The organism is Bacteroides sp. AM16-24, assembly GCF_003471885.1.
Classification (GTDB): Bacteria; Bacteroidota; Bacteroidia; order Bacteroidales; family Bacteroidaceae; genus Bacteroides.
In genome coordinates this window covers 217738-275408 of the sequence record NZ_QRKI01000007.1, presented here as the reverse complement: position 1 = coordinate 275408, position 57671 = coordinate 217738, and the positions used below count along the sequence as shown (strand labels likewise).

The following is a 57671-nucleotide window of genomic DNA, read 5'->3' as shown; positions in this document are numbered from 1 at the left end:
CGGACTCGCGTACAGCTTCCAGACGATCGCGTGTGATAGCGCCCAGACAACGGACACCCAGACCGGGACCGGGGAACGGCTGGCGATAAACCATTTCATAAGGCAAGCCTAGTTCGACACCACAAGCGCGTACTTCGTCTTTGAAAAGCTGGCGAAGCGGTTCTACAAGTTCGAACTGAAGATCCTCCGGCAGACCGCCTACATTGTGGTGAGATTTCACCATCTTGGCTGTTTTTGTTCCGCTTTCCACGATGTCGGGGTAGATAGTTCCCTGGCCTAAGAAGTCGATTCCGTCCAGCTTGCGCGCTTCCTCTTCGAATACGCGGATGAACTCTCCGCCGATAATCTTACGTTTCTGTTCGGGATCTTCCACACCTTCCAGTTTAGTAAGGAAACGCTCGGTAGCGTCTACATAAATGAGGTTTGCTTTCAGTTGATTGCCGAACATTTCTACTACATCTTCGGACTCACCTTTACGCATCAGACCATGATTTACATGTACGCATACCAAGTTGTCACCAATTGCTTTCAGCAACAGGGCTGCTACTACAGAACTGTCGACACCGCCGGAAAGAGCCAGCAATACTTTTCTGTTGCCGACCTGACGGCGTACCAATTCAACCTGGTCGTTCACAAAGTTAGTCATGTTCCAATTAGCTTCGGCCTTGCACGTTTCGAAAACGAAAGGCTTAACCGCTGCTTTGATGGCTTCGATATCGTCCGTGAACTGTGGCAGTTTCACTGCACAAGTTGCTTTGTCGTGACCGGCAGCTATCACAGGGATTCCTGCCTCGTAGATGGACGGATTTACATCGATGGCAACACCGTCTACTACGTTGCACGGTCCACCATTAATAATAACACCCTTTACGTTGGGCAATTTTTTCAGTTCTTCAACGGTTATATCATGAGGATAGATCTCACTATATACACCTAACGCACGGATGGCACGAGCCAATACCGTATTTTCATGACTACCCAAGTCAAGGATAACAATCATGTCCTGCTTCATCTGATTCTGGTTATTTTTAAGTTATTGTATCGTTAATTATTCACTTTTGTTTTCAAACGGTTTGCAAAGATAAAGATTTTCAGAGAGACTATAATGTATTGATTCTCTAAACTTTCAGAACAGAGCCGCATTTTTTGTAGGCAATGATAATAATTTATATCTTTATCCCTCAGATTTATTATTGATTCACATCTGATACACTATGAGATTTATGAAGAGATTTGTTCGATATTTGCTGTTACTGTTTCTTTTTATTTTAGGTTCGGTAGAAGGTGTCTGTGCAGGAGGTGGTGAAAATATTTCGGTAGGTACTGTCATTCATCAGCGATTGAAATCGAAGGCGCGTGAAGCGAAGGCATATTGCGTCAGTAACGGATTCAATACAAGCTATTGCTTTTTGGTGGATTTCAGTATACACTCCGGTAAAAAGCGTTTCTTTGTCTGGGATTTTAAAGGAGATTCCATTAAATATGCAAGTCTCTGTGCGCATGGCTACGGAAAGGATAGTACTCCATCTAAGCCTGTTTTTAGTAATGTACCGGAGAGTTTATGTTCTTCTTTAGGAAAATATAAAGTCGGTATCAGGGCTTACAGTAAGTGGGGAATCAATGTACATTATAAATTGCATGGTTTAGAAACAACGAATGATAATGCATTTAAGCGTATTGTTGTATTACATTCATATACTCCTTTGCCTGCGGAGGAGGTGTATCCTTCTCATCTTCCATTAGGCATGAGTCAGGGATGTCCGGTAATCTGTGATGAAACGATGCGGCAAGTTGATGCATTACTCAAAGCCGAAAACAAACCTGTATTGTTGTGGATTTATAATGATTGATTTTGCTTTATATTTAGTAATTTTGCGGCAATTCTATTCAAATAATAAGAACTATGGCAAAAGAGTTAGAACTCAAGTACGGCTGTAACCCTAATCAGAAGCCGGCCCGCATTTTTATGCAGGAGGGTGAACTGCCTATTGAAGTCCTGAATGGACGTCCGGGATATATTAATTTTATGGATGCCTTAAATGGATGGCAGTTAGTGAAAGAACTGAAAGAAGCTACCGGCATGCCGGCGGCGACTTCATTCAAACATGTAAGTCCTGCAGGTGCAGCTATTGGTCTGGAATTGGATGAGATCATGAAAAAGATCTATTTCGCGGATGATCTGCCTCTCTCTCCCTTGGCCAATGCGTATGTACGCGCCCGTGGTGCTGACCGTATGTCGTCTTATGGCGATTTCATCGCTTTAAGTGATGTTTGTGACGCAGCAACCGCCCGTTTTATTAATCGGGAAGTATCAGACGGCGTTATTGCTCCGGGATATACGGATGAGGCGCTCGAAATCCTGAAAAATAAGCGTAAAGGTACTTATAATGTAATTAAAATCGATCCGAATTATAGACCAGCTCCGATTGAGCGCAAAGATGTGTTTGGAATAACTTTTGAACAGGGCCGTAATGAAATAAAGCTGAATGGCGATGAGCTGTTTGCTAATATTCCTACTCAAAACAAGAGTTTTCCGGATGCTGCAAAGCGTGATTTGATGATAGCTCTTATTACTTTAAAGTATACACAGTCCAACTCCGTATGTTATGTGAAGGATGGACAGGCAATCGGTATCGGGGCAGGGCAGCAAAGCCGTATCCACTGTACTCGTCTGGCCGGAAATAAGGCAGATATTTGGTATCTTCGTCAGCACCCGAAAGTTCTGAACTTACCTTGGGTAGAAAAAATCCGTCGTGCCGACCGTGATAATACAATTGATATTTATATTAGTGACGATCATGAAGATGTGTTGGCTGATGGCATTTGGCAACAGTTCTTTACAGAGAAGCCGGAAGTACTGACCCGCGAAGAAAAACGTGAATGGCTGGATACATTGAGAGGAGTATCTCTTGGTTCAGATGCCTTTTTCCCATTTGGCGATAATATTGAGCGTGCTCATAAGACTGGTGTGGAATATATAGCCCAGGCAGGTGGTTCGGTGCGTGATGACCATGTAATTGAAACCTGTGATAAATATGGCATTGCCATGGCATTCACTGGTATCCGTTTATTCCATCATTAATAGAACCTGAATACAGATAAACAAGAGAGGCTGTGTTAATTGCTAACACAGCCTCTCTTAGTATACGGGCCTCATTTATTCGGCGCTACGGATAGAGTCGTCGATAACTTTAATTTTCTGTTTTACTAACTCGATATCTGCTTTCAGTTTTTCTACTTTGCGATTTAGCTCCGTCAGCAGGCTGTTGCCCTTCTTGGAAGAAGCCGTCAGGAAACCGAGATTGTTCTCGTAGGTCTGCAATTCGTTTCTCATGGCATCTGCTGCACGTACCAGTTTCTCACGTTCACGATAGAGTGACTGCGGACTGCCTTCCTGGATGTTACTGATATTAGACTTGAAGTTACTCAGTTTCTTATTGGCAGCGCTGATATTGAAATGGTCGAACAACTTATCCACTTGTCCGTGGTATTGCTTGTACAAACGGTCTTTTTCCTTGAAAGGTACATGACCGATGCTGTTCCATTCCTTCATTAATTCACGTACCAACTGTGTGGCTTCATTCGTATCCATATTCTCATCAATAGCACCCAGCTTTTCGATGATCTCTTTCTTCTTGTTCAGGTTATCTACTTCAACGGAACGTTGAGAAGAAGTTGCCTTGTTTTTTTGCTCAAAGAAGTAGTCGCAAGCCGAAATGAAGCGCTTCCATATTGCATCGGAATATTTCTTTGCTACCGGACCGATCGTTTTCCATTCTTTCTGCAGTTTGGTTAGCTCGTCAGCAGTTGCTTTCCAGTCAGTACTGTCTTTCAGAGCTTCGGCTTTTTCGCAAAGGGCACGTTTCTTATCCAGATTTGCGTTCATGCCTTCTTTCAGAGATTTAAAGAAATCTCCTTTTTTGCGGAAGAACTCGTCACATGCTTTACGGAAACGTTCGAATATCTTTATATTCATTTTTTGCGGTGCAAAACCGATGGTTTTCCATTTGTTCTGCAAAGCAATGATCTCCTGTGTCTTATTATCCCAGGCAGCAAAGTTGGTCAGTTCATTATAGTCTATCGCTTCAATGATTTCACAAATTACCGTTTTCTGATCGAGGTTATGTTGCTCCACCTCTTTCAACGCTTCGAAGTGCTGCTGGTGGCGACGATTTACGGCTGTGGAAGCTGCTTTGAAGCGGTTCCATACCTCATCGCGCAGTTCTTTGGCAACAGGACCCGTATCACGGAATTCCTGATGCAGTTTCTGTAACTGATGGAATGCTGATACTACATCCGGCTCTTCTGCCAGTTTTTCGGCAGCTTCGCATAGATGTGTTTTTATTTCCAGGTTCTTCTTGAAATCATACTCGCGGAATTCATTGTTCAGCTTCAGCAGGTCATAGAACTTCTCTACATAGAGCTGGTAGCTCTTCCAGAGTTCGTTGACTTTAGCTTGCGGAATCAGTTTTACTTCATTCCACTGTTGTTGCAACTTCTTGAATTCTGTATAGGATTTGTTGGCATCATCGGGTGATTCTACCAGTTCTTTCAGTTCCTCTATTATGGAAAGTTTGATTTGCAGGTTCAGCTCTTTCTGTTTTTCCTGTTCGGCTGACAATGCACTTCTCTTCTCTTTAATGACGGACATGATGTTCTTGAACTCCTCTTCAACAGTATCTGCTGTCGGAATGAAATTCTCTGCTGTTCCCCCGTTTTCGATGAATAGTTTCTTTGCCGCTTCCAGTTCGGCATTATGCAGCTTATAGAAAGCCTGTTTCAGACCATCTATTTCCTGTTTGCCGGCATTTTCCACATCTGCGGAAACCTCTTTGAGCTTAGCCAGGATTTCCTCCTTGGTTGGCTTCTGTATAGCTTCTACCGGCTTTTCTTCCTGCGTTGCTTCTTCAGCCGGAGTTTCGGTCAGAGCCGGTTCTGAAACCTCGGTTGCTTTCTTTTCTTCTTCTAATTCTGCCGCCTTTTCGGGGAGATTAGTGTCATGAGTGTCCATCATTGTACATACGTTTTAAGAAACGGTTTTACCCGTTCGGGTTACATTAGGTCACAAATTAATGAAATAAAACAATTACTTCATACTTTTTTTCTGAGTTTTTTTTCTTTTTTCTTGTTTTAGGAGAGAAGTACGGTAATTCCCATATATAACATCATGCCTATGATGTCATTGGTAATCGCAATAAACGGACCGGTAGCGATGGCTGGGTCTACCTTCAACTTTTCCAGCGTCATAGGAACCAGCGTGCCGAAGATAGATGCAAACATAACTACGGCAAACAGGCTGATGGAAACGGAATAGGTGACGGTAGCGGTTGCACCGAACCGGGCGAAATTATATACATACACTAGTAGAGAAATAATAGTAGCATTGATAAGGGCTACTACAGACTCTTTTGTGACTTGTTTGAAAATATCTTTGGCATCCAGTGAGTTGTTGGCAAGACCTTGTACGATGATAGCCGAAGACTGGGTGCCTACGTTTCCACCCGTACCACCGATCAGCGGGATGTAGAGAGCCATTTCGGGATGGGCAGCAAAGGTTGAATCGAAGTTACCTAAAATCATGGAATTACCAATACCGCCGAGCATACCAATAATAAGCCACGGCAGGCGGGCACTCGTCTGACGCATTACGTTATCGTCCGTTTCTACATCCTGAGACAAACCGGATGCTAACTGGTAATCGCGTTCCGATTGTTCACGAACCTCGTCCATGACGTCGTCTACGGTGATTTGTCCTACTAACCGTCCGATACTATCTATAACAGGGACGGCTACTAAGTCGTACTTTTCGATAATCTGTACCACATCATCCACGGATGTGTCGACATGCACGGAAATCGGATCTTTCCGCATCACGTGCTTCACCTTTGATACGGAAGGGGAGGTGATCATCTTTTTCAGCGGGAATACTCCTTGCAGGCGGTTTTCATCGTCAATGACGTAGACGTAGTAAATTTCATCCAACTGTTCAGCTTGCTGGCGCATCTCTTTCAGACATTCCGGCATACTCCAGTTCTCATTCACGACTACCATTTCCGTACCCATCAAGCCACCGGCAGTGTCTTCATCGTATTTCAACAGATCTACGATGTCTCCTGCCTGTTCGATGTCCTCAATGTGCGAGAGAATCTCTTCTTGTTTCTCTTCATCCAGCTCACGCATCAGGTCTACGGCGTCGTCCGTGTCCATGTAGTCCACGAAGCGCTTGGCAATGGTTTCAGAAGGAAGTATTTCAAGAAATTCCTTACGGACGTCCTCGTCCATTTCCATCAATACGTCTGCTGCAGTTTCGTTATCCAGCAAACGGTATACGAACCGTGCTTCCTCCGGACTCAGGTCATTGCACAGTTCGGCAATGTCCGCAGGATGTAAGTCTATCAGGAGCGCTTTGACGTTTTCGGCGTCTTTTTGCTCTATGAGGTTTTTGACGTTGTCAATGTATTCTTCGTCCATAATTAATTAGTTTTTAGCTACAAGCTGCGCGCTACAAGGGTTGTGCAGCATATATGCAACTTATAACAATTAAACTTAAAAAACACAAGTCAATCACTCGTAGCTCGTAGCTTGTCACCCGTAGCTAAATCATCTCTTTCAAAGCCTGTTCAACCCGGTTGGTCAGATCAATGAATTGTTGTACCGATAGTTGCTCCGGTCGTTTATTGAATAAAACATCTTCCGTCAGTGGGCAGTCTTTGCCGAGTATGGGTTTTATCGAATTTCTCAGGGTTTTGCGGCGTTGATTGAAAGTGGTCTTCACCACTTGCTTGAATAGTTTTTCATCGCAGCCGAGGGCTTGAGTTTCGTTTCGTGTCATGCGAATGACAGCGCTTTTCACCTTAGGCGGTGGGTTGAATACATGCTCATGTACGGTGAAAAGATATTCCACACGATACCATGCCTGTATTAATATGCTCAGAATGCCGTATGTTTTGCTTCCGGGACCGGCAGCAATACGTTCGGCTACTTCTTTTTGTATCATACCGGTGCAACAAGGTATCAGTTCCTTATTGTCCAGCATCTTGAAAAAAATCTGGCTTGAAATATTATAAGGATAGTTTCCTGTCAGTACAAAAGGCTGCCCGTCGAACAAGCGTTGCAGATTCATTTTCAGGAAGTCATCCTCGATGATGTTATCTTCCAGAGACGGGTATTCTTCACGTAGATAGGCAACAGATTCATAATCCAGTTCTACTACTTTCACCGGACGTTCTTTCTTTACCAGGAACTGGGTTAATACCCCCATGCCCGGACCCACTTCCAATATAGGAAGCCCGGGACATACGTCTACGGTATCGGCTATGTCCTGCGCCACTTCCAGATCCTTCAGGAAATGTTGGCCGAGAAACTTTTTAGGCTTTACTAGTCTCATTTATCCACTCAATCATTACTGTTGCACTCTCTTTGCTCCGCGAATATAGGCCATACTTCAGCATTAAAAATAAGCAAGCTTCTTTTGTTCTGCTTCCTATTTGCACTATCTTTGCAGCTCGCAAAGGTAATCCTTTTCGACGAAGAATAACGAATTCTGCATGAATAAACTATTAAAAAAGACACTGAAGATCCTTTTGCCGGTCGCTTTGGGCGGTTTTATCTTGTATTGGGTGTATCGAGATTTTGATTTTGCACGCGCCAAAGAAGTACTTCTGCATGGAACGAACTGGGGATGGATGCTGTTTTCTTTATTTTTTGGTGTGATGAGTCATGTGTTTCGTGGCTGGCGTTGGAAGCAAACACTTGCCCCGCTTGGTGCTTATCCCAAGTCGGGTGATTGTGTAGATGCTATCTTTGTTTCTTATGCAGCCAATCTTATTCTTCCTCGGGTAGGAGAGGTTTCCCGTTGCGGAGTACTTGCCAAATATGATGATGTTTCTTTTGCCAAATCGCTTGGAACAGTGGTAACGGAACGTTTGATAGATACGTTGACCATCCTTGTGATTACCGGGATTACTTTTCTGATACAGATGCCTGTCTTCCTTCGTTTTTTTGAAGAGACGGGTACCAAAGTTCCTTCGCTGGTGCATCTGGTGACGTCTCCCTGGTTTTATGTTGTTCTTTTTAGTATCATTGGTGTGTTGGCATTACTCTATTTTCTTCTGCGCATGCTTTCTTTCTTTGAGAAAGTAAAAGGCGTGGTGTTGAATGTATGGGAAGGGGTGATGTCGTTGAAGAGTGTAAAAAATATACCACTTTTCATTCTCTATACCTTACTTATATGGATATGCTATTTTTATCACTTCTATATCACTTTCTATTGCTTCTCTTTTACTGAGCATCTGAGCTTTCTGGCAGGCTTGGTGATGTTTGTGGGCGGCACTTTCGCAGTTATTGTTCCTACTCCCAATGGTGCAGGTCCCTGGCACTTTGCTGTTATTACTATGATGATGTTATATGGTGTCAATGCTACCGATGCAGGAGTTTTTGCGTTGATAGTGCATGGTATACAGACATTGCTGGTTATTGTACTGGGTATTTATGGATGGTTGCATCTGTCATTGGTCAATCGTTCAAAATAGATTCGTTAATGTAGGGGGCGCATCCGGACCCTACCAACTCCCTACCAAGTCCGTGTCAAGTCCGTACCAAATTCGGTTGTATATGTATGGAGATGGTACGGAGATGGTACAGGTTTGGTAGGCACCGGGTGTTTCTTTGTGCTTACTGCAATGTTGGTTTTTCACAGGAAAAAGTTTAGGTTCTTGCATAGTTTGGGAATAAAAATGTATATTTGCGAAAACTAACTTTTAAAATGTTATGAGTACAATCTTGCAATTAGCTCCACAGAATGTGTGGAAGCATTTTTATTCGCTGACTCAAATTCCCCGTCCGTCCGGACACATGGAGAAGATAACCGAGTTCCTCGTAAATTTTGGAAAAGGCTTAGGCTTGGAATCATTTGTCGATGAAATAGGCAATGTTATCATTCGTAAAGCTGCTACTCCGGGGATGGAAAACCGCAAAGGCGTCATTCTTCAGGCGCACATGGATATGGTGCCTCAGAAGAACAATGATACTGTTCACGATTTCACAAAAGATCCTATTGAAACCTATATCGATGGCGATTGGGTGAAAGCTAAAGGTACTACATTGGGGGCAGACAATGGTCTGGGTGTTGCAGCTATTATGGCTGTGCTTGAAGATAACAGTCTGAAACATGGCCCGCTGGAAGCCTTGATTACGAAAGACGAGGAAACAGGCATGTATGGTGCTTTCGGCTTGAAGCCGGGTACACTGAAAGGTGAAATCCTGTTGAATCTTGATTCTGAAGATGAAGGTGAATTATACATTGGCTGTGCCGGTGGTATCGATCTGACTGCTACATTGGAATATAAAGAAGAAGCACCTGCTGCCGATCTTGTAGCCCGTAAGGTTACTTTGAAAGGTCTGCGTGGTGGTCACTCCGGTTTGGAGATCAATCAGGGCCGTGGAAATGCTAATAAGCTCTTAGCTCGCGTAGTGCATGATGTCTTGATTGAATTTGATTCTCAGTTGGCAAGTTTTGAGGGTGGGAATATGCGTAATGCTATTCCTCGTGAAGCATGTGCTGTATTGGTGTTTAATCCTGAAGATACAGAAGGGCTGGAAGATTATATTAAGGAATATGAAGCACAGATCAATGCGGAATACACCCCGATTGAAAGCGGCATCACTCTGACGATTGAACCTGTGGATCTTCCTGCAGCTATTGTTCCTGCGGAAATCCAAGACAATATGATTAATGTATTGATGGCTTGTCAGGATGGCGTGATGCGTATGATTCCTACTGTGCCTGATACAGTGGAAACTTCTTCTAATCTGGCTATTGTTATTATGGGTGGTGGCAAAGCAGAAGTTCGTATCCTGGCACGTAGCTCTTGCGATACAATGAAAGAATTTCTGGCTGACAGCCTGACTGCTTGTTTTGCTATGGCTGGTATGAAGGTGGAATTAAGCGGAGGTTATTCCGGTTGGCAGCCTAATGTGGATTCTCCTATTCTGCACGCCATGAAGTTGTCTTATAAGCAACAATTCGGTGTAGAACCGGCAGTGAAAGTAATTCATGCGGGTTTGGAATGTGGTATTATTGGTGCTAACTGTCCGGGATTGGATATGATTTCCTTCGGACCTACATTGCGCTCTCCGCACTCACCGGATGAACGTGCCTTGATTCCGACAGTTTCCAAGTTCTATGATTTCTTGGTAGCTACGTTGGAACAGACTCCGGAAAAGTAAATAAGTCTTTTTTATATAAAAGGCGGAGAGGATACATAAACATCCTCTCCGCCTTTTTTTTGATATTTTTATCAAAAAAATGCCGTTACTTTATAGGTAACGGCACAAAATATGGTGCAAACATAACTGTTTTTCCATAAATGTGCAAATAAAGCTGTTTTTTTTTCTGTAATTCATTAAAAAAAGAGTAATTGTACTCGAGAAACAATTTATTATGAAACAAAAATTATTATTGGATATGTTATCCTCAACTATCCAGGAGCTTCGTGCTAATGGTCAATGGGGAACTGCACATGTGTACCGGAGTGCCCGGAATTCTTTCTCTGCATTTAATAATAACAGGGATATACCGTTTGGCAAGTTAACTCCGAATCTTCTGAAGAATTTTGAGATTCATTTGCGCCAGCGGAGATGCAGTTGGAATACAGTTTCTACTTATATGAAAGTGCTTCGGGCAACTTATAACCGGGCAGTGGATAATGGTTACGCTTTGTACATTCCACGGCTTTTTAGACATGTGCATACCAGTGTGTGTGCTGATCAAAGAAGAGCTTTGGATGCTTCTGACATAGGGAACTTACTTTGTGAAGCTGAGAAAACGCCCCTATACAATACTTTGCCTGTAGACTTGCAAAAGACTAAAATCTTATTTGCACTGATGTTTTTGCTACGCGGTATACCATTTGTCGATTTGGCGTATTTGCGTAAGACAGATATTCAAGGTAATATTCTGAGGTATCGGAGGCGGAAAACCGGTAGGTCGTTAACTGTGATGCTTATCCCTGAAGCTTTGAGGCTGATGCAACTGGTGGCTAATAAGGATGGAGATTCTCCCTATCTATTTCCCTTTTTATCCAGTCCGGAGGGAACTGAAACGGCTTATCATGAATATCAATCGGCATTGAGGGCTTTTAATCATCGTTTGTCCGTATTGAAGAGGTATGTGAGAGGCCATGCTCACTTGAGTACCTATACCATTCGGCATACTTGGGCAACAATGGCCTATTATTGTGAAATACACCCAGGTATCATATCAGAGGCTATGGGACACTCATCTATCAAGGTTACTGAAACTTATCTGAAGCCTTTTCAAAATCAGAAAATAGATAAAGCTAATCAGGAGGTAATCTCTTTTGTGAAAGGGTACGCCTCTGTGTTTTAAATGATTGGAATGAGTATTATCTGATTTTAATTAGAAGTCACTGATATTTTGTAGAAATAAATCTACGAATGGTTAGAATCTTTCCTGAAATGATATTTCGGGTAGTTGTTCTTTTATCTTTTTTATTTGCCCTCTGTTATATTTATTGTTCAGTATTACAGCATAATAGCTTTTCCTTTTGAAATAGAGACCTTCTTAAATACTTCGTTTTGAGAAAATGTCATGTATCTATTTTTATAAGCATACCCGATGGTGTGCTTTTCTGTTGTTGAATATATTCTTTAGTTGATAATATGGTCTTTTTTATGCCTTTTTGGCGTAAAATGTGCCCTCTGGTAGATTGTGCCGTTACCTATAAAGTAACGGTAGAGATGGGGATGAGGATTATTGATTAGACTATTATTATTCTTTATTTTTTTAAATTTATAAATTTAAAGTTTTTTATTATGAACAAAAAATTTCTAAGTGCAATCCTGTTCGGAGCTTTAATGGTAGGTTCTACAGGAACGTTCACGTCTTGTAAGGACTACGATGATGACATCAAGGACCTGCAGGGACAACTGGACAAGAAAGCTTCACTTGATGAATTGAACTCTAAGGTAAGTGCTTTAGAAGCTGCCATCAATGGAGCTAAGACTGATGCGACTGCTGCTAAGACAAAAGCAGAAGAAGCACTGGCCAAAGCTCAAGAAGCATTGGACAAAGCTGGACAAGGGGGCTCATCTTCAGCAGAAATCGAAGCTCTGCAAGCAGCTTTGGAAAAAGCACAGTCTGATTTGCAAAAGCAAATCGACAAATTGGCTTCTTTGGATGATGTAACAGCCAAAGTTGCTGCTTTGAAAAAAGAGCTCGAAGCAGACTTTGTTACTGATGAGAAGTTGCAAGTTTTATCTACAAAGGTTCAAACTTTGACTGATGAAGTAGTTAAATTGATCGGTCACCGTTTGACTAGTCTGGCTGTAATACCGACTACTCATATTAATGGTATCGCTGCTATCACTTTCACTACTTTGCAATATACTCCGCAGAAGTATCAGGTAGTAGCTGATCACAAATCAGAAGTACATGCAACAACTCCGGTTCTGGACCACGTTAATGCTGCGACTAAAGCTAATTACATTTCTACGGAAAAGAATAAAGCTTATTTCCATGTAAGTCCGAGTATAGGTATCCGTACTCAAGATATCAAATTGCCTTCATTCGATGGTTTGAAGTCTGAGAACATCATAACCAGAGCAGGTGTTGAAATTACTAACAATAAGCCTATCGAAGTTACTGGATATAACATCAATGATAAGGGCGTATTGGAAGTAACATTCAAGAAAGAAAAGAGCTTCTTGAATACACAGCTTAATACTTCTACGACTGGTACTAAAGAATCATTCTATATGGCTTCTTTGAAAGCTCCTATCGCAGAAGCTAACTATACTGCAGATGAAGCTAAGGATCTTGCAGCTGGTACTATTGACGGTGTTTATGTAAACTCTGAATATGCCCGTATCGAGGAACTTATCAAGTTACCTTATCTTGCTAACATGAGAACTGATTATAGCAAGACAACTACTGGTAACTTTGCTGATGAAACTCAGACTGATGCTAACGGCAAATTCTATGTTCACTATCATGACTCTATCTGCCTGTATAAGTCTGATGCAAACTCTTTGATCGATGTTTACCAGCCCTACGACAAAGCTCTTGATCTGAAGACATTGGTGAAAGTTTGTGTAAGCGATATCAATAATGATCATAGCAAACATGAAGGTTTGGATAACTATGCTGACTATGGTTTGGCATTCCGTTTCCGTTTGGCTAATGCTGCTTACATTCCGCAGAACGATAATACAAACAAGACTGACCAACAGAAGTTTGCTCAAATCGATTCTCCTGAAAGTGGTATCATGACATCTAAAGTATATAACATTTCTGAATCAGCTACAGCTGTAGGTCGTGAGCCTATCGTTTGCGTATCTTTAATCGATACTCAAAACGGTAACGCTTTGATCGCTCAACGTTATATCAAGATTAAATGGACTATGGAAGGTAAGACTCTGTCTGTTCCATTCCAGCCTACTCTGTTCAATTGCACTGTTGAAAACCGTGTTAATACAGAAATGATGAACACAATGATCTACGACAAGGCTAAGACTGGTGGTATGACTAAGAATGAATTCCATTCTATCTATACTCAGTTCGTAGATGGTACAGGTGCTGGTACAGCTATAGATATCGCTAATCCTGAAGAAGGTGTTGAATCTCACAATATCTTGTGGACATTGTCTGAAGCTGATCTGGGCGTATTCTGGCCTACTCAGCAAGAAAAGACATTCACTAAGACTGTGACTTACAAAGATCCTAAGGGTATCAATGCTGATATTACAGTTGTAATGACAAGAACTATCTACATGCCTGCTCTGAACGTTTGGGGCCATATGGGTACTTACTGGAAGGGTGACAAAGTATATGAAGTATTCAATATCAACCCGATCGTTTACGGTACTAAGGAATCTAATCCGGCATGGAATGTAGTTACAGGTACTAACCCGACATGTAACATCTATACTGACCTGTTGAATGGCTTCTTGGATGACAGATATAAGAAACCGACTGACGGTGCTGCAGGTGTAGTATATTACACTGACAAGAATGTAGCTGGTAAGAAATTCTACTATCCTTCTTTCGGTCCTGCACAAGCTGGTGCTACTATGGGAGCTAACTCTAATGGTATCTATTACAATGATCTGGGTGTAAGATTTGTATTTGACAAGGCAAGAATTGCTAACTACAAGTATACTTGGAAAGACGGTAAAGAATACACAGCTACGTTGAGGAACAATGATACTGAATTGTGGATCAACGGTCAATTGGCTGCAACAATCGTTAATCATGCAGCTAACCTGTTGAACGCAACTGAACAAACTTACAACATTAAGTTGGAAGAAGCTGTTCCTGCTCATCCTGTTACTGACTTTACTAATCAGCCGACAGAAGCTGCTAAAGCATTGGTTGGTAAGCTTGTTCCTATCAACTTGGTAGCTGACATCTGTGGTAATGATAAGAATGTAGCTACAGTTAAGCAATATGAAGCTAACATCATCGAACCGTTACAGGTTAAGAAGGGTGAAATTAAGAACTTCATCGATGCTCAGAACGAAGGTAGTACAATTGATGTAACTGATGCATTCACTTACTATTCTTGGAATGACAACAATCAGGTTGTTGCTAAGACTGGCAAGGGTGACTTAGCAGAAAAGCTGTATGAGTTCTACCAAGTAAGAGAAGCAGGTTGGCCGTTGGTAGCTGGTTCTAGCACTTTGGATGTAACTAAGATCAAGACTAACTTGAAACCTGAAGGTGGTAACTTGGAACCTGTTGAAGGTTACACTCAAGGTAGCTTGCCTGCAAACGTTGAGATCAAGTACGAACAGAAACTTGTTGATGGTAAATTGAAAGACGTTCTGACTTATTACAACTATAGCGGTACTCCGGTTAACAAGGCATACAAGCTGTTTATCCCGGTTGAATATGGCTACAAGTGGAAGACTCTGATCAATGTTTATGAAGTGACTGTAGCTCCTAACTCAGGAACTCCTGGTAACTAAATAAAGATTAGATACTAAATAAAAAGAGTATGTCCTTCGGGGCATACTTTTTTTTAAATGAAACAACTACTCTGTGAAGAATAGTCCTTTTTTTCACCATCGTGAAAAGTAAAATGTTGTTGTGTGAGGCTGTCCCAGTGGGAGACAGCCTCACTCTTTTTCTGTCATATAGTCCCGTACCTTGTCACTCTTTCCTTTTTTCTGCCATTCTTTCCACTTTCCTCCTTGTTTGATCTTCTTATTTTTGATTTAGATCAAGAAATGTGTTATAAAACATATTTTTCTGCCAAATATTACTGTTTGTTCTAAACAAAGGCATTATTTTTGTGTTGTAAAACATGTATTTAATAGGATAACAAGATTTTTAAGGAGGATAACAAAATGAAAATGTTAAAGAAAATTTTTAAGCACATCAGCGAGGCTGATAAGCATGTTTGGGGTTACGCAACAATTTACTAAACCCCTCTTTTAGATTGTGTGTATTTGAATTTTAGGTATTAGTTTAATTTTTAAGGTTATGAAAAAAAAGATTTTTAAAACATGGAGAAACATTCTTGCCGAAGTAGGTCGGAATGAGATGTTGATGATGGGTTATACCCTGAAGAAATAAGAAAGCATTTAATTGAACTTGAACTTTATGAAGTGAGGAGTACGTTCGAAAGCGTACTCCTCATTTTTTTATTTCTCCTTGAAAGCTTTTTTATATAAAAATCAGCTTTTGTTTAAACTTTATTCCCTTACTTTGTTGTTAGTACAAAGATTAATAGAATAATATCTATGAAAAGGATTCAAAGAATTTGTGGCTTAATACTGCTGGCTGTATTCTGGGGTTGTATGCCCATGCTGCATGCGCAGTCGTTTGATAAGTTGTGGAAACAAGTGGAGCAGGCGGAACAGAAAAGTCTGCCGCAAACCGTAATTAAGCTGACGGATGAGATATTCCGGAAAGGGGAGAAAGAAAAAAATACCCCGCAGATGTTGAAAGCTTATATGTGCCGGAGAGACAATCAGGATATGTTGACGCCTGATAGTTTTTATGTCAATCTGCAAGGATTGGAACGATGGGCTAAGTTGGAACAGAATGCGGTTAGCCGTGCTGTACTCAATTCGTTGGTAGCTAATATCTATGCTGATTATGTGGTAGGTAACCGTTGGGAATTAAGGCAACGCACTTCGCTCGATTTGGAGGAAAATGCCTTGCCGAAGGATATCCGTGAGTGGAGTGGTAACTTGTTCATGCAACAAGTTATGAAATATACCGATGAGGCTCTGAAAGACTCGGTTGAACTGTTGAATACGTCCTCACGCAGTTATGTTCCTTTTGTAATTTTAGGAGATGCAAGTGAGTATTATCACCATGATATGTATCATTTGCTGGCATCGCGATCCATTGAGGCTTTGCAAAACGTATCAGACTTTGATACGGATACGCTTGTGAAAAGTAAAATCATGGACATTTACGGGCAGATGATTAATACTTACCGGAAGATGCCGGACCGGGAGGATGCAACTGTGTTGACCATGTTGGATTACATGAAGTGGCGCAATCAGAGAGAAGATGTATTGTTTCGTCCCCGTACTTTAAAAGAGGGGGAGAGTGATGCTCCGAACCAGTACCTGCATGTGCTGGATCGTATTATTAAAGATTACGCTAAGCGTGATGTCTGTGCGGAAGCCTATCTGGCTAAGGCGCGTTACTATCGCAACGAACAGGAAAATCAGAAAGCTTTGCAGCTTTGTGATGAGGCTATCAGCTTGTATCCCGATTACAAACGAATTTCGGCATTGTATAGTCTGAAGGAAGATATTCTGCGCCCCGAACTGACTTTGAATGCGAATAAGACTGCCTATCCCGGGGATTCTTTGGCATTGCAGGTTACTCACAAGAACTTAGATGGCTTTACAGTCAATTTGTTCCGTACCACTTTGACAGAGTCGGTTACTGAAATGCCGGAGATAAACTCTGTTTTTTATAAGAAATATACCCGTAAGGTAAAGGCGGAACATTTTATGTTGTCCCGCCCGGAAGATTATAAGTTAGCTTCCAGTACATATAGTATTTTATTGCCTGATGAACCTGGCATTTATGTCTTGCAGATTGTTCCGGATAGTAAAGAAGGTAAGGGCTCGGAAAATTTCATTTATCTGACCCGATTTAAGGCTCTGACGATGGCGCTGCCGGGAAATAATAATGAGGTAGTGGTGTTGGATGCTAAAACCGGTAATCCAGTTGCTAACGCTGAAGTCATTTTCTATTCTACCTATTATATAGGAAAGGATAACAAGGAAGTGGAACGGAAAACGACCGATGAAGCCGGTAAAGCAGTGTATAAGTCGGATTCAAAGATTCGTTCTTTGGTTGTCAGAAAAGGTTTGGATACGGCAATGCTGCTTCAGCGTACATCTTCCGGTTCTTTTGCGAGTTGGGGAGACGATTTTGAGGAACCGCAAAATGAGTGGGAGCTACTGACCGACCGTTCTTTGTATCGTCCCGGACAAACTGTTTATGTGAAAGGTATAGCCTATACTCAAAAGGGTGATACGGCTGATGTAATCCCGAATGCTGTATGTGGAGTGGTGCTACGTGACGTAAACCGCAGGGAAATTTCACGCAAAGAACTACGGACGAACGAGTTCGGTTCATTTGCAACGGAGTTTATGCTTCCCACGGCCTGCTTGAATGGAAATTATACCATAGAAGCTTCCGGTGCAGAGAGCGAGGGCTGGGCGGATATACAAGTGGAAGAATATAAACGTCCAACCTTTGATATCGTATTCGATTCTCAAAAGGCATCCTATCAGGTGGGAGACAGTGTACAAGTGAAGGGTAATGCAAGTTCATTCAGTGGTGTACCTTTGCAGGGACTGGAATTGAATTATACAGTTATCCGGAATATTTATTCGTGGTGGCGGGGATATGGAAATGGAGGCACGCCTATCGCTTCCGGCAACGTAACCGTAGGCGATGATGGAGATTTCATCATCCCTGTTTGTCTGAAAGGTGATGATGATAATAACGTCTATTATACCTATCGGATAGAAGCATCCGTCACGAACCTGGCCGGTGAAACGCAGACAGCCGTCACATCATTGGCAGCAGGCAATCGTTCGGTAGTTCTTTCTGTTGATGGTGAGGAACGTATCTGCAAGGATGATAGTATTTGTCTTACTTTCCATGCGAAGAACCTTAATGGAGGACCGGTAGCACTGAAAGGCGATTACCGTCTGCTGCAGGTAGTGAACGGAGATTCACTGGTTCGCATCAGTGCTACTTTTGAATCTAATGTAGCCACCCTGTTGCCGGAATGGAAGAATTTGCCTTCCGGTGAATATGAACTGCAACTGAAAGCTAAGGACGACCAGGGCAGAAACGTGGACTTTGAAAAGAAGATTGTTCTTTTCTCTTATACTGATAATCGCCCAGTGGTGAAGTCCGACGTTTGGTTCTACATCCGCAATGACGAGTTTGATGCCGGACATCCGGCACAGTTCTGTTTTGGAACTTCCTATAAAGACGCTTACGTGATGCTGGATATATTCAACGGCAAACAGCGTCTGGAAAGCAAGATGCTTCAGTTGTCCGACTCTATAGTCCGTTTTGATGTTCCCTATCGGGAGGCATACGGCAATGGAATCGAATACCTGTTTACTTTCGTCAAGGATGGCAATGTGTATTCAAAACTGGTAAGATTGCGGAAACGCGTGCCGGACAAGGAGTTGACCATGAAATGGGATGTTTTCCGCGATAAGCTACGCCCCGGACAGGAAGAAGAATGGCGCTTGACGATAAAGACTCCGCAAGGCACCCCGGCTATGGCTGAAATGCTTGCTACGATGTATGACGCTTCTTTGGATAAGATATATTATAACCGTCAGAGCTTCTTTGTAGACTATTCCAATTATATGCCTGGCATCGGTTGGCATGAAAGCTATATGAACAGGTCGTATTACTCTTGTAGCTTCCCGATAAAAGATTGGAAAGTACCTGTGATGATATATGACCGTTTCTATTCTCCAATAGATTTTGCGGGAGCGGTAGTGTTGGGATATAGGAGTACAAGGAAGGCTAATTTTACTGGTAGCGTAGGAGGAATGGCAACTGTTCAGAGCAGGGCTATGGCAAAAAACTCGGCGGATATGGTTGTTGCGGATGATGACGCGGATATTGAAGAACATGCGATTTTTGAGAAAGCGATGGAAGCACCCGAAATGGCTACAGGGGGAGCTTCCACAGTTGAACTTCGCACTAACTTTGCTGAAACAGCGTTCTTCTATCCGCAACTGCGCACCAATGAACAAGGTGAGATTTCTTTCTCCTTTACTATGCCGCAAAGTCTGACGCGCTGGAATTTCCGCGGATATTCCCATACGAAAGGTATGCTCACGGGTACGCTGGATGCTTCTGCCGTAACGTCCAAAGAATTTATGTTGTCACCCAACATGCCACGTTTCGTGCGGGTGGGGGATAAAACGAGTATTGCCGCAACCGTAACTAACCTGACAGGAAAAGCCTTGAAAGGAACCACAAAATTCATCCTCTTCGACCCGATGACGGAGAAAGTGATTTCCACACAGAGTCAACCTTTCACTGTGGAAGCGGGAAAGACTGTTCCCGTAACCTTCCGCTTTACCGTGACGGATAAGTACGACTTCTTAGGTGTACGCATGATTGCCGATGGTGGTACATTCAGCGATGGCGAGCAACACCTGTTGCCTGTATTGAGTGATAAGGAATATATCACTGAAACTCTTGCTATGCCGATACGAGGTGAAGAAACCCGCACTTTCTCTCTGGACAGCCTGTTCAATAATAACAGCCGTACGGCTACCGACCGTCGTCTGACAGTGGAGTTTACCGGAAATCCGGCTTGGTATGCCGTACAAGCATTGCCGGTATTGAGCCAACCTCGTACAGATAATGCTACTGCCTGGGCTGCCGCATATTATGCCAATTCCCTTGCTTCTTACATTGCCAATAGCCAGCCACGCATTAAAGCTGTATTCGATAGTTGGCGTATGCAAGGTGGTAAGAAAGAAACTTTCCTCAGCCAGCTGCAGAAGAATCAGGATGTGAAGAATATCCTTCTTGAAGAAAGTCCTTGGTTACTGGAGGCCACTACAGAAGCTGAGCAGCAAGCTCGTATTGCTACACTGTTCGATCTCAATAACCTGGCAAATAATAATATAACCACTCTTACCCGATTGAAAGAACTGCAAGATGCCGATGGCGCATGGAGCTGGTATAAAGGGATGCCGGGGAGTCGTAACATGACGGGATATATCACCGAACTTCTCGTTCGTCTGCCTTTACTTACCGGACAAAAGAATTCCGGTGATGCCCTTTCTATGCAGCAGGCAGCTTTTAAATATCTGCATCAACAAGCATTGGAGGAATACAAGAGTATTCGTAAAGCGGAGAGAGACGGAGCTAAAATAACTACCCTCTCACATTCGGCAATGACCTATCTCTATCTGATAGCTATTTCCGGTGAGAAAGTGCCTGCTGCCAATGAGGCTGCTTATAGTTACTTCCTTTCCAAAGTTGGCACGAACCTGAACACGGCTGAAATGGGAATGAAAGCGCAGTCGGCTATTATTCTACTAAAAGCCGGCCGTATGGCTGAAGCTAATGAGTTTATTGCTTCCATTAAGGAACATCTGGTGCAAACCAATGAACAAGGAGCTTATTTTGCTTTCAATGAAAAGCCCTTCCGCTGGGGAATGCAGCCTATTCCTGTTCATGTGGAAGTAATGGAAGCTTTACGTCTGGCAGGTGGCAATGACGCCTTGGTAGAAGAAATGAAGCTTTGGTTACTGAAACAAAAGCAGACTACAAGTTGGAACTCACCGGTTGCAACGGCGGATGCCGTTTATGCATTGCTTTGCCAAGGGACTGATTTGTTGGCTACCCGTGGTGATGTACGCATTGTTCTTGGCAATAAAGTATTGGAAACATATAGTCCTGCTAAGACTACCGTTCCCGGACTGGGATATATTAAAGAAAGCTTTGCACAAGGCAGTCCCGAATTGCGTGCCAAATCTATCACTGTAGAAAAACGGGATGCAGGTATTGCCTGGGGTGCAGTGTATGCTCAATACCTCTCACCGATTTCCGATGTGAAACAGCAGGGTGGTGAATTGGCAGTGGAAAAGAAACTTTATGTAGAACGCACTTTGGCTACCGGAAAGAAGGAACTGCAACCAGCCACTGCTGCTACACAGTTGGCTGTGGGTGATAAAGTGGTTTCCCGTCTGACGATACGCCTTGACCGTGCAATGGATTTCGTTCAGTTGAAAGACCAGCGTGGTGCTTGCTTCGAACCGGTGAATTCACTTTCCGGTTATCGCTGGAACAGTGGAATTGGATATTATGTAGAAATAGAAGATGCTTCTACTAATTTCTTCTTCGACAGCCTGAGCAAAGGTGTGTATGTGCTGGAATACAGTTACCGTGTGGCTCGTAGCGGGCTATATGAGGCTGGATTAGCTACTATACAGTGTGCCTATGCACCCGAGTATGCTGCCCATTCGGCATCCATGAAAGTAGAGGTAGAGTAGTAATTTTAAAACACCCTTTTAGGAACTCTCATTTAAAACACCTACTTTTGTGCATCCTAAAATGAAAACGAATGAAACGAACCTTGATATGTATGTATGCGTTTGCCGCCGTAGCACTTACTGCTGCGGCGCAACCGCGTTTTTCATCTAATAAAGAAACCCACAACTTCGGACAGATTGAGTGGAAACATCCTGCCAGTGCACAATACGTTATTACCAATACCGGTGACCAGCCTTTAGTGCTTACTGAGGTGGATCCTTCCTGTGCCTGTTCCGTAGTTCAGTGGACACAAACGCCTATTGCCCCCGGTGATAAAGGTATCATAACTGTGGAGTTTGATGCAAAGGCATTAGGTCATTTTGATAAATCAGTAGCTATCTATTCTAACGCACAACCCGATTTGGCTTATTTGCACTTCACAGGCGAAGTAGTGCGCGAGATTAAAGACTTTACGAAAACTTATCCTTATCTGATTGGTCAGATACGGATAGATAAGAATGAAATTGATTTTCCTGATACCCATCGTGGCGCAAAGCCCGTTATACGGATTGGAGTAGTGAATCTGTCGGATCGTTCGTATGAACCGGTATTAATGCACCTGCCTTCCTACCTGGACATGAAAGTGGAGCCCAGTGTACTTCAGAAAGGTGAGAGAGGGCTGATTACATTAACCCTCAATACAGAGAAACTGACTGATTTGGGACTGACGCAAGCATCTGTTTACCTGTCCCGTTTCACTGGAGACAAAGTGAGTGATGAAAACGAAATACCGCTTTCAGCTATTCTCTTACCCGACTTTTCCGGTATGACAGATACGGATAGGGCAAATGCCCCGGTAATTCGTCTTTCGGAAACCGATATAGACCTGAGTGCTTTATTGGCAAAGAAGAATAAAGTGAAACATGATATACAGCTTACCAATACCGGACGCTCTCCGTTGCAGATTAGTAAACTGCAGGTATTCAATCCTGCCTTGGGAGTAAATCTTAAGAAAAGTGTGTTGCAGCCGGGAGAAACCACCCGCTTGCGTGTGACGGTTGATAAGAAGAATATCGCAAAGAAGAAACGTCATTTGCGTATTCTGATGATAACCAATGATCCGATGCAACCTAAGGTTGAGATCAATATTAAGGCAAAGTCATAGGATTTATGATTTTAAACCATAAATCCTATCGCAAATTTTCTCATAAATCATAAATTATAAATCTTATCATGGAACATCCTGAAAACAATGAAGCCTATAAAGGTCTGGTTGTCAATGCAGGCATTGAACAACCTTCATCTGTTAATCCCTATCGTCGTCCTAAACCCAGAAAGCGTCAGCTCTCCGTGGCGGAGTTTGTAGAAGGCATTGTAAAAGGGGATGTAACCATTCTAAGCCAGGCAGTGACTTTGGTGGAAAGCGTGAAAGTTGAACACCAGGCAGTGGCACAAGAAGTCATTGAGAAATGCCTGCCTTATTCCGGAAATTCTATCCGTGTAGGTATCAGTGGTGTACCGGGAGCGGGTAAAAGTACTTCCATTGATGTTTTCGGTCTGCATGTATTGGAGAAATATGCAGGTAAACTGGCGGTGCTTGCCATCGATCCCAGTAGTGAGCGTAGTAAAGGCAGCATTTTGGGTGATAAGACACGTATGGAGCAACTTTCAGTTCATCCTGCATCCTTTATTCGTCCCAGTCCATCGGCAGGGTCTCTGGGGGGAGTAGCCCGTAAGACGCGTGAGACGATTATTCTTTGTGAGGCTGCCGGTTTCGATAAGATATTTGTAGAGACAGTAGGTGTAGGACAGAGTGAAACAGCTGTACATTCTATGGTCGATTTCTTCCTGCTTATTCAGTTAGCTGGTACGGGCGATGAATTGCAAGGCATCAAACGGGGTATTATGGAAATGGCCGACGGTATTGTTATCAACAAAGCCGATGGTGATAATCTGGAGCGTGCTAAGCTGGCTGCAACTCAGTTCCGTAATGCTCTGCATTTGTTCCCTGCTCCTGAATCAGGATGGACGCCACAGGTAATGACCTATTCCGGCTTCTATAACTTGGGAGTGAAAGAAATCTGGGATATGATTTACGATTACGTTGCTTTTGTGAAGGACAACGGCTACTTTGATTACCGCCGTAATGAACAAAGCAAGTACTGGATGTACGAGAGTATCAACGAGCGCCTGCGTGATAGTTTCTATCATAATCCGGTTATAGAAGCTATGCTGGGTGATAAGGAACAGCAAGTATTGCAAGGTAAGCTCACTTCGTTTGTTGCTGCAAAAACTTTACTTGATACATACTTTAGTGAGATGAGAAAGGGGTAGAATAGCTACAAGTCACGAGCTATCTCACACTTCTTTCCCCTCCTTCTCAAAGTCTGCCTTCGATTTACTCTTCGTCACAATATATACGCCGAGGAACACTAAGGCAACGGCTATTCCCTTTTCCCAGCCGAATACTCCCAAGCCCATGATAATGGCAGCGATAGAAGCTACGATGGGCTGCATATAATTGTACATACTCACCACTGTGGGGCGCAATAGTCTTTGCGCAGTCATGATGAAGATATAAGCAAGAAAACTACCGCCTATTACCACATAACCTATTTGTACGTATGCTGCAGTGGATACCTCTGCCCACTGGATACCTGCCACATCCTGATAAGAGAATGGGATATAACACATAGATGCATATATAAACATCCACTTATTCAACGTAATAGGAGAATATTTCTGCGATAACCCCTTGAATACAGTCAGATAAATAGAGAAACTGATTTGTGCTACCAGACAAAGTAAATCTCCGATGATGCTGCCGTTGCCACTGCCTGCAGTCTGACTACTTAAAATAAGTGTCAGTGCTCCCATAGCTCCCACGAAGATACCCAGTACTTTCAGATTCGTGATAGGCTCTTTCAGATAGATAGCCGCAATAATCATAGTCACAATGGGAAGTGTGGTTGTCACAATAGAGGCATCGATGGGTGAAGTCATTGAAAGACCGAAAATATATACCCCTTGATTGAATACCAGTGCAAAGAGCGAAGCAAAGAATATCTTCAGCATATCGCGGTGGTCCACATGCTCATATTTACAAAATGCGGACAACAGCCAGAAACAAGCTGCCGCACCCACCATTCGGAATGTGGTCACCGATAAAGCTGAGAACTCCATAAGTGCGGATTTGCCGATAGGAGCCATAAGACCCCATAAAATGTTGGCAGTCAAGGCGAATATGTGCCCTTGTACATTCTTATTCATACTCTTTTTGTTTTTGAGGCTGCAAAAGAACAACTATTTTGGGAAACTAAAAAATAATCCTGTATATTTGCTTTGATTAAAAGCAAAAACTATGGAAGAACAAGCCAATTATATCCAACGTATCGAGATACACAGGTTGTGGGATCGCTTTAACATAGCCTGGGATTTGCGTCCCGATGTGAATATCCTTTCCGGTATCAATGGAGTAGGGAAGACTACGATCCTTAACCGTTCTGTTCACTATCTGGAAGAGCTTTCGGGTGAGATAAAGAATGGTGAGATAGAAGGAGTACGTATTACGTTCGATCGTCCGGATGCCACGTATATCCCATACGACGTAATCCGCAGCTATGACCGTCCTTTGATAATGGGCGACTTTACCGCCCGCATGGCTGATCCGAACGTCAAATCCGAACTAGACTGGCAACTCTATCTTTTGCAACGCCGTTATCTTGACTATCAGGTTAACATTGGCAACAAGATGATCGAACTTCTTTCAGGCGATGAGGAACAGCGTTCGCAAGCTGCTTCTCTCTCTTTGCCCAAGCGAAAGTTTCAGGACCTGATGGACCAGTTGTTCAGTTATACCCGCAAAAGCATAGATCGCCGCAGCAATGAAATCATTTTCTATCAGGACGGTGAACGCCTGTTGCCCTATAAACTTTCTTCCGGTGAAAAACAGATGCTGATTATCTTGCTCACTGTGCTGGTGCGCGATAATGCCCATTGTGTTCTCTTTATGGACGAGCCCGAGGCCTCCCTTCACATCGAGTGGCAGCAGAAACTTATCAGCATGATACGTGAACTGAATCCCAATGTGCAACTGATACTTACCACCCATTCTCCCGCCGTCATCATGGAAGGCTGGCTGGATGCAGTGACGGAAGTGAGCGATATTTCGAGAATAATAGGGGTAGAGTGATAGAGTGATAAAGTGATAATATACCCATGGCTACTTCTTTAAAACATAATCTCACCTCCGCCTATTTCAATGCCGCTAACAAACTCTATCCCAAGAAGGCGCGTCGTCGTATTGTGGCATACGTGGAAAGTTACGATGATGTAGCTTTCTGGCGCACATTGTTGGCAGAGTTCGAGACAGATGATTACTATTTCCAGGTGATGCTGCCTTCAGCCACTTCTCTTGCCAAAGGTAAGAAGATGGTGCTGATGAATACGCTGAACACTACTGAATTGGGCAAGAGCCTGATAGCCTGTGTGGATAGTGACTACGACTTTCTGCTACAAGGCAAAACGAACGTTTCACATAAGATAAACAGTAGTCCCTACATATTCCAGACGTATGCCTATGCCATCGAGAATTTCCATTGCTATGCTGAAAGCTTGCATGAAGTTTGTGTACAGGCTACGTTGAACGACCGTATGTTGATAGACTTTCCTGCTTTCCTGAAACGCTATTCGCAGATTATTTATCCGCTCTTTTTGTGGAACGTCTGGTTCTACTGCCAACGGGATACATATACTTTCCCGATGTACGATTTCAATGCCTGCACCCGCTTGCAGGAAGTCAATGTGCATCATCCCGAACGGACGTTAGAGCCTGTGCAGCGTGCCGTTGATAAGAAACTTTCTGAGATGCGCAGGCGATTTTCGCGAAATATAAAAGCAGTGGAGGCTTTAGGCGTGGAGTTGGAGAGACTGGGATTGAATCCGGATACGACTTACCTATATATACAGGGGCATCACCTCATGGACGGTGTTGTGATGAAACTTCTTATTCCCGTATGTACCGTATTGCGTCGTGAGCGCGAACAGGAAATCAAGCGTCTGGCTGCTCACAACGAGCAATTCCATAACGAACTGACCAGCTATGAGAATAGCCAGACCAACGTCAGCCTGATGTTGAAAAAGAACAGCGGATATAAGAACCTTTACTTGTATCAGTGGTTAAAAGAAGATATAGGAGACTTCCTGAACAGGGAGCGATAATTACTAACCATTAACCCCAAAATTAATTCTTAGTATCATGAGCATTGTACAACAAATTAATGAAGGACTTCAGACTTTAGGTTTCAGCCAGTCATTGGCCGACCAGTTAGATCAATTTATAGCATTTCTGGGAGTTCTCCTGGTGGCTTATCTGGCAGATTCCATTTGCCGGAAAATCTTGCTGAAAGTTGTTTCGCGTTTGGTAAAACAAACAAAAGCTACCTGGGATGATATTGTTTTCGACCGGAAGGTGATGGTGCACCTTAGCCGCATGGTGGCACCTATTCTTATTTATATCCTGCTGCCCCTGGCTTTTTCCGATGCGGGATCGGCAACGTTGGCGCTTATTATGCGTTTCTGCCTCATCTTTATTATTATAATGTTTCTTAGCTTTATCAGCGCTTTGCTTACTGCGGTTTATACCGTATATAGCGAGAAGGAACAGTTTCGCGACCGCCCTCTGAAGGGACTTTTGCAGACTGTGCAGGTAATTCTTTATTTTGTCGGGGGCATCATCGTCGTCAGCATACTGATTGACCGCTCACCCGGTGTATTGCTCACCGGTCTGGGAGCTTCGGCTGCCGTGTTGATGTTAGTGTTCAAAGACAGTATCATGGGCTTTGTTTCCGGTGTGCAACTTTCTGCCAACAATATGCTGAAAGTGGGAGACTGGATTACCATGCCTAAGTATGGAGCGGATGGTGACGTAATAGAAGTATCATTGAACACGGTGAAGGTGCGCAATTTCGACAAGACCATCACTACCATTCCTCCTTACCTGCTCGTAAGCGACTCTTTCCAGAACTGGCGTGGTATGCAGGAGAGTGGCGGACGCCGCATCAAGCGTTCTATCAATATCGATATGAACAGTGTTCGGTTCTGTACTCCCGAAATGTTGGCAAAGTATCGCAAGATACAGCTCTTGGCAAACTACGTTGAACAGACGGAACAAGTGATAAAGGAGTATAATGAAGAACATCATATCGACAACTCCATCCTTGTGAACGGGCGTCGCCAGACGAATCTCGGTGTCTTCCGTGCTTACCTGAATTGCTACTTGAAGAGCCATCCGGGTGTAAATCATGATATGACCTGTATGGTGCGTCAGCTTCAACCTACCGACCACGGTATACCGTTGGAACTGTATTTCTTTTCTGCAACCACGTCCTGGATACCATACGAGGACTTGCAGTCCGACGTTTTCGACCATCTGCTGGCTATCATTTCAGAGTTTGATCTGCACGTATTCCAGTCACCGTCCGGTGAAGATTTCCGTGAAAGGCTTGGTTGAGATGAAAGGCTCTTGAACTCTCAGGTTATTCTCAATGCGACGGGAAGACCCCTTCAATGCGATGAGGAAGCCCCTCAATACAATGGGAAGAAACCCTCAATACGATGAGGCGGGCGTTAAATTAACGCCGGACAAGTTCAAAAAGAACTGTCCGGCGTTGCTTTTGTAGAAGCTTAGCTTCGGCGTGTGTATTTCAATGAGTGATTAATATACTGTGTTTTGTGGGTCGAAGTTCGTCCAGCCTTCCAGCCAATTATCATTCGTGTCGCGGAAAGCACCGATATAGTTTCCGTCAGTTCCCATGATAGCCGTAGCGGGGCAGTAATTCTGACCGGTATTCATCGGGTCAGCCAATCCCAGTTCAGCCTCAGTCATTACTTTGTTCGAAGCCTCACTCTTGAAGAAAGTGTGTGAATAAGAAACCTGGCTTTCATCATACGTTCCGGTTTCTCTGTTGTAGAGATAGTCTTCGTATTTCTTATTATTGTCCGAGCCAACTACACCCATACCGGCAAAGATGATATTCTTCAGATGGAAATCGCCGTTTTTAGAATATTGAACCGTGTTTCCTTTTTCGCCATCCACAATCAGACCGATAGGATAACCTACTGCCAATGTATTTTCGCAGCTCAGCTTACTGCTGCGACGTATCTGCATGGCGGACTGGAACAGACCCAGCTTGGATTTATTATCCGGGTACATGTCACCGGCAGTGATGTATTCGGAAGTGTTCAGGAAATCAGTGTTCTTGGCAGCCATCGGGCCGATGAACGTTACATTCTTGAATGTTGCAGTTGTGAATGGAGCGATGTCTGCACCTGTTCCGTTGTTATCGCTTTCGAAACCATTGGATTGCGAGGTGTCGGCAATGCGCGGGTCACGGATAGACAGGCAGTATTGTACAGTTCCGCTGAAGCCGTTGTCCGTATCGAATTCATCGTCCCAGCCTTTATAAGCTACCAGATATTTGCAGTTCACTGCACCGCCGAACCATTCGAAAGAGTCGTCGTTAGAGTACGATACCTGTAAGTGGTCGATGGTGGTACCACTACCCACGGAGCCGAATGTAATGCCGTTGATCTCTTTGTCTGTTTCAAAGGGATAACCTGCAAACTCCACGCGGATATACTGGAAGATACCGGAATTGTCGGCATCATTGCTGCCTCCGTGTATGGTGCGCGGTCCGCCTTCTATTTGCTGTGTACCCTGGTTGTTTTTGGCTTTACCGCAAATGATTAAACCACCCCAGTCACCCGGTCTGCGCTGTCCGGGAGCTTCCTCGGAAGTCATGACAATAGGGGCTTCCTTGGTTCCTTTCATTTCTACATATCCACCCGGTTCTATAATAAGACTCGCCATTGTCTGTTTGTCACCCTTGATAATAGTGCCTGCGGGAATCCTCAGTTTAGCGCCATCGGCTACGTATACCCAGCCTTTCAGCAGATAGGTTCCTTTTTCCAGAGTTACATCGCCGGTGAATACGAAGTGTTGATCGCCATTGCCCAGTTCTGTTCCATTATTGAACAGTACACCTTTGCTGTAGGCTGTTGTGCCATCATAAGTCACTTCGGGGTCTGTACTTCCATTTCCTCCGTTCCCACCATTCTCTCCATTGGTGTCGTCAGAACAGGAAGACATCACATTTCCAATTGCAATGGCTGTACACATCATAATGATCCAGCCAAACTTCTTAATTTTCATTTTCATACTTTTCTTAATTTGGGAATTAAACTTCTTTATGTTCAGGTTTTGTTAGTACTTTATAAACTGAAAGGGTGAAATATCAGAAGCTATAGGCTATGGCCAGGTTGTAGCTTCTTCCCGGTTTGTAACTGCGGGTCACCTCTTCAATGGTGCGGGCTTGTCCGTTTACGGTGACGTCTTCAAACTGTTTGAAGTAGTAGCGTTCGGCCAGCAAGTCACGTACGGTAGCTTTAATTTCCAGTTTGCCAAACTTTTTGCTTGCCGAAAGGTCGATGCTGTTGCGCGGCATTTCGTAAGAGTTTGGTATGTTGCGTGCATCACCTTCGGAAGAACTGCCGTAGCGGTTGCCTACACCGATGATACGTTTTCCGATACGGTTGTAGAGTACGGCGGCGTTCCATCCCTTATCCGGATTGTTATAGAAGAGACCCGTGTTGATGAGGTAAGGCGATTGCCCCTGCATGGGACGGTCTATATTATTGCCACCTTCTTTAAACTGTACTTTGCTCTTGATCCATGCGCCATTGAATGAGAAACTGAAATTACGCATACCGATGAAGTCGAGATTCTTGCGGATATCTACTTCTATACCGTAGTTGTTGGCACCTTTGGCGTTGACGTAAGAGTAGACCGGATCAGTTCCTCCCGACATGGTGTAGGTCCATTCAATAGGATTTTCGAAGTGTTTGTAGAACAGGGCAATGGAAACTTGCTCACCATTGCTGGGATACCATTCGTAGCGCAAGTCTACGTTCTGTATGTAAGCTGCCTGCAGGGATGAATTACCCATGACACTGCTTCCCAGGTCGAAATCATAATAGACGGAAGTGGACAGTTCACGAAATTCAGGACGGTTTACCGATTTACCGTAAGCCAAGCGGAACTGATGCTTTTCACTCAGTTTGTAAGTGGCATTGACGGAAGGGAACAGGTCTTTATAGTCATAGAAAGTACTTTGCAGGCTTTCTTCATACGAGCGGGTATTCATGATCAGTTCCTGACGGGCATATTCATAGCGTGCTCCGGCGTAGAAGTTGAAGGAACCTATCGGAACGTTGATGCCGACATAACCGGACAATTGCGTGTTTTTGCCCTCATAGTTATTCATGTAGTTCACTTCTTCCTGCATGTAGAGTTTGTCAATTCCATAGTTGGAGTCTATCAATATATTGTTTGCCACATCATTGTCAAACTGGAATCCCTTAGGCAGGCTGTTATTCGGTTGCCAGCCGTACTGGAACTGGCGGGTGTTGTAGGTACGTGTACGGTACTCGCCATAAGCACCGGCTTTCAAAGTAGGGGCGATGTCACCGAACTGGAAATCCTGGCGATAATTTATATTTGCTGAGCCGATGTGTTCGTCCAGTTTGGTGAATTCACGGCTGATACGGTAAATACCCATGGTTTCATTGGTGCGGTCGGTACGTTCAATGAGGCGACGGTCCGGCAGGTTACGGTTGGCGTAAGCATAACCCACACTCCAGTCGAAACGACTGTCATCAAAGTTGTGCCTGCCTGTGAACTGGGTGTTGTAAGTGGTACGGCTGGAGTAGTAATACTCCATGTTGTTGATGTTGTCCGGTTGTGCGTTGAAACCTGTACGTTCCGAGTAGCGGTCTTTGGATATCTGGTTGAAGATATTCTTGAACTCATAGCGATGGTTGCTGTTGCGTGGCTGGAAGATGAGGTTCAGCAGGGCACCGAGGCGGACATCATTGCTGTACTGGTTGTCCGTTGCTTTCCGCAGATAGACGTATTTGTCATTGTTGGTATCATAAGGGCCATAGAGAGAGTTTTCCATATCGAGATAAGTCTTATAGGAGTTGCTGTAATTCACAGCAGCCAGCATACCGATGGTACGTCCGCTTTCGGTTTCCCACTTGCGGTTGTATGCCATATTCAATTTTAAGTCCCCTACGGGTTTGATGGTTTTCAGTGTCCAGTCGTTGTTGAAACCATTGTTTAATACATCTATGCGAGCTGTGTTTCCGGTTTCATATCCGGGATACATGTTCAGTGTGCCTTTCATACCGGCATCCAAGCTACGGAAACCGTTTCCGAAGCCGAGCCGGTCCATGCTGCTACCCTTGGCTTTACGAAAGTCTTTGAAGTGCGTCTGGTCATTGATAGCTCCTCCTACTGATATGTTGAAGCTGTTTTCGCCGGGCATATCTTTGGTATTTATCAGGATGAATCCACCCGTGAAGTCTGCGGGATATTCCGGGGCGGGGCTTTTTACGATTACCATATTATCCAGTTGTGAACTGGGGATGATGTCGAATGAAAAGGCGCGTGAATCGGCTTCCGAACTGGGCACGGCACTCCCGTTCATCCATACATTATTGTACCGCTGCGACAGGCCGCGCACCATTACAAACTTTTCGTCGATGATGCTGATGCCGGGTACGCGACGGATGACTTCCGAGGCATTGCTGTCCTGGGTTTTAGCTATTTGTTGGGCGGAAACCCCGCTCTGTACTACGAGGCTGCGGCGCTGTTCCTGTATGAGTGCCACCTCGTTATTCCGTTTGGCTTGTGCAGTGACGGAGACTTCGCCTAACGTTTGTGCATCACTCTCCATCTCAAAGTTCAGCACAGTTTCGGCCTTAACTTTTACACTGTTGAGCAGGACGTCTTTGTATCCTATATATCTCACGGCTATGGTGTATGTACCGTCTTTTACATTCAGCGTATAGTTACCGTCGATGTCGGCTACTACCCCCTGCGCTGTCCCGGTTATCTGTATGGTAGCTCCGGTCAGCGGCTCTTTCGTCTGCTTGTCGAGGACGGTTCCTTTGATGTTTCCAGCCAGGGCGGTCATGGTGGAAAGTACCAGTAATAAAATAAAGAAAAATACTTTTCCTAAATCCAGTTTCATGCTCATCTTTTATTGTTTCTTGTTTCCGGTGCAAAGATGCGGCAACGGAATTACAACCGTAATACACATGTCATACGATTGATTCTCAAATAGGTTACAATTTGGTGACACCACGGATAAAGCGGACCTATTCAGTTCATAGCCTATAACGTTCTAAACTTTCTTTTTTTGTTAGTAGGAATAGGACAGAAATTAATAAGTAAGCATTATCTTTGCGCTATTCAGAATATTAAAAGCACAAATCGTATGAGTGGCAATCGATCACATGAAGCAAAACATTTTCAGCTCCTTTCATCTGTTGGACAAATAGGCTGGTGGGAAGCAGACTTCATTACGAGGGAATATCTTTGTTCCGAGTATGTTTGTAATTTGTTAGGCTTGGAGGGAGACACGCTGACTTTCCGCCAGTTTGGTCAATTGATTCGTGAAGATTACCGTTGCCGCATTACACGTGAATTCCTTTCGATAGAAGAAATCGAGGTATATGAGCAAACTTTTCCTATCTACTCTTCACAAGGCATTGTGTGGGTTCGTTCCCGTCTGGGTGAAAAGTGGCTGACAGAAGATGGACATCCAAAGGCATTTGGTATCCTTCAATTGGTTGATATCCCTGCGGACGAACAATCCGGTGGTATTCTGAAACAGTTTAATGAATTGTTGTTTCGACAGCATTCTGTGTCCCAGTCCTTACGTAATTTTCTGAAGGACAAGAATCTGAGTGAGGTCATTTCAGGAGTATTGAAAGATGTCCTCGAACTCTTTCATGGAGGACGTGTCTATATAGTAGAATATGATGCCGGTTATCGTACCCAGAGTTGTACTTACGAGGTAGTGGCTGACGGGGTCAGCCCTGAAATAGATATGTTGCAACAGATTCCGACCAATGGTATGGAGTGGTGGCTTAAACAAATGTTGGCGGGCAAGCCTATCCTGTTGAATACTTTATCGGATTTGCCCCGGGTGGCCCGTCAGGAATCTGAGATACTTGCTGTGCAGAATATAAAGTCACTCATGGTGGTTCCTCTTCGGAATACCGAACGGGTGTGGGGATATATCGGTATTGATTTGGTAGACAGATACTATAAATGGACGAATGAAGATTATCAATGGTTTTCCTCTTTGGCTGACATCATTAATATTTGTATCAGTCTGCGCCTTGCCAGAGATGAGGCCGACCGTGAACGTAATTTCCTGAGCAATCTTTATAAGCATATGCCTATGGGATATGTACGCCTTTCCATTCTTTGCGACGAAGAAGGAGAACCTTATGACTATCTTATCACAGATGCTAATCAGTTTAGTGCGGATTTGTGCGGTTCACCTTTAGAGAGATACAAAGGGCGTTTTGCTTCGGAAATCTATTCCTCAGACAAACTGTCAACCAAACTTCTGATTCTTGCAGATATACACAAGCATGGCTTGTACAGGGAATTGGACGAATATTTTGAAGAGTCAAAGAGGACTTGTCATTGCATTATTTATTCTCCCGAACCGGATGAGTTGGTTTGTCTCTATATGGATGTCACTGAGATGCGCCGTACGTATATGGCTTTGGATCACAGTGAGAAACTATTGCGAAATCTCTTTTCTAACATCCCTGTCGGTGTGGAGATTTATAATAAGGATGGGATACTGATAGATCTTAATAATAAAGATATGGAGATATTCGGGGTCAAGGACAAATCAAGTACGCTTGGAGTGAATTTCTATGAGAACCCGAATGTGCCGTCTGATATCCGCGAAAGAGTGAAGGCAGAAGATGAATTTGACTTTTCGCAGGACTATGAATTTTCTAATGTGAGCGATTATTATGAATCGGAAAAGAAAGGTGGAATAGAACTTTATACCAAAGTAAGTAAGATATACGATAACCAAGGCGATAACAATGGCTTTGTGCTTATCAATATAGATAATACGGAACGTATCAGTTCCATCAACCGGATACGTGATTTTGAGAACTTCTTCCTGCTGATTTCAGAATATGCCAAGGTAGGTTATGCCAAACTGAATCTGCTTACCCGTAATGGATATGCCATCAAGCAATGGTATAAGAATATGGGTGAAGATGAAGATACGCCATTGGTTGAAGTGGTAGGAATTTATAATAAAATGCACCCGCAAGACAGGGTACGTGTATTGGCTTTCTTCGAGAAGGCTAAACGAGGGGAAGCTACGAGTTTCAAAAGTGAGATGCGTGTGCTCAAACCCGGAACATTGAATCAATGGAACTGGGTACGCATGAATGTGGTACTCAACCGCTATGATCCCGAGAATGGACTGATTGAATTAATCGGTGTCAACTATGATATCACCGAGTTGAAGGAAACGGAACAAAAGCTGATTGAAGCCAAAGAGAAAGCCGAAGAGGCAGACCGCCTGAAGAGTGCTTTCCTGGCAAATATGAGTCATGAGATACGTACACCGTTGAATGCCATTGTCGGTTTCTCAAGCTTATTAGTGGAGACGGAAGATCCGGAAGAAAAGCTGGAATACGCCAAAATGGTGGAAGAGAATAATGAATTGTTGCTCCAACTGATTTCAGATATTCTGGATCTGTCGAAGATAGAGGCGGGAACTTTTGATTTTAAGTTCAGAGATTTCGACATTAATACTTTGTGCGGAGATCTTGTACGCTCCATGCAGTTGAGAGTGAAACCGGGAGTGGAACTTATTTTTGAGCCAACCTTGCCGCAATGCGTCATCGTCAGCGATCCTAACCGCTTGCACCAGGTGGTTTCCAACTTTATAAATAATGCCATTAAATTCACTACCACGGGCAGCATTCGGATCGGATACGATAAGCCGGACGACAAGCATTTGCGGGTATATGTGACAGACACTGGCATTGGTATTGCTCCCGAAGCTTGTCGTAAGATATTCGACCGCTTCATAAAGCTGAACTCTTTTGTGCAGGGCACAGGACTGGGACTTTCCATCAGCAAGAGTATCATCGAGCAGTTGGGAGGTAAGATTGGAGTAAACAGTGAGTTAGGTAAAGGTTCGACATTCTGGTTTATCCTACCGTTGGAATAATTCGGCTGTGAGCTACAAAAGTTACGCGCTACGCGCTACGAGCTACGAGTACTTTGCGGTGTGATAGCGCAGCCACTCGTAGCTTGTAGCGCGTAACTAATTCAGTCCGAACGAGAATTTGTCGATGGATTGATAAACCACGCTCGCAAGGCTCAATACAATAATACCGAGCGTACAGATGATAAGGCTTGCACGCGTATAATTATCGCTACGGAAAGTGGCGATAGGCTCATCACTCTTGTTGATATACATAGATTTTACAATCTTCAGATAGTAATAGAGTGAGATAATTGTGTTTACCAGTGCAATAAATACCAGCAAATGGAAACCACCCTGGAAAGCTGCTGCAAAGATAAAGAACTTCGAGAAGAAGCCTGCAAACGGAGGAATACCTGCCAGTGAGAACAGAGCGAGCGTCATAAGGAACGCCAGCTTGGGATTGGTACTGTACAGTCCGTTATACTCTTCGAGTGTGAATCGGTGGGCACGCAAAGCGATAATCGTGATTACTGCAAATACAGAGAGGTTGGCAAACATATAAATAAGTACGTAATATACCAATGATGCCATACCTTGTTGTGTACCGGCAATGACACCCAACATAATGTAACCTGCTTGCGAGATACTGGAGAATGCCATCAGGCGTTTCAGGTTTTCCTGGCGTAGTGCAAAGAGGTTGGCAAGGGTGATAGAGGCTATGATAACCCAGTAAAGTACTTCCTGCCACTGATCTATCATCGGAGCAAATGTCTTGATCAGAATTGTCAGCAGTACGAAAGCAGCTGATCCTTTGGAGATTACACTCAGGTAAGCAGTTACCACACTCGGAGCACCTTCATATACGTCGGCTGTCCAGAGGTGGAAGGGAACGAGCGAGAGCTTGAATCCCATACCGGAGAAGAAGAATACGAATGCCATTATCTGCAAAGCGTTACCGTTTAGATGAGCCGGAACATCATCAAAGTAAAGGGTCCCCACCGTACCGTAAATAAGCGAAATACCATATAGCAACAGTCCGCTTGAGAAGAGTGCGGTAAGAATGTATTTGGCACCGGCTTCAGCAGAGTGGTGGCGATACTTATCAAAAGCAACCAGCGCAGCCATTGGGATACTTGCTGTTTCCAATCCGATGAAGAACATCAGGAAGTGTCCTGCAGAAATCATGAAATACATACCCAACAGTGTGCAGAGTGTCAACATATAGAATTCACCTTGTTTGATTACTGTATCCGGAAGTTTCAGCCATTCGTGTGCCATCAGGAAGACGATAAGCGTACCAACACTGAGTATAGACTTCACAATACTTTGTATTGGCGCATTATGGTACATACCACCGAAAGCATCGGCAGCCGGACCGGGTATGATCGTAATCAGCGTGTGTATCGTGAGCAACACGACGGGCAACATGGTGTTGAGTCGTGGGTTACCATCCTTTTTATGTGCATCAGGGCTCATAAAAAGGTCGGCTACGAAGAGGATAACGATGACCGCTATCAGCGAAAGCTCTTCTTTGAGAATGAGGAATTGGGAATAATCCATATCTGTTAAATTAATAATTAAGAATTAAGAATGAAGAATTTTGCTGTGCTATGATGCCGTGCGGTAATTCTTCATTCTTCATTATTAGTTCTTCATTAAAATGCGCTGACTACCGGTAGCACACTGTCTCCAATCATATTGCTGATCCATAACGGAGCAAGACCGAGACCTGCAACGCAAACGATGAGTATGATAACGGCGGTGCGTTCATCCCAGGTAGCGTCGGTTAATGTCAGGTGATGCTTGTTAGTACAAGTGCCATAGAGGATCTTGCCAACGAGTCTAAGTATATAGACTGCAGTGATTACGATACTGGTGCAGGCAATAATCGTCCACGTACGGTGGAAGACATCCACATGCTGGAATGCACCGTTGAAGATAGTCATTTCGGCAACGAAACCGCTGAGTCCCGGAAGTCCGAGGTTAGCAAGTCCGGCAATCACATAGCAGACAGCCAGGAAAGGCATAATCTTCATCAAACCGGAGAGCTCGCGTACGTCACGGGTATGAGTGCGACCGTATATCATACCGATAAGGGCAAAGAACAGGGCAGTCATTAATCCGTGGCTGAGCATTTGCAGGACAGCACCGGTACAAGCAGTCTGGTTCATCATCAGGATGGCGAAGAGTACGAGACCGCAGTGAGATACGGAAGAGTATGCGTTGATATACTTCAAGTCCGTCTGTACACAAGCAGAGAAAGCACCGTAAACTACGGATATACCAGTCAGAATCAGGAAGATCCATCCAAGTTCCTGGGCAGCTTCAGGCATCAGATACATGGCGATACGGAAGCAACCATAACCTCCGAGTTTCATCAGTACACCTGCATGGAGCATACTTACAGCCGTAGGCGCAGAGGCGTGACCGTCGGGGCTCCATGTATGGAACGGGAATAATGCACCGAGTACACCGAAACCGAGGAAGGTGAGCGGGAACCAGATACGTTGTTGTTCGATAGGAATATTATGCAATTGGGCAATCTCCAGCAAGTTCATACTGGTGGCACCGGAACCGAAGTAGATCCCCAGGATACCAATCAGCAAGAATGCAGAACCACCCATTAACATCAATGTCAGTTTCATGGCAGAGTATTCCTTTCGTCCACTGCCCCATACACCGATGAGCAGGTACATAGGAATGAGCGCTACCTCATAGAACATGAACATGGTGAACAAGTCCGTAGAAATGAAGAAGCCGAATACACCCAGGGAAAGCAGGGTGAACCAAAGGAAATATTCTTTTGTCAGCGGTTGCAAACGCCAAGAGGCGAAAGTACCGGTGAAGACAATGATGGCGGAAAGCAGCAACATGGCTACTGAAATGCCGTCTACTCCCACGGAGTAATGTATATTGAGTGCCGGATACCAAGGTACATCTGCACGGAACAGCATTTCGGCTGTGTCTCCGGCGGCACGGGCTTGCAAGTAAGCAATGGTCAGGCCTACGGCAGCCAGCACCAATGCTGATGCACCTACGACCATCACCGTGCGTATCTGCTTGATGTTACGGCTTAGCCAGAGACCAAGCAACATCAACAGAGGGATGAGAACAAAAATACTTAATATGTTCATCTTTATATTACGTTTTACTATTTACGAATTACGATTAACATTTCTCTACTATAGCAGCAACAGCAATATCAGCGCCAGCGTACCTAACAGGAATACGTAAGTGTATTGCTGGATCTGTCCGCTTTGCAAACCGCGTATCTCATCACTGGTGGCATTGGCACTCCAGGCAAGGAAGTTGAAGAAGCCATCTATTACATGGCGATCGAACCAGGCAATGGGACGGGAGATGCAACCGAAAATAATCTTGTGAGTGATAAACTGATATATTTCATCGATATAGAATCGGTGATAAGCGGCTGTCCATAATCCGCGGAAGCGGCGGGCAAGAGCATTGGCAACGGGTTGTTTGGCCCGTGCATACATAGCTGTAGCAATCGCAATGGAGATAACAGCTATGGCGATGCTGGTGCCTGCTACTGTCCAATCGAGATGTATTTCGTAAGCTGTACCGTTGGAGCTGATGAACTTACCGAAGGGGATGAAACCTGCCACAATGGTTACAACAGCAAGGAACATCAACGGAATAGTCATAGCCAGCGGGCTTTCGTGAGGGTGAGGCACCCCAGCCAAGTTTCCATGCGGCGTGTGGCTTTCATCGCTCGGCGACTCTTGCCGGGGCGCTACGCCCCCCCAGAAGATACCATAGTAGAGGCGGAACATATAGAATGCCGTCATAGCGGCAATTGCTGTCATAATCCAACCCATAGCAGGACTGAACTGGAAGCATGCAGTCAGTATTTCGTCTTTAGAGAAGAATCCGGAGAACGGAGGAATACCTGCGATGGCAAGACATGCAATCAGGAATGTGATATGTGTTACAGGCATATATTTACGTAGCCCACCCATAGCGGACATTTCATTGCTGTGTACTGCATGGATAATGCTACCTGCGCCGAGGAAGAGCAATGCCTTGAACATGGCGTGTGTAAACAGATGGAACATTCCCGCCATATAACCTAGGCCACCGTGATGTGGATCGGCAGAAGTACAAACTCCCAGTGCCACCATCATAAAGCCAATTTGTGAAATAGTAGAGAATGCTAATACACGCTTGATATCACTCTGCACACAAGCTACCGAAGCAGCATAGAATGCAGTGAACGCTCCGACGTAAGCTACCAGATGCAGCAAATCCGGTGCATAACCGATGAACAACGGGAACATTCGTGCCACAAGATAAACTCCGGCTACTACCATCGTTGCTGCATGGATCAATGCACTGACAGGTGTCGGGCCTTCCATAGCATCCGGCAGCCAGATATGCAATGGGAACATTGCACTCTTACCGGCGCCACCGATAAACATAAGTCCCAGTGCCAGAGGTATCATTGTTGCACCGCCTTTCAGTAATGCCATTTCACTGGGTTGGAAAGTATAGGTTCCGGTATAGTAACCGTACACGAGGATACCGATCAGGAAACCCAGGTCGGCAAAGCGGGTGACGATGAACGCCTTTTTGCTTGCGGCAATGGCAGATGGCTTCGTATAGTAGAAACCGATGAGCAGATAAGACGAAACACCCACCAACTCCCAGAACAGATACATCTGGAAGATATTGGTAGCCACTACCAAGCCCAGCATGGACATGGTGAAGAGGCTGAGGAATGCATAATAACGTTGGAATCCACGTTCACCTTTCATGTAGCCGAAAGAGTAGACATGTACCATCAGCGATACGGTAGAGATAACGATGAGCATCATTACTGAAATAGGATCGAGCAGGATACCCAAGTCGATACTCAGCGTTGGGGTGAAAGGCAGCCACGTTACATTATAAGGCATAAGTGTGGCGAAGGTACCATCCGCCAGACGTGGAGCGGAGAAATATTGCCAGGCAGTGGCGTAGCTCAGCAGGGTCACCACAGCCAGTACCGTGGTACCGATGATGCCTGCCGTCCGGTGCGTCATCCATTTGCCGCCAATCCCCAACGTGAGGAAGGAGAGCAAGGGGAGGAGCAGGATTAGAATTGTATATTCCATATTTATCTAATTATTAGGTTTTAGATATTAAATATTAATTCTATGCAGCATCACAGCGCAGCTAATTAATACCTAATATTTAATATTTAATTGTTACCACTTCATTTCGTCCAGCTTGCCGACCTGGATGCTTCGTATATTACGATAGATATTGATCATAATCGCGATAGCTACTGCCGTTTCGGCTGCCGAGATGGCAATGGAAAACAGGGCAAAGAAATACCCTTCCATTCCGTCGGGGAAAAGGAAACGGTTGAATACTGCGAAGTTGATATCCGTAGCATTCAGTATCAACTCGATGCTGATAAGTATCGCCAGCGTGTTGCGGCGGGTGAAGAACCCGTAAATACCGGCGAAAAACATGATAGCCGAAACTATCAGATAATATTCCATGTGTATCATAATCAATTGTTTTTATCGTTTACGTGCAATTACCAGGCCACCTACGATACATGCCAGCAACAAGATGCTGACTGCCTCGAAAGGAAGCAGATAACCATATTTGTCACTGCTCAACATAGAATGGCCGATAGTCTTGATGTTGATTTCCAACGGTGCAAGATCCGTGGTTACTATAAACTTATGTTTCAGTGTGATGAACAATACGATGATGGCGCCACCTACGGTTGCGCCCAGACCGGCCATCAGTTTGCTACGTTTTAATTTGTCGATAGTACGGTCTCCTTCACCACTGGTTAGCAGGATGGAGAAGACGTAGAGCACCACAATACCGCCGGCATAAACCATGATTTGTACTGATCCCAGGAAGGTGTAACCTAACAGGAAGTAGATGCCTGCCGTGCCGAAAAGCGTAAACAGCAGATACGTTGCCGAGCGTACCATGCGGCGTGTGGTCACTGTGAGAATAGAACACACGGTGATGAACACTGCCAGAAAGTAGAATACTACGGTTTCAAGGGTTATTTCCATATTCTTGAATTCAAATTACTTAGTTTCAAATTACTTTGTTGCTTCACTTTGGGGAGCAGCGGGTTTCTTTTTCTCTTCTACGTGACTGCCCGGATGGTTAAGCGTCTTCACCAGCTTTGTACGGTCGAATACTGCATGTTCAAAGTCGGTAGCAAACGTAATTGCACCGTGCGGACAAGCTGTAACGCAAAGTTGGCAAAACATGCATGAACCGAGATCGTATTCATACTTCGCCAAAATCTTCTTTTTCTTGCCGTCCTCAGTCTCTATCATTTCACTGGTTACTTTGATAGTGTCGTTGGGGCATGCTATCTGACATAGTCCACATGCTATACAGTGATGTTCGTTCCGCTCATTGTGGGGCATGGTCAGCGTTCCGCGGAAACGGTCGAACATTTCCAGGGTCGCACGGTTTTCCGGATATTGTTCCGTTACTTTCCGGCGGCAAAAAACAGTCATGGTAGTTTTCATACCTGTCAGCAAAGAACCGATGCCATGCATCAATCCGCCTAAATAACTGTATGTTTCGTTCTTATCTTTCATTATCTCTTTATATTTAATTTACCCAAAGGGAAACTTTGCTCCGACGCTACGCCGGCTAGAAGTGCAGTTTAAATACAACAATCAGTACCATGATGATCAGGTTCAGCATTGAAATCGGTACCAGGTACTTCCATTCCAGTGCCAATATCTGGTCGATACGCAAGCGGGGAAATGTCCACTTAATCCACATCAGCAGGAATACTACAAAGAAAGCTTTACCAAAGAACCAGATGAAGCCCGGAATATAATCCATTATAGCATTGAAGCCGTCCAGTCCTACGATATGGAATGGCATCCAGCCGCCCAGGAAGATGGTGGCAGCTACGCTGGCTACAATAAACAGGTTCAGATATTCGGCCAGGTAGAAGAAACCGAAGTGCATACCGCTATATTCGGTGTGGTATCCTGCTGTCAATTCACTTTCTGCTTCCGGTAAGTCGAACGGACCGCGGTTACATTCTGCGTTTCCAGCTATCAGATAGATAACGAATGCAATTACTGCAGGGATGTGTCCCTTGAAGATGAACCATCCATCTGCTTGGCCTTCTACAATTTCAGAGAACTGCATGGTTCCCATCAGTACTACCATGGTCAGTATGCTTAGTCCCACAGACAACTCATACGAGATAATCTGTGCTCCGCTTCGCATCGCGCCGATGAGCGAGAACTTATTGTTCGACCCCCATCCTGCCAATAGAATACCTAATACGCCTATACTGGAAGCAGCCAGCAGGAAGAATACGCCTACATTGAAGTTCAGTACTTCCATACCTTTATTAATAGGCAGGCATGCAAAGGTCAGGAACGAAGCAATGATCACCATGAACGGTGCCAGATTATAGAGAAAGCGGTCGGCATCCTTGGGGGTGAATATCTCTTTGGTCAGCATCTTCAATACGTCACAAATGACTTGAATGCTACCCCATTTACCCACACGGTTCGGACCGAGGCGGCATTGGAAGAAAGCGCATATCTTGCGCTCCATATAAATAAGAATGATGGCGAGCACGGCATACATCAGGATGATGCACACGCCTATCACTACACATTCGAGGAATATTGCCAGACCTTCCGGCATGACGGAAGTCAGCGTCTGGTGTATCCAGTTGGTTACTATACTAAAGTCAAACACGTTATTTAAATTAAGAATTAATAATGAAGAATGAAGAATTACCATGCGGGTGATGGCGTATTCATTCTTTGATTTAATTATTTATCAGACTTACGAATTAAGAGGAAGAAAATTATGCTGTACTGTTGCATTCTTTAATTCTTCATTCTTAATTCTTCATTCTTCATTTACACTACCTGTCAATATCCGGCACTACATAATCCAGTGTTCCCCCGATAGCTATCAGGTCGGCAATCTTCGATCCGCGGCAGATGGTGTCTACGGTACTTACCAATGGTAATCCTGTTGAACGGAAATGCAAGCGGTACGGAGTTTTGTCACCATGGCTCTCCAGAAAGACACCAAACTCACCACGGCTTCCCTCTACAGCAGCATAATACTGCCCTTCCGGTACGCGGATAATAGGTTTCATCTTTTCCTGATACGGACCTTCGGGAATGTTGTCGATGAGTTGCTCAAGGATATTCATACTTTCCATGATTTCATCCATACGAACCATGTAACGTGCCCAGGAGTCTCCTTCGGTATAGACGATTTCTTTGAAATCTACTTTGTCGTATACTCCATAAGGTTGGCGCTTGCGCACATCACAAGCCCAGCCACTGGCACGTCCTGTGCCGCCTGTGGCTCCGAAGGCGATAGCGTCTTCACGGCTCAGCACTCCTACGCCTTTCAGACGTTGTTGTGCGATAATGTTGCCGGTGAATACCTGGTGATACTCGTGGATGATTCCACGCAGATAGGGGATGAACTCTTTCACCCGCTTCTGGAAGTTGGGATGCAGGTCAGCCTGTACGCCACCGATGGTGTTGTAGTTCATGATGAGGCGTCCACCACAAGTTTCCTCAAAGATGTCGAGTATTTTTTCACGATCACGGAAGCCGTAGAAGAAAGCGGTAAGGGCACCGAGGTCCATTGCCAGACAAGAATAGAACAACAAGTGAGAGTCGATACGTTGTAATTCATCCATAATGGTGCGGATGTACTTCACACGGTCACTCACTTCTATACCCATTGCCTGCTCAATACACATACACAGGGCATGGCGATTCTGGTGTGCACCCAGATAATCCAAGCGGTCGGTCAATGCCAAGGTTTGAGGATAAGTAAGGCTTTCGCACATCTTTTCAATACCCCGGTGGATGTAACCACAGTTAGCATCTATCTTATCGATCGTTTCACCTTCCAGTGATACACGGAAACGCATTACGCCATGTGTAGCTGGGTGTTGGGGGCCGATGTTCACAACGTATTCCTCGTCACCAAAGAGCACCAGCTCTTTATTTCTCACGGTACCATCCGGATTCAGTTTCAACTCAATAGTGGTATCGATAGTTTCTTCATTGTCCATGCGCAATGGGTTGTCCTTTTCCGGATCGTTATCCTTACGCATCGGGTAACCTACCCAGTCATTACGCAGGTAGAGACGACGCATATCAGGGTGTCCTATGAAGACAATGCCATAGAAGTCATATACTTCACGTTCATTGAAGTCCGCTGCTTTCCAAATGTCGCTGACACTGGGTAATTCAGGATTCTTGCGGTCCAAGGTAGCAGTACGCACTGCTGCTTGCTTACCGGTAGCGGTGGATTCCAGCAGGTAGACAACACCCAGTCCGCGTGGAGCATCCGGTGCATCTCCATCGGCGGGCTCTCCCCAGTCCATACCGCTAAGGCACTTTAGGAAGTCCATCTGCTCTTCGCGGTACAGACGGAGCATTTCAGCGTGTAAGTCCGCAGGTTCTATAAATCGTATATTATCCATATTCTGATTATTTTTCTGTCTCCTCTTTCGGTTTGGGCTCTTTTCTGTTTACTCCACCGAAGAATTTTTCAATTTTCACTTTGCGTTGCAATTGCATCATACCATAGTAGAATGCTTCCGGGCGGGGAGGGCATCCAGGAATGTACACATCCACCGGTAGAATTTTATCTACCCCATTGACTACGTGGTATGACTTCTTAAACGGTCCTCCACTAACAGCACATCCACCTACAGCAACCACATATTTAGGATCCGGCATCTGGTCGTACAAGCGTTTTAGTACAGGCGCCATCTTATTGGTAATGGTTCCGCATACCATAATCATATCTGCCTGTCGAGGACTGGCACGGGCTACTTCAAATCCGAAACGCGCCATGTCATAGCGCGCGGCACCCAGTGCCATGAACTCGATACCGCAACAACTTGTTGCAAACGTAAGCGGCCACAGCGAATTGCTGCGTCCCCAGTTGATGAAATCGTCCAATACTCCGAGAGCGACGTTTGCGCCTCCGGCATTAAGTTCGCGAACGAGTTTCTCCAACGTTTCATTATCCGTAAATTCTCCATACGGAATAGATTTTATTTTGGGTTTTTTCTTTATTTCCATTCCAATGCTCCTTTCCGCCATGCATAGGCAAGTCCCAATACAAGGATTAGTAAGAAAAATAAGATACTGAGTAACCCTGCTATTCCCAGATCACGGGCAATAACTGCCCATGGGAACAGGAATACTGTTTCCACATCAAACATCAGGAACAGGATGGCAAACAGATAGTAACCTACCCGGAATTGCATCCATGATTTACCACGGGTAGGGATACCGCACTCGTACGCTTCCATCTTCTGTGGATTGTACGAACGGGGTGATATCGCTTTTGACAATGCGATAACAATACCCACGAAAGCAATTGCCGTCAGCAAGACGACTACTAACAAAGTAAAGTTCATAAATCTAATTAACTTTTAGATGTATATAATAGGATAGTTGGTCGAAATAAGTAATACCTCTGAATTACCTTCGACTGACTTTGGCAAGCGATAGAGCCTACCTGACTTTTTATCAAATGATTATCTTTCTCAGCCCGAATACATAGTAAGAAAGCGGGTCGGGTACAGGGTAGAAAGAAGTATGTAGCAGCGAATCACCGACCGAAGAATCGGACAGCCAACACATTCGAAAATAACTCAGCAACAGCAAGACACTTTTGTTACCGGGTACTTGCGTGCTGTCCACATTATCCATATATAAAGGTATGGACGAAAAGTGGTCATATAATATGCTACGGATATCTTGTTTATGGGTAGTAGTAGGAGCCTGAGATAAGATGCAACGTTCTTCATCATTGTGTATGAAGGTGCATGATATACCTGCCGCCTGTGCGACGCCGTCGTATAATAATACGCCGAGCAAGACTATCATGAAGTATTTTATGCACTGTCTCATACAACTACTTTTTTCATTCGGCTGCAAATGTATAACAAATATTGGCTATTTTGTTATATAGAGATGGCAAAGTACTTTGTTTTTAGCACTTTTTTGCCTTATATCAACTTCTTCTCCAGAATTCCGGGGTAAAAAGCAGTAATACGGTGAATAATTCCAGACGCCCCAGAAGCATGAGGAAAGCTAATAACCATTTTGCTATATCGGGCAATGCATTCCATGAGAAGGCAGGACCTGTCTCACCCAATCCGGGACCCATATTACCGATACTGGATACTACGCAACCCACAGATTCTACAAAACCGATACCCAGTCCCATCATGATCAGTACACTAATGATAATAATAACTGCATATATAAAGCAGAATGCCAGTACGGTAGATTGTACGGAAGGTGAAATAACCTGTTTGTTAATCCTGACCGGTAACACTGCATTCGGATGGAGAATATGTTTGAATTCATTACGCGCTACTTTGCCGAGAATAACCATGCGGATACATTTGAGACCACCTGTCGTGCTTCCTGCACAGGCTCCCATCAGCATAACAATGGTTAGTAATCCCCATGTTACAGCGGGCCATAACATGTAGTCATCTGTAGCAAAACCGGTAGAGGTGTGCAGCGAGATAACCTGGAACAGTGATTTACGGAAGGCATCTTCCATTCCCATGGGCTTGGAATAGAAGAGTATGACAGCGATTAAGCCGGTGAACAGTATTACCGACCAGAAATACCATTTCAACTCAGCATCATGAATAACTTTCTTGAATTTCCGGTTGACGAAAAATAACAATAACGTAAAGTTGATGCCGGATATAAACATGAAGATGGATATTACATATTCAATATAGGGAGACTGATAATAAGCCACACTGGCTTGTTTGGTGGAGAAACCACCTGTGCCGGTAGTGGCAAATGCGTGGCAAACACTGTCGAACCAATCCATTCCGCCCAGCATCAGTAAGGCGACAAGAATACACGTAATGCCTGCATAGATACTCCAAATCCATTTGGCGGTAATGCCTATACGCGGATGTACTTTATCGTGTGTCGGTCCGCTGGCTTCGGCTGCAAAGACCTGCAAACCACTGACACCGAATATCGGAAGGATGGCAATGGTAAACATGATAATCCCCAAACCGCCTATCCACTGGGTCATACTGCGCCAGAAGAGAAGTCCATGGGGCAGTGATTCTATGTCATCCAATATGGTGGCGCCCGTACTGCTGAAGCCGGACATTGTTTCAAAGAAAGCGTTGGTGATGCTCGGTATATATCCGCTGATATAAAATGGCAGCATGCCGAAAAGTGAGAATGCTATCCACGCAAAGCTGACGAGTACATATCCGTCCCTGCGTGTTAGTTGGCGATCTCCTCCCTTGCCCATGGCTGCCAGAAGCAATCCCGCGCCTGCTGTGATACCTGCCGATACCCAGAAATCTACCAATGCTTCGTCCTGATAATAGAACGAAACACCGGAACAGGCTAGCAGCATCACTGTTTCAAGCAACAGGAGAATACCGATAATCCGTATTACTGTCTTAAAGTTAATCACGTCGCTTAATTAAAGAATTTCTCAATCTTTTTAATCATCATATTCAGGCAGAACACTACTACGTGGTCTCCCGGTATTATTTGGGTATTACCGGTTACTACCACACCTTCACCTTGGCGGATTAATCCACCGATGGTAGCTCCCTTGGGCAAACCGAGGTCTTTCACTTGATGTCTGGTGATTTTTGAATCGGCCTTCACGGTAAATTCCGCAACGTCGGCATTGGCAAAAGTAAGGCATTTTACATTGCTGACGTCAGCATCCAGCATCATTTGGTAGATGTGGCTGGCGGTGATCATTTTCTTGTTGATCACCGTACCGATATCGAGGCTTTCCGCCATGCCTATATAATCTATATTTTCTACTTCTGCCACTGTTTTGCTGACGCCCATACGTTTGGCTGCAAGGCAGGAGAGAATATTCGTTTCCGAGTTGTCCGTCAGTGCTACGAAAGCTTCCGTATTTTTCAGACCTTCTTCAATCAGTAAGTCCATATCACGACCATCGCCATTGATAATCATAACTTTATCATCGAGAATCTCCGTCAGACGGTTGCAACGGTTCAGATCGTTGTCTATGATCTTTACCTGCATATAGTCGGGCACATATTGCGCGGTTCGCACGGCAATGCGGCTTCCACCCATGATCATTACGTTACGTACATCGGCATAATCTTCCTTACCGGCTATCTTGCGTATATAGGGTACATATTTGCGGGTGGTGGTGAAATAAACAATATCATGTAGTTTAATTACATCGTCACCACGCGGAATAAGTGTCTCGTTGCCGCGTTTGATGGCCACTACGTGATAGGGTTTATCCGTCCCGGCAAGTTGGTGCAGGGGGATATCCAGTATTTCCGCTTTCTCACGCATTTTGGTACCGATCAGTATCAAAGACCCGCCACAAAACTCCCACCATTGGCGTACCCAACTCATACGTATGGAGGATACGATTTCTTTTGCTGCAAGCATTTCCGGATAAATCAGTGAATCTACACCCAGTTTCTTGAAGAATTCTTTATTTTTGGGTAGAAGGTATTCGTAATTGTCGATGCGGGCAACTGTCTTTTTCGCACCAAGGTTGGTAGCCAACATACATGCGGTCATGTTACGGCTCTCGTCGGGAGTGACGGCTATAAAGAGATCTGCCTCTTTAGCCCCCACTTCTTTCAACCCTTGAATGGAAGTAGGTGAAGCCGTGACCGTCATTAAGTCAAAGTTAGAACTGAGAGTGCTCAACCTTTCCTCATTGTCGTCCATCAATATGATGTCCTGCTTTTCGCGGGACAGCAATTTTGCCAAGTGTGTGCCTACTGCGCCGGCACCGGCAATAATAATTTTCATCGCTCTTTTATTATGCTTTCTAATATCCCTTTTTCATCCATACCACACAAGTGATACAACTCCTGTACTGTTCCATGTTCTATAAACGTATCAGGCACACCTATGCGTTGTACGTGTGGGGTATATCCATTGTCGGCCATAAATTCCAGAACGGCACTACCCATGCCGCCTTTCCGTATGCCATCTTCAATGGTGATGATGCGGGAAAATGAGTGTCCTATTTCATGCAGCATTTCCTCGTCCAGCGGCTTAAGGAAACGCAGGTCATAATGTGCTATTGATATATCTTTTTCTTTTTCTGCCTGTTCGATGGCCTTTGCGGCAATATTACCTATCGGACCAAGTGTGAGTATAGCAAGGTCTTTGCCACCTTTTAGTTTGCGTCCTTTGCCGACGGGTATTTCTTCCAATGGGCATTTCCAATCTATCAGCGCACCACGTCCGCGAGGATAGCGGATGACGAACGGTCCTTTATCCGGCAACTGTGCCGTGTACATGAGGCGGCGCAGTTCATGCTCGTTCATGGGTGATGATATAGTTAGATTGGGAATGGGACGGAAATAAGCTAAGTCGAACACACCGTGGTGCGTTGGTCCGTCTTCGCCTACCAGTCCGGCACGATCCAGGCAAAGTACGACGGGCAATTTGAGTATGGCTATGTCGTGGATGACGTTATCATAGGCACGTTGCATGAATGAGGAATAGATATTACAGAACGGTTGCATTCCCTCTTTTGCCATACCTCCTGAGAAGGTTGCGGCATGTCCTTCAGCAATTCCTACATCAAAGGCACGGTCGGGCATTGCCTTCATCAGCATGTTCATAGAGCATCCTGTAGGCATGGCGGGAGTGACACCGACAATGCGTGGGTTCTGTTCGGCAAGTTCCACAAGGGTTTCACCGAACACATCCTGATAGAGTGGGGGCAGGTTGTGAGTGTCTGCCGTAAAGCGTTCGCCGGTTTCAGGATCAAACTTACCCGGTGCGTGCCAGATACCCGGTGCCTTTTCTGCCGGTTCAAATCCTTTTCCTTTGACCGTATGTAAATGTAGGATTTTCGGTCCTTTCATGTCTTTGATATCCCGCAGGATGCGGGCGATATTCTTTACATCATGCCCGTTGATGGGACCGAAATAACGGATATTCATTCCCTCGAAGATGTTCTGTTGTTGGGCAGCCATCGATTTCAGACTATTGCCGAAACGAATGAGTGCTTTACGGCGGTCTTCATTAAGAATGCCCACTTTGAATAACATCTTGGATATTTTGAAACGCAGTTGGTTATAACGGTTCGAAGTTGTCAGGTTGAATAAGTATTGCTTCATACCACCTACGCTGCGGTCGATGGCCATGTCATTATCATTGAGGATAATGAGAAGATTGTTGGAGCTTGCAGAGGCGTTATTTAATCCTTCAAAAGCCAGTCCTCCACTCATGCTGCCGTCGCCTATTACAGCAACCACATGGCGATCTTTTTCTCCTTTTTCTTCTGCTGCTACGGCCATGCCGAGTGCTGCAGAGATGGAATTAGACGCATGTCCGCAGGTGAAAGTATCATAATCGCTTTCATCGGGAGAAGGGAAAGGACGAATGCCTTTGAATTTCCTGTTTGTGGAAAATGTTTCCCGGCGTCCGGTTAGTATCTTATGACCATACGCTTGATGACCTACGTCCCACACAATACGGTCGTAGGGGGTATTGAACACATAATGCAGGGCGACGGTTAGCTCTACCGTCCCCAGACTGGCTGCAAAGTGTCCCGGGTTACACGAAACTTCTTTTATAATGTCCTGCCGCAATTCTTTGCAGACTTCCGGGAGTTGCTCAACACTCAGCTTGCGCAGGTCTTCCGGGTCAGAAATAGAATTTAGCAAGTTATATGATGCTGTCTCTGTCTTCATCTCTGTTCTGAGGATTACAAATTGCAAAATTAGTAAAAGAAAACGGAAGGGCATTTCCTTTTCGGGGAAAAAATGCGAATCCTTGCTTCTTTAACCTTCATACATCTGTATTTTACCTTATCACACTTTGTTCATAATCCGAAAGGTATGAATTAACTGCAATAGCTAACTCCTTTCTTAGGCATTCCTATGCTTTTTCCCTTCCAATGGTTAGCTTTTTCCATCCGAACACTTATTCTTTCCACCATGGAGGTTTTTTCTTTCCACCATGGTGGAAAGAAAGTTTCCCCGTGATGGAAAGCAACTTTCTCCATGGTGGAAAGAATAAGTGCCTACTACAATTTTCCTTAACCGTCGCAGAGAAAAGAGATAAAAGTGGTGATGCGGCGGCTTAACTCCCATAATTCTTTGATTGGCGGATGAGTTATCCTTGCTTTTGTTTGTCCTCTTAAAACAATTTGATTACTTTTGTTGCTGCAATGCATTGCTTGGTTTTCGTATAGAAAACAATCAGCCTTAGCTTTAGCATTTTACGAAATGCAGAAGTGTGCATCTACGAACAAGAAATGCATTGGAACTTAATTAGCACAAATCAAATGGAGAAAGAAAAAAAATCCTTATTTAGCGTAGCGGACATAGTGAAGCGCGCCAAGCGTGTACTGAACTTTAAGACTGATGCTGATCTGGCCGCTTACCTGGGCGTTTCGCGTTCCACACTTAGTAACTGGATTGCGCGTAACAGTACTGACTTTCCGTTGCTGCTGAGCAAGATGAAAGACGTAGACTACAACTGGCTATTGTTGGGAAAAGGAAGTCCTGTATATCAGGCAAAATTATGCAATAGCGAGTACGCGAGGGGAGAAGTTGAGATCGTCCACAATCCCAAAACTCCAGATCCGGTGGGTGATCGTAGTGTAGCACTTTATGATATCACTGCTGCCGCCAATCTAAAAACACTGCTTGCCAACAAACATCAATATGTAGTAGGTAAGATACAGATTCCCAGCATTCCCTTGTGTGATGGCGCCCTCTATATCAGTGGAGATAGTATGTATCCCATTCTGAAATCAGGAGATATCGTAGGCTTTAAAGAAATCAGTAGCTTTAGCAATGTCATTTATGGTGAGATGTACTTGGTTTCATTCAATATTGATGGAGATGAATATTTGGCAGTGAAGTATGTGAACCGTTCGGAAATAGACGGTTGCATTAAGCTGGTGAGCTATAATCCGCATCATGAACCGATGGATGTGCCGTTTGCAGCTATCCAGGCAATGGCAATTGTGAAGTTTTCGATCCGGAAGAATATGATGATGTAAAATACTAATTTTCATAATCTATGGATTTCTTTACTCCCGTTGGGTTGCCTTCCGGTTTGCCACCTCTTGTACAGGCAGATAACCTCCTGTTGATGGGGTCTTGTTTTGCTACCAACATGGGGAGCTTACTCGTGGATGCTAAATTCCATCCGGATATAAATCCATTTGGGGTTCTTTATAATCCCTTGTCCATTTCGGCTGCCTTGCGTGAGGTGGTGGCAGGTAAGGCATATAAGGAAGAAGATTTGTTTTTCTTCCGCGAATGCTGGCACAGCCCCATGCATCATGGAGATTTTTCTTCACCTTCAATGGAGGAAACTTTGCAGCGCATTAATGCCCGTTTGCTGGCAGCACACGAATGCATTCATCAACTGGATTGTCTGATGTTGACTTTTGGTACATCCTGGGTGTACGAACAGAAGATTACGGGGCATGTGGTTGCAAACTGCCACAAGCAACCGGAATCTGTCTTTATTCGTCGCAGACTCAGTGTGCAGGAGATTGTATCCGACTATATTTCCCTTTTCTCCGGTTTGATTGCCCGGAACCCGAAGCTGAAAGTGATTCTTACCGTTAGTCCTATACGACACATACGCGATGGAATGCATGCCAATCAATTGAGTAAAGCTACGCTTTTGCTTGCCATCGACCAGTTGCAGGCTTCTTTTCCCGAACATGTCTCTTATTTTCCGGCTTATGAACTCTTGCTTGACGAGCTTCGCGACTATCGTTTTTATGCTGACGATATGGTGCATCCGTCCCCCCAGGCGGTACGCTATGTATGGGAGAAGTTTGTGCAGACTTGCTTCTCGGAAGATGCGTTAGAGATTATGCAGGAAAGTGAAAATATCAATAAAGCGCTATCTCATAAGCCCTTTCATCCGGAGTCAGAGGAGTATAAGCGTTTTTTAGGACAAATTGTGTTAAAAATAGATCGACTTAACCAAAAATACCCGTACTTAGATTTCCAAAACGAGAAAGAAATATGTCATATACGATTGAAACAATAGCCGAACGCATTGGTGCACGACGTGTGGGGGACACGCCGGCAACTATAGACTGGTTACTTACCGATAGCCGTTCCTTGAGTTTCCCCGAAGAAACTTTGTTCTTTGCCTTAACTACCAAGCGCAATGATGGTGCCCGCTATATCCCTGATTTATATTCACGTGGCGTCCGTAACTTTGTGGTTAGCAAAGAAACCTACAAAGCAATTGAAAATGGGCAATTGACAATTGACAATTCTATGCAGCGTGATAGCGCGCAGCCCATTGTCAATTGTCAATTGTCAACTGTCAATTTTTTAGTGGTTGCCAATCCGTTGAAAGCTTTGCAGAAATTGGCGGAGCAACATCGTGAGCAATTCCAGATTCCTGTGATTGGCATTACAGGCAGTAATGGAAAGACTATTGTGAAAGAGTGGCTTCATCAGTTGCTTAGTCCCGAACGGGTAATTGTCCGTTCGCCTCGCAGTTATAATTCTCAGATCGGGGTGCCTCTGTCTGTCTGGCAGATGAACGAACAGTCTGAGCTTGCTATTTTCGAGGCTGGTATTTCTGAGATGGGAGAAATGCGTGCCTTACAGAATATTATCAAGCCAACCATTGGCATACTGACTAATATTGGTGGTGCTCATCAGGAAAACTTCTTTTCTCTGCAAGAGAAATGCATGGAGAAGCTGACTCTGTTTAAGAACTGCGATGTGGTGATTTATAACGGCGATGATGAGTTTATCAGCAATTGCGTGGCCAAGTCCATGCTCAGTGCCCGTGAAATAGCATGGAGCCGGAAAGATATGGAGCGTCCTCTGTTTATAAGTAAGGTGGAGAAGAAGGAGGATTGTACCGTCATCTCTTACCGTTATCTGGAAATGGATAATACTTTTATGCTGCCTTTTATTGACGATGCTTCTATTGAGAATTCGCTGAACTGCCTGGCTGCCTGTCTTTACCTAATGCTTCCTGCTGAAAAAATTACGGAGCGCATGACGACACTGGAACCGGTGGCTATGCGTTTGGAAGTGAAGGAGGGCAAAAACGGTTGCTTATTGATTAATGATAGTTATAACAGTGATCTCGCTTCATTGGACATTGCGCTTGATTTCCTCTACCGTCGCTCGCAAAGCAATGGGTTGAAGCGTACACTCATTCTTTCTGATATACTGGAAACGGGCCAGAATGCACCGACGCTTTACCGGAAGGTATCGCAGTTGATCAACAGTCGTGGTATTGAGCGCATCATCGGTGTTGGAAATGAGATTGCTTCGTGTGCTGCACGGTTTGATATTGAAAAGGCTTTCTATCCTAATACGGAAGCATTGTTGCGTGCTATTTCCCGTGGTGAGCTACGGTTGGAAAATGAAATTATATTGATAAAAGGTGCCCGTCAGTTTGGCTTTGATGCTTTGACGGAAGAACTGGAGAAGAAGGTACACGAAACGATTCTTGAAGTGAATCTCGGAGCCATGATAGCCAACCTGAATTATTATCGTAGTAAACTGAAGCCGGAAACCAAGATGGTCTGCATGGTGAAAGCGTCTGCGTATGGTGCAGGCTCGTATGAGATTGCCAAGACACTACAGGAACATCATGTCGACTATCTGGCTGTGGCTGTGGCCGACGAAGGTTCCGAACTGCGCAAAGCAGGTATTACGGCGAGCATTATCATTATGAATCCGGAGATGACGGCATTCAAGACTATGTTCGATTATAAGCTGGAGCCGGAAGTGTACAGCTTCCATTTGCTGGATGCACTGATTAAGGAGGCGGAAAAAGAAGGTATCACCAACTTCCCTATTCATATAAAACTGGATACGGGTATGCACCGTCTGGGCTTTGCCCCCGAGGATATGCCACGACTTATAGAACGGTTGAAGAGCCAGAATGCTGTCATTGCACGGTCTGTATTCTCTCACCTTGTAGGCAGTGATGCATCTCAGTTTGATGCATTTACGCGTGGACAGATAGAGATGTTTGAAGCAGCCTCTATGCAGTTGCAAGCAGCATTTCCGCATAAGATACTCCGTCACATCTGCAACTCGGCAGGTATTGAGCGTTTCCCTGGAGCACAGTTCGATATGGTACGTCTGGGCATCGGTTTGTATGGTATCAGTCCGATCGATAATACTATTATAAATAATGTAAGTACACTGAAAACTACCATCCTGCAAATACGGGAGGTACCCGAAGAAGATACGGTTGGATATAGTCGCAAAGGGCATCTGACACGTGATTCACGTATTGCTGCACTGCCTATCGGATATGCCGACGGACTAAATCGTCACTTAGGCAATGGTCATGCATATTGTTTGGTGAATGGGCAACGTGCACCTTATGTCGGTAATATCTGCATGGATGTCTGCATGATAGACGTTACGGATATTGAATGTAAAGAGGGGGATACCGTAGAGATATTTGGCGATCATCTGCCCATTACGGTGCTTTCCGATGTACTTGAAACCATTCCTTACGAAGTATTGACAAGCGTTTCTACACGGGTGAAGAGGGTTTACTATCAGGACTGATATTCGGTTTTACCCTTATTCTTTTCGTTTTAATCCGTGTAAAAGTGTGTAATCTGTAGTGAAACTATTATATTTGCAACAAATTTAAAAAACTATGAATATGACAAACTTACTTTTATTAGGCTTTCTGCCCAGCGGTTCCGAATGGGTCATTATCGCTTTGCTTATCCTGTTGTTGTTTGGTGGTAAGAAGATACCTGAATTGATGAAGGGATTAGGTAAAGGCGTGAAGAGCTTCAAGGACGGTGTGAATGAGGCGAAAGAAGAAATAAATAAGGCGAAGGAGGATATAGAAGAGCCGGCTTCTAAAAAATAATAAGCTACGGGTTACAAGCTACGAGCTACAAGTACCTGCGCTATCATGCCGAAGGTACTTGTAGCTTGTAGTTCGTGGCTTGTAACTATTTCACTAGTATGGCAGATAAAGAACTAACCTTTTGGGATCATTTGGACGAACTGCGTCGGGTACTGTTTCGCGTTCTCGGCGTGTGGTTTGTATTTGCAGTCGGTTATTTTATTGCAATGCCGTGGCTATTTGATAATGTGGTGTTGGCACCCTGCCACAATGATTTCATCTTTTACGACGTGCTGCGATATGTCGGAAAAACATTCAATCTTAACGATGAATTCTTTACGCAGCAGTTTCATGTCAAACTGATCAATATAAATCTGGCGGCTCCGTTCTTTGTTCATATGTCCACCGCATTCTGGATGTCGGTGGTGACGGCTACGCCTTATATCTTTTTCGAAATCTGGAGGTTTATCAGTCCTGCTCTTTACCCTAACGAGCGTCGTGGGGTGAAGAAAGCTTTATGCATTGGTACGGTGATGTTTTTCCTCGGTGTACTGTTGGGGTATTTTATGGTCTATCCATTGACGTTGCGCTTTCTCTCAACCTACGAACTGAGTGCAGCCATCGAGAATCAGATTTCTTTAAATTCTTACATAGATAACTTCATGATGTTGGTGCTCTGTATGGGACTGGCTTTTGAATTGCCGTTGGTGACTTGGTTACTTTCACTTTTGGGATTGGTGCACAAATCTTTCCTGCGCAAGTATCGTCGTCATGCACTGGTGATAATTGTGATAGTCGCAGCTATTATTACGCCAACCGGCGACCCTTTCACTCTGACGGTGGTTTCCATTCCGCTTTATCTGCTCTATGAGTTGAGTATCCTGATGATTAAGGATAAGAAAACTGACACGGACGAGGCGGATGAAGATAAGGAGGAATAATGCAGGAAGAGGTACGGGAATACTATTACTTCTTACTTACTGTCTGCCGGGATGAAAATATTCCATTAACAACGGCTTACCGTCAGCTTCGTGAATTTCTGGAACGTCTTTGTCGTACACAAATGCCGGACGGTAGTCTGCAAATGACTGACTTGTCTGCACGTATCAGCTTTGTAGCCTCAAAAGCCGGACTGTCTGTTGTGGAACAAAATCGCTTACATACTTTTCGCCT

At 44.4% G+C, this 57671-nt stretch carries 40 protein-coding genes (2 of these 40 only partly in view); 19 read left to right on the top strand and 21 right to left on the bottom strand.

The genetic code is table 11. The features are described from left to right. Positions 1-1012, bottom strand: partial view of a glutamine-hydrolyzing GMP synthase gene (guaA, locus tag DW182_RS10910; RefSeq protein WP_007667072.1) — the 5' portion only. It extends 296 nt beyond the left edge of the window; only the first 1012 of its 1308 coding nucleotides appear in the window; the start codon lies at positions 1010-1012; its stop codon lies off the left edge, out of view. A 211-nt stretch (positions 1013-1223) separates the two neighbouring features. On the opposite strand from guaA, the gene DW182_RS10905 reads away from it, so the two are divergent. Beyond that, positions 1224-1850 carry a murein L,D-transpeptidase catalytic domain-containing protein gene (locus tag DW182_RS10905; protein WP_199678576.1) on the top strand — a complete coding sequence of 209 codons (627 nt, stop codon included), beginning with the start codon at positions 1224-1226 and terminating at the stop codon, positions 1848-1850. A gap of 53 nt (positions 1851-1903) precedes the next feature. After that, positions 1904-3082: a phosphoribosylaminoimidazolecarboxamide formyltransferase gene (locus DW182_RS10900; protein WP_118295519.1), complete on the top strand. Its 1179-nt coding sequence runs from the start codon at positions 1904-1906 to the stop codon at positions 3080-3082. A gap of 75 nt (positions 3083-3157) precedes the next feature. Here the strand turns inward: DW182_RS10900 and DW182_RS10895 are convergent, their stop codons facing one another. The 3 genes from DW182_RS10895 to rsmA all read right to left on the bottom strand — a co-directional run bounded on the left by DW182_RS10895 (position 3158) and on the right by rsmA (position 7387). Beyond that, positions 3158-5014 carry a DUF349 domain-containing protein gene (locus DW182_RS10895; RefSeq protein WP_199678575.1) on the bottom strand — a complete coding sequence of 619 codons (1857 nt, stop codon included), beginning with the start codon at positions 5012-5014 and terminating at the stop codon, positions 3158-3160. Positions 5015-5130: 116 nt separating this feature from the next. Next, positions 5131-6471, bottom strand: a complete 1341-nt coding sequence (gene mgtE, locus DW182_RS10890; protein WP_115502303.1) for a magnesium transporter — start codon at positions 6469-6471, stop codon at positions 5131-5133. 124 nt (positions 6472-6595) lie between these two features. After that, positions 6596-7387, bottom strand: a complete 792-nt coding sequence (rsmA, locus tag DW182_RS10885; RefSeq protein ID WP_118295518.1) for a 16S rRNA (adenine(1518)-N(6)/adenine(1519)-N(6))-dimethyltransferase RsmA — start codon at positions 7385-7387, stop codon at positions 6596-6598. A gap of 160 nt (positions 7388-7547) precedes the next feature. Between rsmA and DW182_RS10880 the strand changes: the two genes are divergently transcribed. From DW182_RS10880 to meaB, 7 genes are all read left to right on the top strand, one after another. Next, positions 7548-8531 carry a lysylphosphatidylglycerol synthase transmembrane domain-containing protein gene (locus DW182_RS10880; RefSeq protein ID WP_117694511.1) on the top strand — a complete coding sequence of 328 codons (984 nt, stop codon included), beginning with the start codon at positions 7548-7550 and terminating at the stop codon, positions 8529-8531. Between the two features lie 238 nt (positions 8532-8769). Next, positions 8770-10227: an aminoacyl-histidine dipeptidase gene (locus DW182_RS10875; protein WP_118295517.1), complete on the top strand. Its 1458-nt coding sequence runs from the start codon at positions 8770-8772 to the stop codon at positions 10225-10227. Between the two features lie 214 nt (positions 10228-10441). Beyond that, on the top strand, positions 10442-11389 hold the full coding sequence (locus tag DW182_RS10870; RefSeq protein ID WP_118295516.1) for a site-specific integrase: 948 nt from the start codon (positions 10442-10444) through the stop codon (positions 11387-11389). A gap of 446 nt (positions 11390-11835) precedes the next feature. Beyond that, positions 11836-14988, top strand: coding sequence for a hypothetical protein (locus tag DW182_RS10865; RefSeq protein ID WP_118295515.1), 3153 nt, complete (start codon positions 11836-11838; stop codon positions 14986-14988). A 777-nt stretch (positions 14989-15765) separates the two neighbouring features. Then, positions 15766-21546, top strand: coding sequence for an alpha-2-macroglobulin family protein (locus tag DW182_RS10860; protein ID WP_118295514.1), 5781 nt, complete (start codon positions 15766-15768; stop codon positions 21544-21546). 71 nt (positions 21547-21617) lie between these two features. After that, entirely contained in the window at positions 21618-22691 is a 1074-nt protein-coding gene (locus DW182_RS10855; protein WP_118295513.1) for a DUF1573 domain-containing protein, read from the top strand. Between the two features lie 68 nt (positions 22692-22759). Then, on the top strand, positions 22760-23860 hold the full coding sequence (gene meaB, locus DW182_RS10850; RefSeq protein WP_007666996.1) for a methylmalonyl Co-A mutase-associated GTPase MeaB: 1101 nt from the start codon (positions 22760-22762) through the stop codon (positions 23858-23860). A 24-nt stretch (positions 23861-23884) separates the two neighbouring features. Here the strand turns inward: meaB and DW182_RS10845 are convergent, their stop codons facing one another. Then, a complete protein-coding gene (locus DW182_RS10845; RefSeq protein WP_115502677.1) occupies positions 23885-24796 on the bottom strand; it encodes a DMT family transporter in 912 nt (303 codons plus the stop codon). Between the two features lie 91 nt (positions 24797-24887). Between DW182_RS10845 and DW182_RS10840 the strand changes: the two genes are divergently transcribed. The 3 genes from DW182_RS10840 to DW182_RS10830 are packed head-to-tail and all read left to right on the top strand — an operon-like array spanning position 24888 to position 28037. Continuing rightward, entirely contained in the window at positions 24888-25718 is an 831-nt protein-coding gene (locus DW182_RS10840) for an AAA family ATPase (RefSeq protein ID WP_044533112.1), read from the top strand. A gap of 26 nt (positions 25719-25744) precedes the next feature. After that, complete coding sequence (locus DW182_RS10835; protein ID WP_117707281.1) at positions 25745-26746, top strand: DUF4435 domain-containing protein; 1002 nt, start codon at positions 25745-25747, stop codon at positions 26744-26746. A gap of 37 nt (positions 26747-26783) precedes the next feature. Then, positions 26784-28037 (top strand): mechanosensitive ion channel family protein, encoded by a 1254-nt coding sequence (locus tag DW182_RS10830; protein ID WP_118295512.1) that lies wholly within the window; start codon positions 26784-26786, stop codon positions 28035-28037. A 204-nt stretch (positions 28038-28241) separates the two neighbouring features. Here the strand turns inward: DW182_RS10830 and DW182_RS10825 are convergent, their stop codons facing one another. Together DW182_RS10825 and DW182_RS10820 are read right to left on the bottom strand one after the other, a co-directional pair. Beyond that, positions 28242-29744 carry a hypothetical protein gene (locus DW182_RS10825; protein WP_117707284.1) on the bottom strand — a complete coding sequence of 501 codons (1503 nt, stop codon included), beginning with the start codon at positions 29742-29744 and terminating at the stop codon, positions 28242-28244. 76 nt (positions 29745-29820) lie between these two features. Beyond that, a complete protein-coding gene (locus DW182_RS10820; RefSeq protein WP_118295511.1) occupies positions 29821-32625 on the bottom strand; it encodes a TonB-dependent receptor in 2805 nt (934 codons plus the stop codon). A 240-nt stretch (positions 32626-32865) separates the two neighbouring features. Here DW182_RS10820 and DW182_RS10815 point away from each other — a divergent pair, with 240 nt between their 5' ends. Next, positions 32866-35652 carry an ATP-binding protein gene (locus tag DW182_RS10815; RefSeq protein ID WP_118295510.1) on the top strand — a complete coding sequence of 929 codons (2787 nt, stop codon included), beginning with the start codon at positions 32866-32868 and terminating at the stop codon, positions 35650-35652. A gap of 96 nt (positions 35653-35748) precedes the next feature. On the opposite strand, the gene DW182_RS10810 is transcribed toward DW182_RS10815, so the two are convergent. The 14 genes from DW182_RS10810 to dxs all read right to left on the bottom strand — a co-directional run bounded on the left by DW182_RS10810 (position 35749) and on the right by dxs (position 51361). Then, complete coding sequence (locus DW182_RS10810; RefSeq protein ID WP_115502671.1) at positions 35749-37191, bottom strand: NADH-quinone oxidoreductase subunit N; 1443 nt, start codon at positions 37189-37191, stop codon at positions 35749-35751. Between the two features lie 95 nt (positions 37192-37286). Next, positions 37287-38765, bottom strand: a complete 1479-nt coding sequence (locus tag DW182_RS10805; RefSeq protein ID WP_044534197.1) for a NuoM family protein — start codon at positions 38763-38765, stop codon at positions 37287-37289. A 48-nt stretch (positions 38766-38813) separates the two neighbouring features. Then, positions 38814-40745, bottom strand: a complete 1932-nt coding sequence (gene nuoL, locus DW182_RS10800; RefSeq protein WP_118295509.1) for an NADH-quinone oxidoreductase subunit L — start codon at positions 40743-40745, stop codon at positions 38814-38816. Between the two features lie 93 nt (positions 40746-40838). Further along, positions 40839-41147 carry an NADH-quinone oxidoreductase subunit NuoK gene (gene nuoK, locus DW182_RS10795; protein ID WP_021968081.1) on the bottom strand — a complete coding sequence of 103 codons (309 nt, stop codon included), beginning with the start codon at positions 41145-41147 and terminating at the stop codon, positions 40839-40841. 12 nt (positions 41148-41159) lie between these two features. After that, positions 41160-41675, bottom strand: coding sequence for an NADH-quinone oxidoreductase subunit J (locus DW182_RS10790; RefSeq protein WP_007666969.1), 516 nt, complete (start codon positions 41673-41675; stop codon positions 41160-41162). A gap of 30 nt (positions 41676-41705) precedes the next feature. Continuing rightward, complete coding sequence (locus DW182_RS10785; protein WP_007666966.1) at positions 41706-42218, bottom strand: 4Fe-4S binding protein; 513 nt, start codon at positions 42216-42218, stop codon at positions 41706-41708. A gap of 55 nt (positions 42219-42273) precedes the next feature. Beyond that, complete coding sequence (nuoH, locus tag DW182_RS10780) at positions 42274-43350, bottom strand: NADH-quinone oxidoreductase subunit NuoH (RefSeq protein ID WP_007666963.1); 1077 nt, start codon at positions 43348-43350, stop codon at positions 42274-42276. A 172-nt stretch (positions 43351-43522) separates the two neighbouring features. Continuing rightward, positions 43523-45115 carry an NADH-quinone oxidoreductase subunit D gene (locus DW182_RS10775; RefSeq protein ID WP_115502668.1) on the bottom strand — a complete coding sequence of 531 codons (1593 nt, stop codon included), beginning with the start codon at positions 45113-45115 and terminating at the stop codon, positions 43523-43525. Between the two features lie 7 nt (positions 45116-45122). Then, positions 45123-45722 (bottom strand): NADH-quinone oxidoreductase subunit B, encoded by a 600-nt coding sequence (locus DW182_RS10770; RefSeq protein ID WP_044532517.1) that lies wholly within the window; start codon positions 45720-45722, stop codon positions 45123-45125. Continuing rightward, complete coding sequence (locus DW182_RS10765) at positions 45713-46063, bottom strand: NADH-quinone oxidoreductase subunit A (RefSeq protein WP_007666958.1); 351 nt, start codon at positions 46061-46063, stop codon at positions 45713-45715. Before DW182_RS10765 ends, DW182_RS10770 begins: the two co-directional genes overlap by 10 nt. Positions 46064-46175: 112 nt before the next feature. Further along, a complete protein-coding gene (locus DW182_RS10760; protein ID WP_171032182.1) occupies positions 46176-46559 on the bottom strand; it encodes a hypothetical protein in 384 nt (127 codons plus the stop codon). A 103-nt stretch (positions 46560-46662) separates the two neighbouring features. Next, entirely contained in the window at positions 46663-48114 is a 1452-nt protein-coding gene (locus DW182_RS10755; protein WP_021968076.1) for a TrkH family potassium uptake protein, read from the bottom strand. A 5-nt stretch (positions 48115-48119) separates the two neighbouring features. After that, positions 48120-49460, bottom strand: coding sequence for a Trk system potassium transporter TrkA (gene trkA / locus DW182_RS10750; protein WP_021968075.1), 1341 nt, complete (start codon positions 49458-49460; stop codon positions 48120-48122). Continuing rightward, positions 49457-51361: a 1-deoxy-D-xylulose-5-phosphate synthase gene (dxs, locus tag DW182_RS10745; RefSeq protein WP_118295535.1), complete on the bottom strand. Its 1905-nt coding sequence runs from the start codon at positions 51359-51361 to the stop codon at positions 49457-49459. The genes trkA and dxs overlap by 4 nt, the downstream gene beginning before the upstream one ends. Positions 51362-51957: 596 nt before the next feature. Between dxs and DW182_RS10740 the strand changes: the two genes are divergently transcribed. The 6 genes from DW182_RS10740 to DW182_RS10715 form a co-directional block, all read left to right on the top strand. Next, complete coding sequence (locus DW182_RS10740) at positions 51958-52680, top strand: helix-turn-helix domain-containing protein (protein WP_118295508.1); 723 nt, start codon at positions 51958-51960, stop codon at positions 52678-52680. A 20-nt stretch (positions 52681-52700) separates the two neighbouring features. Beyond that, on the top strand, positions 52701-53690 hold the full coding sequence (locus DW182_RS10735; RefSeq protein ID WP_021968072.1) for a GSCFA domain-containing protein: 990 nt from the start codon (positions 52701-52703) through the stop codon (positions 53688-53690). Next, on the top strand, positions 53666-56203 hold the full coding sequence (locus DW182_RS10730) for a bifunctional UDP-N-acetylmuramoyl-tripeptide:D-alanyl-D-alanine ligase/alanine racemase (RefSeq protein WP_118295507.1): 2538 nt from the start codon (positions 53666-53668) through the stop codon (positions 56201-56203). Before DW182_RS10735 ends, DW182_RS10730 begins: the two co-directional genes overlap by 25 nt. A 100-nt stretch (positions 56204-56303) precedes the next feature. After that, positions 56304-56519: a twin-arginine translocase TatA/TatE family subunit gene (locus tag DW182_RS10725; protein WP_021968070.1), complete on the top strand. Its 216-nt coding sequence runs from the start codon at positions 56304-56306 to the stop codon at positions 56517-56519. A 98-nt stretch (positions 56520-56617) separates the two neighbouring features. Continuing rightward, positions 56618-57439, top strand: a complete 822-nt coding sequence (tatC, locus tag DW182_RS10720) for a twin-arginine translocase subunit TatC (RefSeq protein ID WP_007666927.1) — start codon at positions 56618-56620, stop codon at positions 57437-57439. Next, positions 57439-57671, top strand: partial view of a DEAD/DEAH box helicase gene (locus tag DW182_RS10715; protein ID WP_118295506.1) — the 5' end (the start) only. Its footprint extends 3160 nt past the window's final position; only the first 233 of its 3393 coding nucleotides appear in the window; it begins with the start codon at positions 57439-57441; its stop codon lies beyond the right edge, outside the window. Before tatC ends, DW182_RS10715 begins: the two co-directional genes overlap by 1 nt.

Coding starts and splice junctions, on each gene's coding strand:
- DW182_RS10905 (WP_199678576.1), top strand. CDS start 1,224: ATGAAGAGATTTGTTCGATATTTGCTGTTACTGTTTCTTTTTATTTTA.
- DW182_RS10900 (WP_118295519.1), top strand. CDS start 1,904: ATGGCAAAAGAGTTAGAACTCAAGTACGGCTGTAACCCTAATCAGAAG.
- DW182_RS10895 (WP_199678575.1), bottom strand. CDS start 5,014: ATGATGGACACTCATGACACTAATCTCCCCGAAAAGGCGGCAGAATTA.
- mgtE (WP_115502303.1), bottom strand. CDS start 6,471: ATGGACGAAGAATACATTGACAACGTCAAAAACCTCATAGAGCAAAAA.
- rsmA (WP_118295518.1), bottom strand. CDS start 7,387: ATGAGACTAGTAAAGCCTAAAAAGTTTCTCGGCCAACATTTCCTGAAG.
- DW182_RS10880 (WP_117694511.1), top strand. CDS start 7,548: ATGAATAAACTATTAAAAAAGACACTGAAGATCCTTTTGCCGGTCGCT.
- DW182_RS10875 (WP_118295517.1), top strand. CDS start 8,770: ATGAGTACAATCTTGCAATTAGCTCCACAGAATGTGTGGAAGCATTTT.
- DW182_RS10870 (WP_118295516.1), top strand. CDS start 10,442: ATGAAACAAAAATTATTATTGGATATGTTATCCTCAACTATCCAGGAG.
- DW182_RS10865 (WP_118295515.1), top strand. CDS start 11,836: ATGAACAAAAAATTTCTAAGTGCAATCCTGTTCGGAGCTTTAATGGTA.
- DW182_RS10860 (WP_118295514.1), top strand. CDS start 15,766: ATGAAAAGGATTCAAAGAATTTGTGGCTTAATACTGCTGGCTGTATTC.
- DW182_RS10855 (WP_118295513.1), top strand. CDS start 21,618: ATGAAACGAACCTTGATATGTATGTATGCGTTTGCCGCCGTAGCACTT.
- meaB (WP_007666996.1), top strand. CDS start 22,760: ATGGAACATCCTGAAAACAATGAAGCCTATAAAGGTCTGGTTGTCAAT.
- DW182_RS10845 (WP_115502677.1), bottom strand. CDS start 24,796: ATGAATAAGAATGTACAAGGGCACATATTCGCCTTGACTGCCAACATT.
- DW182_RS10840 (WP_044533112.1), top strand. CDS start 24,888: ATGGAAGAACAAGCCAATTATATCCAACGTATCGAGATACACAGGTTG.
- DW182_RS10835 (WP_117707281.1), top strand. CDS start 25,745: ATGGCTACTTCTTTAAAACATAATCTCACCTCCGCCTATTTCAATGCC.
- DW182_RS10830 (WP_118295512.1), top strand. CDS start 26,784: ATGAGCATTGTACAACAAATTAATGAAGGACTTCAGACTTTAGGTTTC.
- DW182_RS10825 (WP_117707284.1), bottom strand. CDS start 29,744: ATGAAAATGAAAATTAAGAAGTTTGGCTGGATCATTATGATGTGTACA.
- DW182_RS10820 (WP_118295511.1), bottom strand. CDS start 32,625: ATGAGCATGAAACTGGATTTAGGAAAAGTATTTTTCTTTATTTTATTA.
- DW182_RS10815 (WP_118295510.1), top strand. CDS start 32,866: ATGAGTGGCAATCGATCACATGAAGCAAAACATTTTCAGCTCCTTTCA.
- DW182_RS10810 (WP_115502671.1), bottom strand. CDS start 37,191: ATGGATTATTCCCAATTCCTCATTCTCAAAGAAGAGCTTTCGCTGATA.
- DW182_RS10805 (WP_044534197.1), bottom strand. CDS start 38,765: ATGAACATATTAAGTATTTTTGTTCTCATCCCTCTGTTGATGTTGCTT.
- nuoL (WP_118295509.1), bottom strand. CDS start 40,745: ATGGAATATACAATTCTAATCCTGCTCCTCCCCTTGCTCTCCTTCCTC.
- nuoK (WP_021968081.1), bottom strand. CDS start 41,147: ATGATACACATGGAATATTATCTGATAGTTTCGGCTATCATGTTTTTC.
- DW182_RS10790 (WP_007666969.1), bottom strand. CDS start 41,675: ATGGAAATAACCCTTGAAACCGTAGTATTCTACTTTCTGGCAGTGTTC.
- DW182_RS10785 (WP_007666966.1), bottom strand. CDS start 42,218: ATGAAAGATAAGAACGAAACATACAGTTATTTAGGCGGATTGATGCAT.
- DW182_RS10775 (WP_115502668.1), bottom strand. CDS start 45,115: ATGGATAATATACGATTTATAGAACCTGCGGACTTACACGCTGAAATG.
- DW182_RS10770 (WP_044532517.1), bottom strand. CDS start 45,722: ATGGAAATAAAGAAAAAACCCAAAATAAAATCTATTCCGTATGGAGAA.
- DW182_RS10765 (WP_007666958.1), bottom strand. CDS start 46,063: ATGAACTTTACTTTGTTAGTAGTCGTCTTGCTGACGGCAATTGCTTTC.
- DW182_RS10760 (WP_171032182.1), bottom strand. CDS start 46,559: ATGAGACAGTGCATAAAATACTTCATGATAGTCTTGCTCGGCGTATTA.
- trkA (WP_021968075.1), bottom strand. CDS start 49,460: ATGAAAATTATTATTGCCGGTGCCGGCGCAGTAGGCACACACTTGGCA.
- dxs (WP_118295535.1), bottom strand. CDS start 51,361: ATGAAGACAGAGACAGCATCATATAACTTGCTAAATTCTATTTCTGAC.
- DW182_RS10740 (WP_118295508.1), top strand. CDS start 51,958: ATGGAGAAAGAAAAAAAATCCTTATTTAGCGTAGCGGACATAGTGAAG.
- DW182_RS10735 (WP_021968072.1), top strand. CDS start 52,701: ATGGATTTCTTTACTCCCGTTGGGTTGCCTTCCGGTTTGCCACCTCTT.
- DW182_RS10730 (WP_118295507.1), top strand. CDS start 53,666: ATGTCATATACGATTGAAACAATAGCCGAACGCATTGGTGCACGACGT.
- DW182_RS10725 (WP_021968070.1), top strand. CDS start 56,304: ATGACAAACTTACTTTTATTAGGCTTTCTGCCCAGCGGTTCCGAATGG.
- tatC (WP_007666927.1), top strand. CDS start 56,618: ATGGCAGATAAAGAACTAACCTTTTGGGATCATTTGGACGAACTGCGT.